50 protein-coding genes and 1 tRNA gene (1 of these 51 running past the window's edge) are annotated in these 57,265 nt (G+C 62.5%); 28 read left to right on the forward strand and 23 right to left on the reverse strand.

All coding sequences use genetic code 11. From position 1 onward, the window contains the following. Positions 1–96: 96 nt before the first annotated feature. The gene (argC, locus tag IMX18_RS22190) at positions 97–1,131 is read right to left on the reverse strand and encodes an N-acetyl-gamma-glutamyl-phosphate reductase (RefSeq protein ID WP_025337480.1); all 1,035 of its coding nucleotides are present in this window, start codon (positions 1,129–1,131) and stop codon (positions 97–99) included. Between the two features lie 141 nt (positions 1,132–1,272). Between argC and hemJ the strand changes: the two genes are divergently transcribed. The 6 genes from hemJ (at position 1,273) to IMX18_RS22220 (ending at position 5,699) form a co-directional block, all read left to right on the forward strand. Next, positions 1,273–1,698, forward strand: a complete 426-nt coding sequence (gene hemJ, locus IMX18_RS22195; protein ID WP_003258833.1) for a protoporphyrinogen oxidase HemJ — start codon at positions 1,273–1,275, stop codon at positions 1,696–1,698. Positions 1,699–1,726: 28 nt separating this feature from the next. Then, positions 1,727–2,683, forward strand: a complete 957-nt coding sequence (locus IMX18_RS22200) for an NAD(P)H-dependent flavin oxidoreductase (protein WP_015268739.1) — start codon at positions 1,727–1,729, stop codon at positions 2,681–2,683. A gap of 67 nt (positions 2,684–2,750) precedes the next feature. Further along, entirely contained in the window at positions 2,751–3,533 is a 783-nt protein-coding gene (locus IMX18_RS22205; RefSeq protein WP_013970616.1) for an SDR family NAD(P)-dependent oxidoreductase, read from the forward strand. Between the two features lie 63 nt (positions 3,534–3,596). Then, entirely contained in the window at positions 3,597–3,935 is a 339-nt protein-coding gene (locus IMX18_RS22210) for a histidine triad nucleotide-binding protein (RefSeq protein WP_013970615.1), read from the forward strand. A 65-nt stretch (positions 3,936–4,000) separates the two neighbouring features. After that, positions 4,001–4,648, forward strand: coding sequence for a 2-polyprenyl-3-methyl-6-methoxy-1,4-benzoquinone monooxygenase (gene coq7 / locus IMX18_RS22215; protein ID WP_015268738.1), 648 nt, complete (start codon positions 4,001–4,003; stop codon positions 4,646–4,648). Between the two features lie 10 nt (positions 4,649–4,658). Continuing rightward, a complete protein-coding gene (locus IMX18_RS22220; RefSeq protein WP_217190202.1) occupies positions 4,659–5,699 on the forward strand; it encodes a DUF2157 domain-containing protein in 1,041 nt (346 codons plus the stop codon). Between the two features lie 116 nt (positions 5,700–5,815). Here the strand turns inward: IMX18_RS22220 and IMX18_RS22225 are convergent, their stop codons facing one another. Next, a complete protein-coding gene (locus IMX18_RS22225; protein ID WP_013970613.1) occupies positions 5,816–6,244 on the reverse strand; it encodes an OsmC family protein in 429 nt (142 codons plus the stop codon). Between the two features lie 191 nt (positions 6,245–6,435). On the opposite strand from IMX18_RS22225, the gene crp reads away from it, so the two are divergent. Next, entirely contained in the window at positions 6,436–7,080 is a 645-nt protein-coding gene (gene crp, locus IMX18_RS22230) for a cAMP-activated global transcriptional regulator CRP (RefSeq protein ID WP_012270218.1), read from the forward strand. Here crp and IMX18_RS22235 read toward each other — a convergent pair. From IMX18_RS22235 to IMX18_RS22250, 4 genes are all read right to left on the reverse strand, one after another. Then, positions 7,077–7,781: a lipoate--protein ligase family protein gene (locus IMX18_RS22235; RefSeq protein ID WP_015268736.1), complete on the reverse strand. Its 705-nt coding sequence runs from the start codon at positions 7,779–7,781 to the stop codon at positions 7,077–7,079. The two genes, crp and IMX18_RS22235, sit on opposite strands and share 4 nt — an antisense overlap. 103 nt (positions 7,782–7,884) lie before the next feature. Continuing rightward, positions 7,885–8,718, reverse strand: coding sequence for an indole-3-glycerol phosphate synthase TrpC (gene trpC / locus IMX18_RS22240; RefSeq protein ID WP_015268735.1), 834 nt, complete (start codon positions 8,716–8,718; stop codon positions 7,885–7,887). Next, a complete protein-coding gene (gene trpD, locus IMX18_RS22245) occupies positions 8,715–9,764 on the reverse strand; it encodes an anthranilate phosphoribosyltransferase (RefSeq protein WP_013970609.1) in 1,050 nt (349 codons plus the stop codon). The genes trpC and trpD overlap by 4 nt, the downstream gene beginning before the upstream one ends. 9 nt (positions 9,765–9,773) lie before the next feature. Further along, positions 9,774–10,367: an aminodeoxychorismate/anthranilate synthase component II gene (locus tag IMX18_RS22250; protein WP_015268734.1), complete on the reverse strand. Its 594-nt coding sequence runs from the start codon at positions 10,365–10,367 to the stop codon at positions 9,774–9,776. A gap of 368 nt (positions 10,368–10,735) precedes the next feature. Here IMX18_RS22250 and estP point away from each other — a divergent pair, with 368 nt between their 5' ends. Next, positions 10,736–12,616 carry an esterase EstP gene (gene estP, locus IMX18_RS22255; protein WP_015268733.1) on the forward strand — a complete coding sequence of 627 codons (1,881 nt, stop codon included), beginning with the start codon at positions 10,736–10,738 and terminating at the stop codon, positions 12,614–12,616. Between the two features lie 32 nt (positions 12,617–12,648). Here estP and trpE read toward each other — a convergent pair whose 3' ends face one another. The 9 genes from trpE to IMX18_RS22300 all read right to left on the reverse strand — a co-directional run bounded on the left by trpE (position 12,649) and on the right by IMX18_RS22300 (position 23,669). Beyond that, positions 12,649–14,130 carry an anthranilate synthase component I gene (gene trpE, locus IMX18_RS22260; RefSeq protein WP_013970606.1) on the reverse strand — a complete coding sequence of 494 codons (1,482 nt, stop codon included), beginning with the start codon at positions 14,128–14,130 and terminating at the stop codon, positions 12,649–12,651. A gap of 69 nt (positions 14,131–14,199) precedes the next feature. Then, complete coding sequence (locus IMX18_RS22265) at positions 14,200–15,018, reverse strand: phosphoglycolate phosphatase (protein ID WP_013970605.1); 819 nt, start codon at positions 15,016–15,018, stop codon at positions 14,200–14,202. Then, the gene (gene rpe, locus IMX18_RS22270; RefSeq protein WP_003260678.1) at positions 15,015–15,689 is read right to left on the reverse strand and encodes a ribulose-phosphate 3-epimerase; all 675 of its coding nucleotides are present in this window, start codon (positions 15,687–15,689) and stop codon (positions 15,015–15,017) included. Before rpe ends, IMX18_RS22265 begins: the two co-directional genes overlap by 4 nt. 218 nt (positions 15,690–15,907) lie before the next feature. Continuing rightward, complete coding sequence (locus IMX18_RS22275; RefSeq protein WP_015268731.1) at positions 15,908–16,735, reverse strand: ABC transporter permease; 828 nt, start codon at positions 16,733–16,735, stop codon at positions 15,908–15,910. A gap of 11 nt (positions 16,736–16,746) precedes the next feature. After that, on the reverse strand, positions 16,747–17,994 hold the full coding sequence (locus IMX18_RS22280; RefSeq protein WP_013970602.1) for an ABC transporter permease: 1,248 nt from the start codon (positions 17,992–17,994) through the stop codon (positions 16,747–16,749). 154 nt (positions 17,995–18,148) lie between these two features. After that, positions 18,149–19,183 carry an ABC transporter substrate-binding protein gene (locus IMX18_RS22285; RefSeq protein WP_015268730.1) on the reverse strand — a complete coding sequence of 345 codons (1,035 nt, stop codon included), beginning with the start codon at positions 19,181–19,183 and terminating at the stop codon, positions 18,149–18,151. Positions 19,184–19,223: 40 nt separating this feature from the next. Continuing rightward, the gene (locus IMX18_RS22290; protein WP_012270208.1) at positions 19,224–20,348 is read right to left on the reverse strand and encodes an ABC transporter ATP-binding protein; all 1,125 of its coding nucleotides are present in this window, start codon (positions 20,346–20,348) and stop codon (positions 19,224–19,226) included. A 293-nt stretch (positions 20,349–20,641) separates the two neighbouring features. Further along, positions 20,642–21,274, reverse strand: coding sequence for a response regulator (locus tag IMX18_RS22295; RefSeq protein WP_169774891.1), 633 nt, complete (start codon positions 21,272–21,274; stop codon positions 20,642–20,644). Positions 21,275–21,281: 7 nt separating this feature from the next. Beyond that, positions 21,282–23,669, reverse strand: a complete 2,388-nt coding sequence (locus tag IMX18_RS22300) for a PAS domain-containing sensor histidine kinase (protein ID WP_100413372.1) — start codon at positions 23,667–23,669, stop codon at positions 21,282–21,284. Positions 23,670–23,763: 94 nt separating this feature from the next. Here IMX18_RS22300 and IMX18_RS22305 point away from each other — a divergent pair, with 94 nt between their 5' ends. Continuing rightward, the gene (locus IMX18_RS22305) at positions 23,764–24,762 is read left to right on the forward strand and encodes an alpha/beta hydrolase family protein (protein ID WP_054573709.1); all 999 of its coding nucleotides are present in this window, start codon (positions 23,764–23,766) and stop codon (positions 24,760–24,762) included. Positions 24,763–24,870: 108 nt separating this feature from the next. On the opposite strand, the gene IMX18_RS22310 is transcribed toward IMX18_RS22305, so the two are convergent. The 3 genes from IMX18_RS22310 to IMX18_RS22320 are packed head-to-tail and all read right to left on the reverse strand — an operon-like array spanning position 24,871 to position 27,327. Continuing rightward, on the reverse strand, positions 24,871–25,638 hold the full coding sequence (locus IMX18_RS22310) for a TerB family tellurite resistance protein (RefSeq protein WP_015268726.1): 768 nt from the start codon (positions 25,636–25,638) through the stop codon (positions 24,871–24,873). 1 nt (position 25,639) lies between these two features. Then, positions 25,640–26,311 (reverse strand): N-acetylmuramate alpha-1-phosphate uridylyltransferase MurU, encoded by a 672-nt coding sequence (murU, locus tag IMX18_RS22315; RefSeq protein ID WP_015268725.1) that lies wholly within the window; start codon positions 26,309–26,311, stop codon positions 25,640–25,642. Continuing rightward, positions 26,308–27,327, reverse strand: a complete 1,020-nt coding sequence (locus IMX18_RS22320; protein ID WP_015268724.1) for an aminoglycoside phosphotransferase family protein — start codon at positions 27,325–27,327, stop codon at positions 26,308–26,310. Before IMX18_RS22320 ends, murU begins: the two co-directional genes overlap by 4 nt. A 130-nt stretch (positions 27,328–27,457) precedes the next feature. Between IMX18_RS22320 and IMX18_RS22325 the strand changes: the two genes are divergently transcribed. The 11 genes from IMX18_RS22325 (at position 27,458) to IMX18_RS22375 (ending at position 41,588) form a co-directional block, all read left to right on the forward strand. Beyond that, positions 27,458–30,259, forward strand: coding sequence for an LPS-assembly protein LptD (locus IMX18_RS22325; RefSeq protein WP_015268723.1), 2,802 nt, complete (start codon positions 27,458–27,460; stop codon positions 30,257–30,259). Then, positions 30,240–31,559: a peptidylprolyl isomerase gene (locus IMX18_RS22330; RefSeq protein WP_054573706.1), complete on the forward strand. Its 1,320-nt coding sequence runs from the start codon at positions 30,240–30,242 to the stop codon at positions 31,557–31,559. Before IMX18_RS22325 ends, IMX18_RS22330 begins: the two co-directional genes overlap by 20 nt. Further along, on the forward strand, positions 31,556–32,545 hold the full coding sequence (gene pdxA / locus IMX18_RS22335) for a 4-hydroxythreonine-4-phosphate dehydrogenase PdxA (RefSeq protein WP_137137866.1): 990 nt from the start codon (positions 31,556–31,558) through the stop codon (positions 32,543–32,545). The genes IMX18_RS22330 and pdxA overlap by 4 nt, the downstream gene beginning before the upstream one ends. Then, complete coding sequence (gene rsmA, locus IMX18_RS22340) at positions 32,542–33,342, forward strand: 16S rRNA (adenine(1518)-N(6)/adenine(1519)-N(6))-dimethyltransferase RsmA (protein ID WP_100413376.1); 801 nt, start codon at positions 32,542–32,544, stop codon at positions 33,340–33,342. Before pdxA ends, rsmA begins: the two co-directional genes overlap by 4 nt. Positions 33,343–33,662: 320 nt before the next feature. Then, positions 33,663–34,043: a Co2+/Mg2+ efflux protein ApaG gene (gene apaG, locus IMX18_RS22345; RefSeq protein ID WP_013970590.1), complete on the forward strand. Its 381-nt coding sequence runs from the start codon at positions 33,663–33,665 to the stop codon at positions 34,041–34,043. Then, positions 34,043–34,909, forward strand: coding sequence for a symmetrical bis(5'-nucleosyl)-tetraphosphatase (locus IMX18_RS22350; protein WP_015268720.1), 867 nt, complete (start codon positions 34,043–34,045; stop codon positions 34,907–34,909). The genes apaG and IMX18_RS22350 overlap by 1 nt, the downstream gene beginning before the upstream one ends. Positions 34,910–34,923: 14 nt before the next feature. Then, on the forward strand, positions 34,924–35,253 hold the full coding sequence (glpE, locus tag IMX18_RS22355; RefSeq protein ID WP_015268719.1) for a thiosulfate sulfurtransferase GlpE: 330 nt from the start codon (positions 34,924–34,926) through the stop codon (positions 35,251–35,253). Between the two features lie 283 nt (positions 35,254–35,536). Beyond that, positions 35,537–37,459, forward strand: coding sequence for a PrkA family serine protein kinase (locus IMX18_RS22360; RefSeq protein ID WP_015268718.1), 1,923 nt, complete (start codon positions 35,537–35,539; stop codon positions 37,457–37,459). Between the two features lie 130 nt (positions 37,460–37,589). After that, positions 37,590–38,861, forward strand: a complete 1,272-nt coding sequence (locus IMX18_RS22365) for a YeaH/YhbH family protein (protein WP_013970586.1) — start codon at positions 37,590–37,592, stop codon at positions 38,859–38,861. Then, positions 38,858–40,426, forward strand: a complete 1,569-nt coding sequence (locus tag IMX18_RS22370; protein ID WP_013970585.1) for a SpoVR family protein — start codon at positions 38,858–38,860, stop codon at positions 40,424–40,426. The genes IMX18_RS22365 and IMX18_RS22370 overlap by 4 nt, the downstream gene beginning before the upstream one ends. A 55-nt stretch (positions 40,427–40,481) precedes the next feature. After that, positions 40,482–41,588: a multifunctional CCA addition/repair protein gene (locus tag IMX18_RS22375; RefSeq protein WP_217190205.1), complete on the forward strand. Its 1,107-nt coding sequence runs from the start codon at positions 40,482–40,484 to the stop codon at positions 41,586–41,588. A gap of 225 nt (positions 41,589–41,813) precedes the next feature. Here the strand turns inward: IMX18_RS22375 and folK are convergent, their stop codons facing one another. Next, entirely contained in the window at positions 41,814–42,323 is a 510-nt protein-coding gene (folK, locus tag IMX18_RS22380) for a 2-amino-4-hydroxy-6-hydroxymethyldihydropteridine diphosphokinase (RefSeq protein WP_217190207.1), read from the reverse strand. Continuing rightward, positions 42,314–42,670: a dihydroneopterin aldolase gene (gene folB, locus IMX18_RS22385; protein WP_004375185.1), complete on the reverse strand. Its 357-nt coding sequence runs from the start codon at positions 42,668–42,670 to the stop codon at positions 42,314–42,316. The genes folK and folB overlap by 10 nt, the downstream gene beginning before the upstream one ends. A 74-nt stretch (positions 42,671–42,744) precedes the next feature. On the opposite strand from folB, the gene plsY reads away from it, so the two are divergent. Next, positions 42,745–43,314: a glycerol-3-phosphate 1-O-acyltransferase PlsY gene (gene plsY, locus IMX18_RS22390; protein WP_004375186.1), complete on the forward strand. Its 570-nt coding sequence runs from the start codon at positions 42,745–42,747 to the stop codon at positions 43,312–43,314. Between the two features lie 3 nt (positions 43,315–43,317). Here plsY and tsaD read toward each other — a convergent pair whose 3' ends face one another. Beyond that, positions 43,318–44,343 carry a tRNA (adenosine(37)-N6)-threonylcarbamoyltransferase complex transferase subunit TsaD gene (gene tsaD / locus IMX18_RS22395; RefSeq protein ID WP_217190209.1) on the reverse strand — a complete coding sequence of 342 codons (1,026 nt, stop codon included), beginning with the start codon at positions 44,341–44,343 and terminating at the stop codon, positions 43,318–43,320. A gap of 204 nt (positions 44,344–44,547) precedes the next feature. On the opposite strand from tsaD, the gene rpsU reads away from it, so the two are divergent. The 5 genes from rpsU to IMX18_RS22420 all read left to right on the forward strand — a co-directional run bounded on the left by rpsU (position 44,548) and on the right by IMX18_RS22420 (position 53,117). Next, positions 44,548–44,763 (forward strand): 30S ribosomal protein S21, encoded by a 216-nt coding sequence (rpsU, locus tag IMX18_RS22400; RefSeq protein WP_003255575.1) that lies wholly within the window; start codon positions 44,548–44,550, stop codon positions 44,761–44,763. 303 nt (positions 44,764–45,066) lie between these two features. Then, on the forward strand, positions 45,067–47,049 hold the full coding sequence (gene dnaG, locus IMX18_RS22405) for a DNA primase (protein WP_013970579.1): 1,983 nt from the start codon (positions 45,067–45,069) through the stop codon (positions 47,047–47,049). A gap of 67 nt (positions 47,050–47,116) precedes the next feature. Beyond that, positions 47,117–48,967 (forward strand): RNA polymerase sigma factor RpoD, encoded by a 1,851-nt coding sequence (gene rpoD / locus IMX18_RS22410; RefSeq protein WP_013970578.1) that lies wholly within the window; start codon positions 47,117–47,119, stop codon positions 48,965–48,967. A gap of 313 nt (positions 48,968–49,280) precedes the next feature. Then, positions 49,281–53,024: a bifunctional diguanylate cyclase/phosphodiesterase gene (locus IMX18_RS22415; RefSeq protein WP_217190211.1), complete on the forward strand. Its 3,744-nt coding sequence runs from the start codon at positions 49,281–49,283 to the stop codon at positions 53,022–53,024. A 16-nt stretch (positions 53,025–53,040) separates the two neighbouring features. Continuing rightward, positions 53,041–53,117 (forward strand) — tRNA-Ile (locus IMX18_RS22420). Between the two features lie 74 nt (positions 53,118–53,191). On the opposite strand, the gene nicB is transcribed toward IMX18_RS22420, so the two are convergent. After that, a complete protein-coding gene (gene nicB / locus IMX18_RS22425) occupies positions 53,192–54,130 on the reverse strand; it encodes a 6-hydroxy-3-succinoylpyridine 3-monooxygenase (RefSeq protein ID WP_015268713.1) in 939 nt (312 codons plus the stop codon). Between the two features lie 469 nt (positions 54,131–54,599). Between nicB and IMX18_RS22430 the strand changes: the two genes are divergently transcribed. Further along, entirely contained in the window at positions 54,600–55,061 is a 462-nt protein-coding gene (locus IMX18_RS22430; protein WP_015268712.1) for an Lrp/AsnC family transcriptional regulator, read from the forward strand. A gap of 13 nt (positions 55,062–55,074) precedes the next feature. On the opposite strand, the gene IMX18_RS22435 is transcribed toward IMX18_RS22430, so the two are convergent. Then, positions 55,075–55,365: a hypothetical protein gene (locus tag IMX18_RS22435; protein ID WP_015268711.1), complete on the reverse strand. Its 291-nt coding sequence runs from the start codon at positions 55,363–55,365 to the stop codon at positions 55,075–55,077. 600 nt (positions 55,366–55,965) lie between these two features. Between IMX18_RS22435 and IMX18_RS22440 the strand changes: the two genes are divergently transcribed. Beyond that, positions 55,966–57,265 carry the 5' portion of a flavin monoamine oxidase family protein gene (locus IMX18_RS22440; protein ID WP_025337446.1) on the forward strand. Its footprint extends 383 nt past the window's final position, so only the first 1,300 of its 1,683 coding nucleotides appear in the window; it begins with the start codon at positions 55,966–55,968; its stop codon lies off the right edge, out of view.

The following is a 57,265-nucleotide window of genomic DNA, read 5'->3' on the forward strand; positions in this document are numbered from 1 at the left end:
TCCGCTTTCCCGAGAAAATCGGTCAAGAATTGTGCGGCTTTAGTCGCGACCTATAAAAAGGCCCGCACGACGCGGGCCTTTTTGAACGCTGGCGGCTTACGGCAGCAGGCCCGCGTGTGACAAGCCCATGCGCTCATCCAGGCCGAACAGGATGTTGAGGTTCTGCACCGCCTGGCCGGACGCGCCCTTGACCAGGTTGTCGATCACCGACAGCACCACCACCAGGTCACCACCTTGCGGGCGATGAACGGCAATGCGGCAGACGTTGGCGCCGCGCACACTGCGGGTTTCCGGGTGGCTGCCAGCCGGCATCACGTCGACGAACGGTTCATCGGCGTAACGCTTCTCGAACAGCGCCTGCAGGTCGACCGAGGTGTCGGCGACGGTAGCGTACAGGGTTGCATGGATACCACGGATCATTGGCGTCAGGTGCGGCACGAAAGTCAGGCCGATATCCTTGCCAGCGGCCAGGCGCAGGCCCTGGCTGATTTCCGGCAGGTGGCGATGGCCCTTCACTGCATAGGCTTTCATGCTTTCGCCGGCCTCGCAGAACAGCGAGCCCACCGCCGCACCACGGCCAGCGCCGCTGACACCCGACTTGCAGTCGGCGATCAGGCGCGACGGGTCGGCCAGGCCAGCTTCCAGCAGCGGCAGGAAGCCCAGTTGGGTAGCAGTCGGGTAGCAACCCGGCACAGCGATCAGGCGCGCCTGGCGAATCTTCTCGCGGTTGACTTCAGGCAGGCCGTATACCGCGTCCTTGAGAAGCTCTGGCGCACCGTGCGGCTGGCCGTACCACTTGCCCCACTCGGCAGCGTCCTGCAGGCGGAAATCGGCCGACAGGTCGATCACCTTGGTACCGGCCGCCAGCAGTTCGCCAGCCAGGGCGTGGGCAACACCGTGCGGGGTGGCGAAAAACACCACGTCGCAGGCTGCCAGGGTCTTGCTGTCCGGCACGCTGAACGCCAGCCCGTCATAGTGGCCGCGCAGGTTCGGGTACATGTCCGCCACTGCAACGCCCGCCTCGGAGCGCGAAGTGATGACCGCCACTTCGGCCTGTGGATGCTGTGCCAGCAGACGCAACAGTTCGACGCCGGTGTAACCCGTGCCGCCGACGATACCGACCTTGATCATAACGCTTGCCCCTTATCAACGAGCCGTCTGGAAAGCGCACGATAATAGGGGCGCAAGGCGCCTGTAACAACTCTTCGGGTGACCCTTCGGGCGCTTGACCACTACTATCTGACGACCGTGAATACCTGAAGGAACTCCCCCATGCTTTACCTATGGATCAAAGCGCTGCATATCGTCAGCGTGGTCTGCTGGTTCGCCGGCCTGTTCTACCTGCCGCGGCTGTTCGTCTACCACGCCCAAAGCCAGGACAGCATCAGCCAGGAACGCTTCGTGACCATGGAGCGCAAGCTGTTTCGCGGCATCATGAACCCGGCGATGATCGCCACCTACGTGTTCGGCGCGTGGATGCTCTATCTCACGCCCGGCTGGCTCAGCCAGGGCTGGCTGCATGCCAAGCTGACCCTGGTCATCCTGCTGACCGTCTACCATCACATGTGCGGCGCCCAGCGCAAGCGCTTCGCCAGCGGCAGCAACACCCGCAGCCACGTCTACTATCGCTGGTTCAACGAAGTGCCCGTGCTGTTCCTGCTGGGTATCGTAATTCTGGTGGTGGTCAAACCGTTCTGACATAGCCACCCGCTCAAGGAGCCTTGCCATGTCGTTACCTGCCTCCCTCGAACAACGCCTGCGCCTGCCCGTGGTTGCCGCACCGATGTTCCTGATCTCCAACCCCAGGCTGGTACTGGCCTGCTGCTCCAGCGGCGTGGTCGGCAGCTTCCCGGCCCTGAACCAGCGCGACAGCACCGGCTTCAAGGCCTGGCTGGAGGAAATAGAGGCAGGCCTGGCACAGCTGCAGGCGCCAGCACCCTATGCCGTCAACCTGATCGTCCACCCGACCAACCCGCGCCTGCAGGCCGACTTGGCGTTGTGCGTGGAACACCGCGTGCCGATCGTCATCACCAGCCTCGGCGCGGTGAAGGAAGTGGTCGATGCCGTGCATGGCTACGGTGGCCTGGTGTTCCACGATGTCACCACCCGCCGCCATGCCGAGAAAGCCGCCGAAGCCGGTGTCGATGGCCTGATCGCCGTTGCTGCAGGCGCAGGCGGCCATGCGGGCACCTGGAGCCCGTTCGCCCTGGCCGCGGAGATCCGCCAGTTCTTCGACAAGACCCTGCTGCTGGCCGGTTGCCTCAACCACGGCCACGAGATCCTCGCCGCGCAAATGCTGGGTGCGGACCTTGCGTACATGGGCACCCGCTTCATCGCCACCGCAGAAAGCCAGGCCCCGGGCGCCTACAAACAGATGCTGCTCGATTCCCATGCCGCCGACATCGTCCACACCCCGGCGGTGTCCGGCGTCCCCGCCAGCTTCCTGCGCCCGAGCCTGGAACAGGCCGGCTATGACATGAACGCCATCAAGGGCGGCCATGAGCAAGGCAAGCTCAAGCCGATCGACGACGAAGCCAAGGCCTGGAAGACCGTGTGGTCGGCGGGCCAGGGGGTCGGCGGTATAGACGACCTGCCCAGCGCCAGCGCGCTGATCGGACGGCTGCATGACGAGTACCGGGACGCCCTGGAGCGCTGCCAGGCCCTGCGCGCCCGTACCTTGTAGCAAAAGGCAACACCTTGACTGGCCAAGCTGTACACTAGGCGCCCTCTTCAGCCCCCAGGAGCCTTGCATGACCCGTTACGCCATGATCACTGGTGCTTCCAGCGGCCTGGGCCTCGCCCTGGCGGAAGCCCTGGCGCGGCGCGGGCGCAACCTGATCCTGGTGGCTCGCCAGCGTGAAACGCTGGAGCCGGTGGCCATCGAACTGACCCAACGCTTCGGTGTCGAGGTGCTATTCCGCGCCTGCGATCTCAGCCAACCGTTACGCCTGTCAGGCTTCGTGCTTGAACTGGAGGAAGGCGAGCGACGTATCGACCTGCTGGTCAATTGTGCCGGCCTGCGCACCTACGGGCCATTCCTGGCCCATGAGTGGGCGGACGAGCAGGACCTGCTGGAAGTCAACGTGCTGGCCCTGAGCCGCCTGTGCCACGCCATCGGCAACCTGATGGCCGTGCAGGGCGGTGGGCAGATCCTCAATGTCGCCGGCCTGGCCGGGGTGGCGCCAGGCCCGTGGATGGCCGCCTATGCCGCTAGCAAGGCCTATGTACTGAGCTTCTCCCAGGCCTTGCGTGAAGAACTCAAGCGCACCGGCATCAAGGTTTCGGTACTGTGCCCAGGCCCGGTGCACTCCTCGCGCCGGCGCATTCCGCGGCTGGATGGCAAGCCACGCTGCCTCAGCCCTGAGGAAGTTGCGCTGTACACGGTGCGCGCGCTGGACAAGAACCGCGCGCTGATCATGCCCGGCCGGCGCAACCGCTGGCTGGCGTTCGCCCCGCGTCTGCTGCCGCGCTGGCTGGTGCGCAAGCTGGCCGGTGCCATCCACCGCCGCTATTGCCCGGTTGGTATGGAATAGCTACTGGGCGAGCGGCGCCCGGCTGAGTACACTCGGCCCGACCCTCACCATGGAGCAAGTGTTGTGGACGATTTATTCATCAAGATCATCAACCGGGAAATCCCGGCGAAGATCATCTACGAGGACGACCAGGTTCTGGCGTTCCACGATATCGCCCCCCAGGCGCCCGTGCATTTTCTGGTCATCCCGAAAAAGCACATCCGCACTCTCAATGACTTGACCGAGGAAGACAAAGGCCTGGCTGGTCACATCTTGTTCACCGCCCAGCGCCTGGCCAAGGAACTTGGCTGCGAAGAAGGCTTCCGCGTAGTCATGAACTGCAACGAGCAAGGCGGCCAGACCGTCTACCACATCCACATGCACGTGCTTGGCCAGCGCCAGATGCACTGGCCACCGGGCTGATCCACGGCAAGCGACCCTGCCACTATTGCGGTAAACTGTCGGGCACATTCTTGCGGAGGTGCCCGATGGCTACCGAACGTCACTACTCGCCGCTCGACCGCTTGTTGCTGCAGGCCGATACCGCCATGCGCACCTTGCTGCCCTTCAGCGGCCAACCCACCCGCCCTTCGCCGGCCATCGTCCAGCCGGACGTCGACCTTGACGAACAGCAGGCCCGCCATGTTGCCGGGTTGATGCGTATCAACCACACCGGTGAAGTCTGCGCCCAGGCGCTGTACCAGGGCCAGGCCCTGACCGCCAAGCTGCCCGAAGTGCGCAAGGCCATGGAACACGCCGCCGAGGAAGAAGTGGACCACCTGGCCTGGTGCGAACAGCGCATTCGCCAACTGAACAGCCACCCCAGCGTGCTCAACCCGTTGTTCTACGGCATGTCGTTCGGTATCGGTGCACTCGCCGGGCTGGTCAGCGACAAGGTCAGCCTTGGCTTCGTCGCCGCCACCGAGCATCAGGTGTGCAAGCACCTCGACGAGCACCTGGAGCAGATTCCGCAGGAAGACGAAAAGTCCCGGGCCATCCTCGAACAGATGCGCGTCGACGAGGAACAGCACGCCGAGTCTGCACTGGAAGCCGGCGGTTATCGCTTCCCTGCCCCAGTCCGTTTTGGCATGAGCCTGTTGGCCAAAGTCATGACCAAGAGTACCTACCGTATCTGAAGGCATCACCATGACGGACCGTTTCGACGCCAAGGACCTGGCGCGCGCCGTGCACGCCGGCATTCTCCAGCCAGGCCAGGACCAGGCCCTGCTGGCGTTCCTGCGCCAGCGACCAGCACAGCGTGGCAGCTTCCAGCTGGCCCATGTCGCGTTCTACTTCGGCGCCATGCTGATCATGGCAGCCATGGGTTGGTTGCTCACCGAAGCCTGGATGCGCATCGGCGACTGGGCGCTGCTGCTCATCGCCAGCCTCTATATTCTGCTGCTCACACTGTTCGCCGTTAACCTGCAACGGCGCGTACAGCCCGTCGCGGCCGGGGTGCTGGCGGCGGTGGCGGTCAGCATCGTGCCGTTGGCGGTGTTCGCCATCGAACGGCTGGTCGGCTGGTGGCCAATGGATGATGCGCAGGCGAACTATCACCAGTACTACACCTACGTGCAGGGCGGCTGGCTGGCAATGGAAGCAGCCACGGTACTTGCCGGACTGTTGATGCTGAGGCTGATCCCCTACCCGTTTATCGTCATGCCGATTGCCGTCGCCCTGTGGTTCATGTCGATGGACTTGAGCGAATGGTTCTTCGGCTCGCCATTCAGCTGGGAACAGCGCCGCGAGGTTTCGCTGTGGTTCGGTCTGGGCTTGCTGGTGTTTTTTGTTGGTGTGGACGGCCGCACCCGCGAAGACTATGCCCACTGGGGCTACCTGGCCGGGCTGGCGGCATTCTGGGGCGGGCTGACGCTGGTGGACAGCGGCAGTGAGCTGGGCAAGGCCCTGTACTGCCTGATCAATATTGCCCTGATGGGTATGGCGGTGCTGTTGCGCCGGCCGGTGTTCATGGTGTTCGGGGCGTTGGGTGTGGCGGCTTACCTGGGGTACCTGTCGTACGAGGTGTTTGCCGACTCGCTGCTGTTCCCGGTGGTGGTGACCCTGATCGGGCTGGGGGTTATCGGGCTGGGGCTGGTTTACCAGAAGCGGCGGGAGCGGTTGAGCCGGGTGATGCGCGATTGTTTGCCGGGATGGGTGCGGGCTGCGCTGCCGGCGCTTCGCAGCTGAAATTGCCAGGGCCGCTCCGCGCCCCATCGCGACAGAAGGCCGCTCCTACAGGTGGTACGCGATCCCTTGTAGGAGCGGCCTTGTGTCGCGATGGGGCGCAAAGCGGCCCCAAAATGTCAGCCTTGACCCAGCTCTACAATCTCGTACCCGTGGGAAATCTCAACCCCGGCACGCTCGAGCATGATCGAAGCCGAGCAATACTTCTCCGCCGACAGCTCCACCGCACGCTTGACCTGGGCTTCCTTGAGCCCACGCCCCTTCACCACGAAGTTCATGTGGATCTTGGTAAACACCTTCGGGTCTTCGCTGGCACGCTCGGCCTCCAGGAACGCCTCGCAGCTTTCCACCGCCTGGCGCGACTTCTTCAGAATGCTGACCACGTCAAAGCTGCTGCAGCCACCCAGGCCCAGCAACAACATTTCCATCGGGCGCACGCCCAGGTTACGGCCACCGGCCTCGGGCGGGCCGTCCATCACGACGACATGGCCGCTCCCCGATTCGCCGAGGAACATCGCCTCACCGGCCCACTGGATACGTGCCTTCATCTACCCGGACTCCTGATTTACGAAAAAGGGTGTCAGCTTAGACCTTGTACGGCTGTGGGAAAAGTACGAGTCATGTCGGTTTAGTACCGAAACATCCTGTAGTGTCTGATAAGCTGGCGCCAAATGACTGGCGCGCTCCGCCAGCCAACCTTTATATAAAGCCTATGCGTCATATCGAACAGGATTTCGTGATGGTTGCTTCCGCCCTACCCGCCAAGATCAAGAACATCGACAAGCTGCTGGTGCACTGCCAGCGCCGTCGCTATACCGCCAAAAGCAACATCATCTGCGCCGGCGACCGGGCCGAGACACTGTCGTTCATCATCAAGGGTTCGGTCACCATCCTCATCGAGGACGATGACGGCCATGAAATGATCATCGCCTACCTCAACAATGGCGACTTCTTCGGCGAGCTGGGCCTGTTCGAACCAGTCGAAGGTGAACAGCAGCGCAGTGCCTGGGTGCGCGCCAAGACCGAATGCGAAGTGGCCGAAATCAGTTATGAGAAATTTCGCGAACTCGCGCGCCAAGACCCGGAAATCCTTTATGCCTTGGGCAGCCAGATGGCCCAGCGCTTGCGCAACACCACGCGCAAGGTCGGCGACCTGGCGTTCTTCGACGTTACCGGGCGTGTCGCACGTTGCCTGCTGGAGCTGTGCAAGCAACCCGACGCCATGACCCACCCCGATGGCATGCAGATCAAGATCACTCGTCAGGAAATCGGCCGCATCGTCGGTTGCTCGCGGGAAATGGTCGGCCGCGTCCTCAAGGACCTTGAGGAACGCAGCCTGGTGCAGGTCAAAGGCAAGACCATGGTGGTCTACGGTACCCGCTAGTCTCTGGGCAGGTCGGTCAGCACCTTGGCATAGGCCTGCGACAGCCGCTCGAACCATGGGGCCGCGGGCGCCACTTCGTGCAGGGCGATGTGCGCATCGGCACGGCAGCGCTGCTCCAGTTCGCAGCACTCATTGAAGCGGTTGACCGCAGCCACCATCGAATCACGCTCGTTGTCCAGCAGCAACGCACCGTGCACCAGCACCACCGGGCGCTTGCCACCCAGCCCCTGGCGCCAGCGCTGGGCGGTGCCGACCAATTTGCGGCCATTGAGGTTGACGTTGTAACGGCCATCGCAGAAGGCACCGTCGATTTCGCCCACCGATGCCACCCCACCCCACTCGCGCAGCACGTCGCATAGCGGCAGGCACAAGCGCTCGTAGGCGTTTTCGATACGGCCGTGGTCTCCTTCGCTGCGGGGGGCAACATAGACCAGGGCTACGTTCACCGTGGAGTGTGACTGCGGCACCGGTTCGCCGCCGGTTTCGCGCAGCAGCACCGGCCAGCCGGCAATCGCCAGCTCCGCGCAGGCGGCTTCGAAGTTTTCCAGACGGCTCATGCGCCGGGGCATGACCAGGGCGTGGTCGGTCGGGCGCCAGAACAGCACGCCACTGTCGCACTCCCCGCGGCAGACGGCGGCCAGCAATTCCTGTTCGGCGTGCAGGCCTTGTTCTACGGTCAGGGTCAGGGGTTGATCGGTCATTGATCCACCTATGTCTTTTTTTACCGGCCTCTTCGAGGGCTCGCCCGCGAAGAGGCCATTGCAGGCATACAAAAAAGCCGGCAATAACGCCGGCTTCATTCGATCAGTCCAGTTGCTGAACAGTCTTCTTCACCTGTTCCGGGAAGAACAACCGCTGCAATTCAAGCCCTGGCTGCTCGGCGCGCATGAATGCCTCACCTACCAGGAACGAGTAGACCTCATTGATCGCCATCAGCTCCACATCGGCCCGGTTCAAGATGCCGCTCTCGGTAATCGCCAGGCGATCACGCGGAATACGCGGCAGCAGGTCGAGGGTGGTTTCCAGGCTGACCTCGAAGGTGTGCAGGTTGCGGTTGTTCACCCCCACCAGCGGTGTATCCAGGGTTTTCAACGCGCGCTCCAGCTCATCGCCGTCGTGCACTTCCACCAGCACGTCGAGGCCGACATCCTTGGCCGTGGCCGCCAGTTCAGCCATCTTCACGTCATCCAGCGCCGACACGATCAGCAGTACACAGTCCGCGCCCAGGGCCCGGGCCTCGACGATCTGGTACGGGTCGACCATGAAGTCTTTGCGGATCACCGGCAGCGACACCGCCGCGCGGGCCTGCTGCAGGTACTCGTCGGCGCCCTGGAAGTAATCCACATCGGTCAGTACCGACAGGCAGGTCGCCCCGCCCTTCTCGTAGCTGACGGCGATTTCCGCCGGCACGAAATGCTCGCGAATCACGCCTTTGCTCGGCGAGGCCTTCTTTATTTCGGCAATCACCGCCGGCTGCTTGCGTGCGGCTTGCTCGATCAGAGCCTTGGCAAAACCACGCGGGGCGTCGGCAGCCTTTGCAAGGCCCTCCAGTTCGGCGAGGCTGACGCGCGCGCTGCGCTCGGCCACTTCCTGAAACTTGCGGGCAATGATCCTTTCCAGCACCGTCGGCACACTCATGCTTCGTTCTCCACCTTGAATACTGCAGTAAAGGCACCCAGCTCCTGCAGCTTCTCCCAGGCCAGCCCGGTGTGCAGTACGTCGTGGGCCAGTTCCACACCGGCTTTCAGGCTCATGGCATGGTCAGCGGCATATAGCGCCGCGCCGGCATTGAGCACGATCATCTCGGCGGCCTTCTGGCCGTTTTCGGTCTTGCGTCGGCCCAGTGCATCGCGGATCAGCTCCAGCGACGCCTGCGGGTTCTCGACGGCCAGGCCGTGCAGGCTCTGGCTCTTCATGCCTAGGTCTTCCGGCTCTACCCAGTATTCGGTGATTTCGCCATTCTTCAGTTCGGCGACGAAGGTCGGTGCAGCCAGGCTGAACTCGTCCAGGCCGTCTTTCGAGTGCACCACCAGCACGTGCTTGCTGCCCAGGCGCTGCAGCACTTCAGCCAACGGGCGGCATAGGGTCTGGGCGAATACACCGACCACCTGGTGCTTCACCCCGGCCGGGTTCGTAAGCGGGCCGAGCATGTTGAACAGGGTGCGCAGCCCCAGGTCGCGACGCGGGCCGGCTGCGTGCTTCATGGCCGAATGATGGCTTTGCGCGAACATGAAGCCGATGCCCAGGCTATCGATGCAGCGGGCCACCTGGGTGGGCGTCAGGTTCAGGTAGATACCGGCGGCCTCCAGCAGGTCGGCACTGCCGCTCTTGCCCGATACCGCGCGGTTGCCATGCTTTGCCACGGTGCAACCTGCCGCCGCCAGTACGAACGACGAGGCGGTGGACACGTTGAAGATGTTGGCGCCATCACCGCCGGTACCGACGATATCGACCACGCCATCGAGGCTCTGCAGTTCGACCTTGTCTGCCAGCTCGCGCATCACCGACACCGCACCGACGATCTCGTCGATGCTTTCGCTCTTCATGCGCATGCCCATCAGGAAGGCGCCGATCTGCGCTTCGCTGCACTGGCCGGTCATGATCTGGCGCATGACGTCGCGCATTTCTTCGGTAGAAAGGTCCAGCTGACCGACGATACGGCTCAACGCACTCTTGATATCCATGTTCGATCCTTAGCGGCGGCCGCCGGTCTGCTTGAGGAAGTTGGCGAACAGTTCGTGGCCCTGTTCGGTCAGGATCGACTCGGGGTGGAACTGCACCCCTTCGATATTCAGCGTCTTGTGGCGCAAGCCCATGATCTCGTCGACCGAGCCGTCAGCATGGGCGGTCCAGGCGGTCACTTCCAGGCAGTCGGGCAAGGTTTCGCGCTTTACCACCAGCGAGTGGTAACGGGTAACGGTCAACGGGTTGTTGAGGCCGGCGAACACGCCCAGGTCACGGTGATGTACCGGGCTGGTCTTGCCGTGCATCACCTGGCGGGCACGTACCACATCACCACCAAAGGCCTGGCCGATGGACTGGTGGCCCAGGCATACGCCAAGGATCGGCAGCTTGCCGGCAAAGTGCAGGATGGCCTCGATGGACACGCCCGCCTCGCTCGGCGTGCACGGGCCTGGAGATACGACGATGCGCTCGGGATTGAGGGCTTCGATCTGGGCAATGGTCATTTCGTCATTGCGAATGACCTTTACATCGGCACCCAGCTCGCCAAGGTACTGAACGACGTTGTAAGTGAATGAGTCGTAATTGTCGATCATCAGTAACATCGGGTTAAACCTCTTGAATCTACTGACTTCAAAATTCGAACCTTCCTGCTTCTGCCAAAGGCGCAGCTTGGCCATTCAGGGGCGGTAGTCAGGAAGGCAAACGGGGGCGGGCCGGACGGGCCGGCAGGGGATAAAGTCAGGCGCGCCAACGCCAACGGGCGTGGGCCTTGATAACGCGCATCAAGAGTTTGCTGACGATCAACACAGGATAGGTCTCGCTCATACGTTCCGGCACAGTAGCCTACCGGGGCGGCGGGCGCAATATGCCCGTAAACACGGGGAAACGAATGGACTTGGGAGGGATGCACTGCGATTTGCTAAGGTCGATGGGGTTGTCCTGATAAAAACAAAGAAAAGGATGTTCCCTGATGCGAAAAGCACCGTTATTGCGCTTTACCCTCGCCTCATTGACGTTAGCCTGCAGCCAGGCCTTCGCGACACCCTCGCCCTACTCCAGCATGATCGTGTTTGGTGACAGCCTCAGCGACGCCGGGCAGTTTGGCGGGGTGCGCTTCACCAACCGCGATGCCAATGGCAATTATGCGCCAGTGTCACCGATGATCCTGGGCGGGCGGCTCGGTGTGAGCCCGACCGAGCTTGGCCCTTCCACCTCACCGGTCAATCCGGTGCTGGGCCTTCCCGACGGCAACAACTGGGCAGTCGGTGGCTACACCACCCAGCAGATCCTGGACTCGATAACCAGTACCTCCGAAACCGTCATCCCGCCAGGGCGACCCGGCGCCGGGCTGGTACTGCGTGATAAACCGGGCTACCTGGCCAACGGCCTGCGCGCCGACCCCAACGCGTTGTATTACCTGACTGGCGGCGGCAATGACTTCCTGCAAGGCCTGGTCAACAGCCCGACCGATGCCGTGGCCGCCGGCGCCCGCCTGGCCGCCAGCGCCCAGGCCCTGCAGCAAGGCGGCGCCCGCTACATCATGGTCTGGCTGCTGCCCGACCTCGGGCAAACACCGAACTTCAGCGGTACGCCGCAACAAAACCCACTGTCGCGGCTATCCGGCGCGTTCAACCAGTCGCTGCTCAGCCAACTGGGGCAGATCGATGCCGAAATCATTCCGCTGAACATCCCTGTGCTGCTGAGCGAAGCGCTGGCCAGCCCCGAGCAGTTCGGCCTGGCCAGCGGCCAGAATCTGGTCGGCACCTGCTACAGCGGCGAAGGCTGTGTGGGAAATCCCGTGTATGGCATCAACGGCGCCACGCCAGACCCGACCAAGCTGCTGTTCAACGACTCGGTGCACCCGACCATTGCCGGCCAGCAACTGATTGCCGACTACGCCTATTCGATCATCGCCGCCCCCTGGGAACTGACCTTGCTCCCGGAAATGGCCCACGCCAGCCTACGCGCTCACCAGGACGAACTGCGCAACCAGTGGCAGACACCCTGGCAGGCAGTTGGCCAGTGGCAGGCCTTCGTTGCCACCGGCGCACAGGACCTGGACATCGACGGCCAGCGCAGCGCGGCCAGCGGCGACGGCCGCGGCTACAACCTGACTCTGGGCGGCAGCTACCGCCTGAACGATGCATGGCGCCTGGGCCTGGCCGGAGGCGTGTACCGGCAGAAGCTGGAAGCCGGCGCACAGGACTCGGACTACAAGCTGGACAGCTACCTTGCCAGCGCCTTCGCCCAATACCGCCAGGACCGCTGGTGGGCCGACGCGGCGCTGACCGCCGGGCACCTGGACTACAGCGACCTCAAGCGCACCTTCGCCCTTGGCGTGAACGACCGCAGCGAAAAGGGCGACACCAATGGCGAGGCCTGGGCGATGTCGGGGCGACTGGGCTACAACCTGGCAGCCGAGAGCAGCAGCTGGCAGCTGGCGCCGTTCATCAGCGCCGACTATGCGCGAGTGAAGGTGGATGGCTATGACGAGAAGACCGGGCGCTCGACGGCGCTGGGTTTCGATGACCAGGAACGTACATCACGCCGTTTGGGCGTGGGGTTGCTGGGTAGCGTGCAGGTGCTGCCAGGTACTCGGCTGTTCGCCGAGGTGGCGCAGGAGCACGAGTTCGAGGATGACCAGCAGGATGTGACGATGCACCTGACCAGCCTGCCGGCGAACGATTTCACCCTGACAGGGTATACGCCGCACAGCGACCTGACCCGGGCGAGCCTGGGGGTGAGCCATGAAGTGGTGGCGGGGGTGCATTTGCGCGGCAACTACAACTGGCGCAAGAGTGATGAATTGACGCAGCAGGGAGTGAGCTTGGGCATCAGCGTCGACTTTTGAATTGATGGGGCCGCTTTGCGGCCCCGATCAACTTATTTGGCGGAAGTCTGCTCAGCCAACGCCACCGCGCGGAACATCGCTCGGCGCTTGTTGATGGTCTCTTCCCATTCCAGCGCCGGCACCGAGTCGGCAACGATGCCACCCCCGGCCTGCACATGCAGCTCACCGTCCTTGATTACCGCGGTACGGATGGCAATGGCGGTATCCATGTTGCCGTTCCATGCGAAGTAACCGACGGCACCACCGTAAACCCCACGTTTGACCGGCTCCAGCTCGTCGATGATTTCCATCGCACGAATTTTCGGCGCACCCGACAGCGTACCGGCCGGCAGTATCGCCCGCAGTGCGTCCATCGCCGTCAGCCCTTCGCGCAGCTGGCCAGTGACGTTGGACACAATGTGCATCACGTTGGAGTAACGCTCGATCACCATCTTCTCGGTCAGGCGCACGCTGCCGGTCGAGGACACGCGCCCGACGTCGTTACGGCCCAGGTCGATGAGCATCAGGTGCTCGGCAATTTCCTTGTCGTCCGACAGCAGGTCGTCTTCCAGCGCGCGGTCGGCCTCTTCGGTAGCACCACGCGGGCGGGTGCCGGCAATCGGGCGTACGGTGACCAGGTTGTCCTCGACGCGTACCAGCACCTCGGGCGAGCTGCCGACCACATGGAAGTCGCCAAAGTTGAAGAAGTACATGTACGGCGTCGGGTTGAAGCAGCGCAGCGCGCGGTACAGGTCGATAGGCGCCGCCTTGAAGTCGATCGACATGCGCTGCGACGGCACCACCTGCATGCAGTCACCAGCCAGGATGTATTCCTTGATGCGGCCGACGGCGTTCTCGTAATCCTCGCGGGTATAGCTGGAGCGGAATTCCGGCTCGGCAGCCTGCGGGCCACTCAGGTCCAGGCCACGGCGTGGAGTGATCGGCTGACGCAGGGTTTCAAGCAGGCCTTGCAGGCGTGCCTGGCCCTGTTCGAAAGCCTGCTCTTCCGCCGGGTCGACCAGCACGATCGCGTGCATCTTGCCCGCCAGGTTGTCGAACACCACCACCGCATCGGACACCATCAGCAGGATATCCGGCACACCCAGCGGGTCCGGGTTGGGGCTGGCGCCCAGGCGCTTTTCCACATAGCGCACGCAGTCGTAGCCGAAGTAGCCGACCAGGCCGCCGTTGAAGCGCGGCAGGCCAGGGATATCGGCGACCTTGTAACGGTCCTTGAAGGTTTCGACGAAGGCCAGCGGGTCTTCGACATCGTGGCTTTCCACCTCCACGCCATCCTGCAGGATGCTGACGTGGTAACCGTGCACACGCATCACGGTGCGCGACGGCAGGCCGATCATCGAGTAACGGCCCCATTTCTCGCCGCCCTGCACCGATTCGAGCAGGTACGAGTTGGGCTGGTCGGCCAGTTTCAGATAGATCGACAACGGCGTGTCGAAGTCGGCCAGGGTTTCGCAGGCCAGGGGAATGCGGTTGTAGCCGGCAGCGGCCAGGCGCAGGAATTCTTCGCGGGTCATGGGTAGCCTCGTGGCAAGCAGCAATAGGTCAGGCAAACGGACGGGCCGGCACGCGCCGGCAGGCTGAAGTCAGGCGCGCCAACGCCAACGGGCCAAGGCCTTGATGACTTTCATCCAGAATTTGCCGGTAACCGCCACGGTGGACTCTCTGTCTTGTGAGGCTTGAAGGTCCGCCAACGTTATCCCAGTGGCCGGGTCTGCGCAACCGGGCAGCAATGCACGCAGGTCGTCGATCACCAGACTGGGGGATTCGTCGTGGATCGGCCGGCCATGGTTGTAGCCGTAGGTCAGGCCGACGCACTGCACGCCAGCCGCCTTGGCCGCCAGCACGTCACTGCGTGAATCGCCGACAAACAGCGACTGCTGCGGGGTGACACCGGCCATCTGCATGACGAACAGCAACGCCGCAGGGTCGGGCTTTTTCTGCGGCAGAGTGTCGCCACCGATGATCCAGCGGAAGTAGTTGCCGATCTTCATCTGGTCCAGCAGCGGGCCAACGAAGCGCTCGGGCTTGTTGGTGATCAGAGCCATCTCCACGCCCTGCTTGCGCAGCCAGCGCAGGGTGTCCTGCACACCGGGGTAGACCACGGTCAGTTCGTGGCTTTCGGCATAGGCGTCCATGAACAGCGCCAGCGCCTGGTCGGCCAGCGCATCTTCCACGGCAGCGTGGTCGATGCCGCCGGCCAGCGCCCGGCGCACCAGCACCTGGGCACCGTTGCCCACCCAGTGGCGCACCGCCTCCAGGCCGGCAGGCGGGCGCCCCAGTTCGAGCAGCATGCGGTCCACGGCGGCGGCCAGGTCTGGCACGGAATCGATCAGGGTACCGTCCAGATCGAACATCACCAGCCTGGGCAGCGTCCCGGGGAACAGCTGCTCGAAGCCGCTCATGGGCGGGCCTGAGCCAGTTCGGCGCGCATCCTGGCGATTACTTCCTGGTAATCCGGGGCGTTGAAGATCGCCGAGCCGGCCACGAAAGTGTCGGCGCCAGCGGCAGCGATTTCGCGGATGTTGTTGACGTTGACGCCACCGTCGATTTCCAGGCGGATATCACGGCCGCTGGCGTCGATCAGCGCACGCGCCTCGCGCAGCTTGTCGAGGGTGCCAGGGATGAACTTCTGCCCGCCAAAGCCCGGGTTGACGCTCATCAGCAGCACCATGTCGATCTTGTCCATCACATACTTCAAGGCATCCAGGCTGGTGGCCGGGTTGAACACCAGACCGGCCTTGCAACCACCGTCCTTGATCAACTGCAGAGAACGGTCGATGTGCTGCGAGGCTTCCGGGTGGAAGGTGATGTAGGTGGCACCAGCTTCGATGAAGTCGCCGATGATGCGGTCGACCGGGCTGACCATCAGGTGCACGTCGATCGGGGCGGTGACGCCGTACTTGCGCAAAGCGGTGCAGACCATCGGACCGATGGTCAGGTTGGGGACGTAGTGGTTGTCCATCACATCGAAGTGGACGATGTCGGCACCCGCGGCCAATACCTTGTCGACGTCCTCGCCCAGACGGGCGAAATCGGCGGAGAGAATGGAGGGGGCAATAGCGTAGGGCTGCATGGCGCACCTGTTGGCAGAATCACGGTGGCGCGCATTGTAACCCAGGGAAGCGGATGAAGGCTGATTAGCATCAACCTGTACCGGCCTCTTCGCGTCTGTAGGAGCAGCCTTGTGCTGCGAAGAGGCCGGTAGGGCCGAAGAATAGCTTTTGTCTTACCGGCCTCTTCGCAGCACAAGGCTGCTCCTACAAGGGTAATGCGCAGGCCTTGAGCTACTAATCAAGTCGGCTGCTGGGTCCTCAGCTTCTCGCTACGCCCACGCAACCATTCCAGGGTCAGCAGCAACACTACCGAGAAGGCAATCAGCAAGGTCGCCGCCGCGGCAATGGTCGGGCTCAGGTTCTCGCGAATACCACTGAACATCTGTCGCGGCAGGGTCGCCTGCTCCGGCCCGGCCAGGAAAAGGGTCACCACTACTTCGTCAAACGACGTGGCAAAGGCGAACAACGCCCCCGAAATCACCCCGGGCGCGATCAACGGCAGGGTTACCCGGCGGAAAGTCAGCAGTGGCGAGGCGCCCAGGCTGGCTGCCGCACGCACCAGGTTGTAGTTGAAGCCCTGCAAGGTCGCCGACACGGTAATGATCACGAACGGCACGCCGAGTACCGCATGCACCAGAATCAGCGAGGTGAAGCTGTTGCCCATGCCCAGCGGGGCGAAGAACAGGTAGCTGGCCACACCGATGATCACCACCGGCACCACCATCGGCGAAATCACCAGCGCCATCACCAGCGACTTGCCCGGGAAGTCGCCACGGGTCAGGCCGATGGCCGCCAGGGTGCCGAACACCATGGCCAGCACCGTGGCTGCCGGGGCGACGATGATGCTGTTCTTCAAGGCCCGCATCCACTCGGCCGAACCGAAGAAGTCCTGGTACCACTGCAGCGAGAAGCCCTGCAGCGGGTACACCAGGAAGCTGCCACTGTTGAACGACAGCGGCACTATCACCAGGACCGGCAGTATGAGGAACAGCAGGATCAAGCCGCAAAGAATGCGCAGGCTGTAGAACCACACCCGCTCCACGGGCGACATGTAAGGGCTCAGCATGACAAGGCTCCTCAGCTCAGGCGCAGGCGGCTGGCGCCGACCAGCCAGCTATAGATCAGGTACAACAGCACGGTCGCCAGCAGCAACAGCCCGCCAAGCGCGGTGGCCATGCCCCAGTTGATGCTGGTGTTGGTGTAGAAGGCCACGAAGTAGCTGACCATCTGGTCATTCGGGCTGCCCAGCAGTGCCGGGGTGATGTAGTAGCCGATGGCCAGAATGAACACCAGCAGGCAACCAGCGCCAACCCCGGCGTAGGTCTGCGGGAAGTAGACCCGCCAGAAACTGGCGAACGGGTGGCAGCCCAGCGAGATCGCCGCACGCATGTAGCTCGGCGAAATGCCCTTCATCACGCTGTACAGCGGCAGGATCATGAAAGGCAACAGGATGTGCACCATCGAGATGTACACGCCGGTGCGGTTGAACACCAGTTCCAGCGGCTGGTCGATGATGCCCATGGCCATCAGCGCGCTGTTGATCAGGCCGCCCGACTGCAGCAGCACGATCCACGCCGCCACCCGCACCAGGATCGAGGTCCAGAACGGCAGCAGCACCAGAATCATCAGCAGGTTGCTCTGCCGGGTCGGCAGGTTGGCCAGCAGGTACGCCAGCGGGTAGGCCAGCACCAGGCAGATTGCGGTAATCACCACACCCATCCACAGGGTGCGGGCGAAGATGTCCAGGTAAATGGCCTGGTCCGGGGTGGCCTTGGCCAGTTCGCCAAGGTCATCGATACGGTGGTCGAGCGAAGCCAGCAGGTAGAAAGAGGTGACCGTACTGGTGTTGCGGCGGATTGCCTGCCAGTAGGCCGGGTCGCCCCAACGCTCGTCGAGAGCCTGCAAGGCATCTTTATACGAAGCGGGTTCGCTCTTGAACGGCAGCGCCCGCGCGGTCTTTGCCAACAGGCTGCGGTAACCGGCGAGCTCCATGTTCAGGCGCTTGGAAAGGTCGCCCAAGGTCTGGTTCTTGCGCGATTCGGCCAAATCCTGGCTCAACGCCTTGTAAACGTCCTCGCCCGGCAGGCTCTTGCCATCCCACTGGGTGATGACGCCAACGGTGCGCGGCAAGCCGCCAACCACTTCCGGGTTGCCGACGCTCTTGTACAGCAGCGCCGCAATAGGCACCAGGAACACCAGCAGGAGAAACAGCGCCAGCGGCGCGATCAACGCCTGCGCCTTCCAGCGGTTGACCCGCTCGGCATGCTTGAGGCGCTGCTTGAGACTTGGACCTGCGCCTTCTTTGAGGGGCACTGCAATGGCCATGGCGAACTCCGCGATACGAACTGAAAATGGGGCTGCTGCGCAGCCCATCGCAGGCAAGCCAGCTCCTACAGATACTGCGCTGGCTCTAGAGCGGCCCCCTGTGGGAGCTGGCTTGCCGGCGATGGGCCGCAAAGCGGCCCCCTACACTGGTCGTTTACTTCTTCGCCGCCCAGGCGTTGAAGCGCTGCTCCAGCTGCTCGCTGTTGTCGGCCCAGAAGGCCACATCGATCTGCACCTGGTTGGCGATGTTTTCAGGCGTGGTCGGCATGTCCTTCTTCACAGCGTCCGACAGCAGGCTCACGGCCTTGGAATTGGCCGGGCCGTAGGCGATGTTCTCGGAGTAGGTCTTCTGCTGCTCTGGCTGCACGCTGAAGGCGATGAATTTCTTCGCTTCCTCGACATCCTTGGCACCTTTCGGGATGGCCCAGGCATCGAAGTCGTAGATGCCGCCGTTCCACACCACCTTCAGGTTGCTCTCTTTCTGCACCGCAGCGATGCGGCCGTTGTAGGCAGAGCTCATGACCACGTCACCCGAGGCCAGGTACTGCGGCGGCTGGGCGCCGGCTTCCCACCACTGGATGCTTGGCTTGAGTTCGTCGAGCTTCTTGAAGGCGCGGTCCACGCCCTCTTTGGTGCCCAGCACCTGGTACACATCCTTCGGCGCCACACCGTCGGCCATCAGGGCGAATTCCAGGGTGTACTTGGCGCCCTTGCGCAGGCCGCGCTTACCCGGGAATTTCTTGGTATCCCAGAAATCGGCCCAGCTGGTCGGTGCGGTCTTCAGCTTGTCGGCGTTGTAGGCCAGCACCGTGGACCATACGAAGAAGCCAACACCACATGGCTGAATGGCACCCGGCACATAGTCGGCCTCATTACCGAACAGGGCCGGGTCGAGTTCTTCGAACATGCCCTCGTCACAGCCACGGGCCAACTCTGGCGACTCCACTTCCACCAGGTTCCACGACACGCTCTTGGTGTCGACCATGGCTTTGACCTTGGCCATCTCGCCGTTGTACTCGCCTGCGATGATCTTGCCCTTGCCGGCCTTCTCCCACGGTTCGTAGAACGCCTTCACCTGGGCCGCCTTGTTGGCACCACCAAACGAGACAACAGTCAGGTCTGCGGCCATGGCCTGGCCAGCGGCGAACAGCCCCAGGGCCAGGGCGGTCAGTTTCAACTGCTTGCGCATTATTATTCTCTCCACAGTACAGGGTTGGTGAAGCAATCCATCAATGGGCTTCGGCAATCGGATCGAGCGCGCGGGCGTGCTCCACCTCCCAGCCCAGCGGTACCACATCGCCCACGGCCAGGGCCGGGTCGAGCTCGGCAATCGGCTGTTTCACGAAGAAATCGCCCTTGCCGCAAACTTCCAGGCGCACCCGCACGTGGTCGCCCAGGTAAATGAATTCCGCCACCCGGCCCGAGAAACGGTTAACACAGCTTTCGCTGTGGCCATTCAGGCGCACGCGCTCCGGGCGGATCGACAGGGTCACCGGCTCGCCGGCCTGGCCGACATTCACCGCCAGCGCCTCGACCCGCTCGCCACGCGGCAACTGCACCTGGCAGCGCTTGCCATCACTGGCCAGCAAGGTGCCGTTGATGCGGTTGTTCTCGCCGATGAAGTTGGCGACGAAGGTGTTGCAGGGTTCTTCGTACAGCGTGCGCGGGTCGGCGATTTGCTGGATTTCGCCCTGATGGAACACGGCCACCCGGTCGGACATGGTCAGCGCTTCGCCCTGGTCGTGGGTCACGTACACCACGGTCACGCCCAGGCGCTGGTGGATGTGCTTGATCTCCATCTGCATGTGCTCGCGCAGCTGCTTGTCCAGCGCGCCCAGCGGTTCGTCCATCAGAACCAGCTGCGGCTCGAACACCAGTGCCCGGGCCAGGGCCACACGCTGCTGCTGGCCGCCGGACAGCTGGCCGGGGTAGCGTTTGGCGAAGGCATCGAGCTGGACCATGTTCAGCACCCGCTTTACCCGCTCGCTGATGTCGGTCTTGCTCAGGTTGCGCACGGTCAGCGGGAACGCCAGGTTCTCGGCCACGGTCATGTGCGGGAACAGCGCGTAGTTCTGGAACACCATGCCGATGTCGCGTTTGTGCGGCGGCACGTTGTTGATCGAACGCCCGGCCAGCTGGATTTCACCGGCGGTGGGGGTTTCGAAGCCAGCCAGCATCATCAGGCTGGTGGTCTTGCCCGAGCCGGACGGGCCAAGCAGGGTAAGGAACTCGCCCTTGCGAATATCCAGATTGAGGTCTTTGACGATCAGCGACTCGCCGTCGTAGCTCTTCTGCACACCACGGAAGCTGACCAGCGTTTCGCTGGTTGCAGCGTTCGACTTCGCCTCGCTCATGCCTGCACCTTCTTGTTGGATGACTGCGTAGGCATAGACTAGACAAGCGGCAAGCACCGGAAAATCGGGGGTGCTGAGAGAATGCCATCATCCGGATGGAAGATTTGTTGTAGGGATTCCCCTACAAAGATGGCGGGTTTGGAATACTTCTCTCAGCCCTCCGGCGCACCCCTGTGGCGGGTTTACCCGCGAAGAGGCTAGCCCAGGCAGCGCAGATGGCAGGTCAGGCCCTTTCGCGGGTAAAACCGCTCCCACAGGGATTCGCTACAGGACCTAGGAAGCGCATGTCGCAATCAGACCAGCTTGTGCTCCATCGCGTACTTCACCAGCTCAGCCAGCGAATTCACTTTCAGCTTCTGCATCAGGCGCGCCTTGTGGGTGCTGATGGTCTTGCTCGACAGCGCCAGCTGCTGGGCGATGTCGTTGACGTTGGCGCCCTGGGCCAGGCGTTCGAACACCGAAAACTCTCGCTCCGACAGCAGGGTGTGCAACGGCCGCGACTCGGTCAGGCCCACCTCGAAGACCATGCGGTCGGCCAGCGCCGGGTCGATATAGCGCCCGCCAGCGGCAACCCGGCGAATCGCCGTCAGCAACAGCGCCGGGTCGCTGTCCTTGGTGGCATAGCCCGCCGCTCCGGCCTTCAGCGCCCGCGCCGCCATCTGCGCTTCATCGTGCATCGACAGCATCAGGATCGCCGGGGCGTCCTGCAACGCGCGGATTCGCGGAATCGCTTCCAGGCCATTCACGCCCGGCATCGAGATATCCAGCAGTACCACCTCGCACGGGGTGTGGCGCAAGGTTTCCAGCAACTGCTCGCCGTTACCGGCTTCCCCCGCCACCTGCATGTCCTTGGCCAGGCCAATCAACTGCTTGATGCCCTCACGGACAATGGTGTGGTCTTCGGCCACCAGCACTCGAATCACGATCGCTCTCCTACTCCAACGGTATGGCCACGCTCAGGCTGGTGCCTTCGCCCGGTTCACTGTCCAGCGCCATGCTGCCGCCCAGCATCAGCACCCGCTCACGTACCCCTACCAGGCCGAACGAGGTGGGCCGAGGCTGGTCGCGGCAAAAGCCCTGGCCGTCATCGCTGACGGTCATGCGCAATTGCCCGTGCTCACGCACCAGTTCGATCTCCACGCTATGGGCCTGGGCATGGCGCATCACGTTGGTCAGCGCCTCTTGGAGGATACGGAACAGCCCGATGGCCTTGGCATCGCTCAATGCTGGCAGATTATCCGGTACTTGCACCAGGCAGGGGATTTGCGTGCGTGCTTCAAAGCGCCGCGCCTGCCATTCAATGGCCGAGGCGATGCCGGCATCGAGAATCGGAGGACGCAAGGCAGTGGCTACGTCGCGCACCAGCTGGAACAGCTGGGCGATCAGGCGCTTCATGCTGGCCAGCCGCTCGTTCAGCCCCGGGTCCAGCTCGGCGAAGGCCAGCTCGCACATCGACACTTCCAGCTTGAGCACGGTCAGCATCTGCCCCAGTTCATCGTGCACTTCTCGGGCGATGCGGGCTTTTTCTTCCTCACGCACGCTTTCCAGGTGGGCCGACAGTTCGCGCAGCTGCTCCTGGGACCTGGCCAGCGCCAGCTCGGCCCGCTTGCCCTGCGTGATGTCCCAAACCACACCGTCCCATACCACCCGGCCGTTACCCAGGCGCCGGGTACTGGCTTTGATGTCGGCCCAGCGCTGTTCACCCTGGCGGGTGAGGATGCGCCCCTGCCAGGACCAGTCCTGGTCGCTGGCCAAGGCCAGGTCCTGCACCCGGTGGTAATCGGCACGGTCCTCAGGGTGCACCAGGTTGCGCAGGCCCATCTGCGGGTCCTGGATCTCACTGGGCGAATAGCCCACCAAGGCCTCGCTGCCTTCGCTGATGTAGGGGAATTCCAGGTCGCCCTCGGCCGGGTCGCGCTCCAGGCGGAACACCAGCCCCGGCACGTTGCCGGCAATGCCCTTGAGCCGCGCCTCGCTTTCGCGCAGGGCCGCCAGGGCGCGGTAGCGCTCGGTGACATCGGCGAGGTACACAACCAGGTACTCGGAGTCACGAAAGCGCAGAAAACTCAGCGACAGCTCGACCGGCAACAGGCTGCGGTCAGCCCGGCGGCACTGCGTCTCGAACTGACCAACACCGCCCGCCCCGGTACGTGCGCCCTTCCACAGCTCCAGCCAGCGATCCATGGTCAGGCTGGGTTCAAAGTCGCTCAGCGGCCGCTCCAGCAGTGCGCCTTCGCCGTAGCCCAGCATGCGCTCGGCGGCATGGTTGGCGTAGCGTACGTGGCTGTCCCAGTTGACCCAGAGGATGCCCACCGTGCTCTGGTCGATGGCAAACTGACTCAGGCGCAACGCTTCTTCGCGCACTTGCCGCTCCACAAGACTTTCGCGCGTGGCCAACAGGCTGCGCTCCAGCTGGCGCTGTTGCCGACGCTGCCACACCAGGGTGGCCAGCGCGCACAACAGCAGCAAGCCGAACAGCAGTGCCAGGTTCTTCCAGAATCCTGTCGACTCGCTCAAGCGTGGGTACTTTGGCTGCAGCCAACGCTGGTGCAGTTGCTCAAGTTCCTTGGCCGGCAGCGCCTGCAGGCCACGCTCCAGCACATCAGCCAGCAGCGGCCAGTCGCGCCGCGAACCGATGCGCAACAGTTGCGGCAGGCCGATATCGCCGACCACAGCCAGCTCGCCAAACTCGCTTTCGCGCGACAGGCGGCTGAGCTGAGCTTCATCCAGCACGGCGAAACTGGCCTGGCCGCCCACCACCAATTGCAGGGCCTCGCGCTCGTTGGGTACCCCTTGCAGGTTGAGGTTGCTGTAGTTACCGCGCAGGTAGTCCGCCAGCTGGCTGGGCATGCGCACCGCCACCCGCTGCTCGGCTCCGAGCGTTTCCAGTTCCACGGCCATCGTCCCGGTGCGCGGCCCCACCACCAGTTGCGGCACGCGCATGTAAGGGTCGCTGAACAGCCACAGACGCAGGCTGGCAGGGGTCTGGGTAAGCCCCGGGGCAAAGTCGATTTCGCCGGCCTGGAGGGCATGTTCGAGGCTGGCCTGGTCGGCGAAGTTGCGCCAGGTAAGGTCCAGCCGCAGCGCCTGCGCCAGGCTGCTCACCAGTTCCACGTTGGCACCGTACAGTTGCTGCAGGCGCCGGTCGAACTGAGCGTAGGGCGCCTGCAACACCAGGCCGACACGCAGGCTACGATGTGTATCCAGCCATTGCTGCTGGGCAGGTTCCAGGGCAACCGTGGGCACCGCTTCGGGCCTTGCCAATGCAATCAAGGGCAGCCAAAAGCAGCCGATAACCAACAGGCGACGCACTCGCTTCATCTACACGCTCGTCTTGGCAAAGCGGCCATGCAGCATGGCCGTCACGGGCAAATACCATTAGGCTGCCGGTATCATTCTGGCCCCGGGTTGACTCATGTCCACACTTTATCGCACGACGCTGGCAATGTGCTGCCTGGCCTCGATCCTTCCACTCGGCGCCCTGGCCGCCGATGCCGAAAAACCATCCACCACCACCGAGGCACCCGTTGCCCAAGCTCCTCGCCCGCCGCTGCTGGAACGCAGCCAGGAGGATGCCCAGGCACTTGAACGGCTGGTGCCCAAGGCCGAACAGCAGACCCTTCAGGCCGGTGCCGACAGCTTCCTGGCCTTGTGGAAACCAGCCAACGACAGCGATCCACAGGGCGCGGTCATCATCGTCCCGGGGGCTGGCGAAACGGCTGACTGGCCGAATGCGGTCGGCCCGCTGCGGCAGAAGTTCCCCGATATCGGCTGGCACAGCCTCAGCATCAGCCTGCCTGACCTGCTCGCCGACAGCCCGCAGGCGCGAGTCGAGGCCAAGCCGGCTACCGAGCCGGAGCCAGACAAGGGCGAAAGCGCCCCGGCCAAGGACATGCCGGCCGATGCCAATGCTAACGTCGCCCAGGCTACCGCAGCCGATGCCGACACCGCAGAGAGCACTGACGCCAAACAGGCCAGCGAACAAACCGACCCAGCCGATGCCGAGCGCATTTTCGCCCGCCTGGATGCTGCGGTGGCCTTTGCCCAGCAGCACAACGCCCGCAGCATCGTGCTGATCGGCCATGGCAGCGGCGCATATTGGGCGGCCCGCTATCTGAGCGAGAGGCAGCCACCACAGGTGCAGAAACTGGTAATGGTTGCCGCGCAGACACCAGCACGGGTGGAGCATGACCTGGAAAGCCTGGCGCCAACCTTGAAAGTGCCGACTGCCGACATCTACTACGCCACCCGCAGCAGTGACCGCAATGCAGCCGCACAGCGCCTGCAGGCCAGCAAGCGGCAGAAGGACAACAAGTACCGGCAGTTGTCGCTGATTGCCATGCCGGGGAACAAGGCGGCCGAGCAGGAGCAACTGTTCCGCCGGGTGCGGGGGTGGATGAGTCCGCAGGGGTAAGGTTTGCCATGATGGCCCTGTCGCCGGCACTCCAGCTCCCACAGGTACACCACAGTGTTCAGGGTCAGTGCAATACCTGTGGGAGCTGGCTTGCCCGCGATAGGGCCATCAAAGCCCGCGCCGCTTGCGGATCATGGCATAAGCCTGATGCAGCTCCCGGGTCCGCTCGGTTGCTTCACGCACCTGCGACTCACTGGCACCAGTACCCGCCAGCTTGTCCGGGTGGTGCCGGCTGACCAGCCGACGATACGCCTGCTTGACCTTGTCGCCATCGGTATCCGCCTCGACCGCCAGCAAGCGCAACGCCGCCGCATAGGTCATGGCGACCCCTTCCGGCCCCGCCGCCTTGCGTGGTTCGTACTCCAGCGACATGGCCTGCACCTGCCGCCGGCTCAGGCCCAGTTTCTGCCCCCAGTCCAGCAGCAGTTCACGCTCCTTGTTGCCCATCTTGCCGTCGGCCCAGACCATGCGCCAACAGGCACGCAGGGTACCTTCGGCCGCATGCGGCTGCTGGCGAATGCGCCGCAGGTGCCCACCCAGCCGGTCCTTGCCCGCCTTGCCGCGGTTGAACGCAGCAATCGCACGCAGCCGAGCCTCTTCGGCCAGGTCCAGGCGCACCATCTCCTGGCGCGCCTGCTGAATATGCTGCTCGCCCACCCGGCCATCGCACTTGGCCAGGCGCCCGAGCATCACGAACAGCAATTCGTCGTCCTGCAACGCCGGGCGCCCACCCAGGCGTTCACGCATGTCCTCCCAGCCTTGCAAACGCAGGCGACGGTCCATGGCCTGCCCGAGCAACGCCCCGAGCAAGGCCCCGGGGATGCTGGCAACGGCAAAGCCGGCACCGACACCAATCACCGTGCTTGGCCACCACATGTCAGGCACGCTCGCGGATCAGGCGCTCGGCCTCGGCCAAGCGTTCGAGCGTACCGACATCAACCCAGTGCCCACGGTAGTGCTCGCCACTGACCTGGCCCGCAGCCATGGCCTGACGCAGCAACGGCGCCAGCTTGAAGGCGCCAGGCTGGCAGCCTTCGAACAGCGCCGGGTGCAGCACCGAAAGGCCACTGAAGGTCAGCGTGCCAGGCGCATCATCACCATCGACCACCCGCTCACCCACCAGGCGGAAGTCGCCGCGGCCGTGATGGCCTGGGTTGTCGACCAGCACTAGGTGAGCCAGGCCTTGCAGGGGAGCCTGCAGGCGCGCGAAGTCGTAGTCGGTCCAGACATCGCCGTTCACCAACAGGAACGGCGCGTCACCCAGCAATGGCAGGGCCTTGAAGATGCCACCGCCGGTTTCCAGCGGCTCTCCTTCGGGCGAATAGCGGATGCTCAGGCCGAAACGGCTGCCGTCACCCAGGTGGTCCTCGATCTGCTGGCCGAGCCAGGCATGGTTGATCACCACCTCGGTGACGCCCGCCGCAGCCAGGGCCCGCAGGTGGTACTCGATCAATGGCTGGCCGGCGACCGGGACCAGCGGTTTGGGGGTGTGCAGGGTGAGCGGGCGCATGCGCTCGCCTTTGCCCGCTGCCAGGATCATTGCCTTCATGCACGCGCTCCGGCCTGCAACTCGGCAATCAGCTCACCCAGCTCCGCCAATTCGGGCCGGCGGCTGATCACTTCTTCTATATAGGCGAAGAAGCGCGGTACGTCGCCCAGGTAACGGGGTTTGCCGTCACGGTGGCAGATACGGGCGAAAATACCGATCACCTTCAGGTGGCGCTGTACACCCATCAGGTCGCTGGCACGCTGGAACGCCTCGAAATCGGCCTGCACCGGGATGCCGGCAGCCTGCGCCTTCTGCCAGTAGTCGCGCAGCCAGCCTTCGACCCGCGCCTGCGGCCAGCTGAGGAACGCGTCCTTGAACAGGCAGGTGATGTCGTAGGTGACCGGGCCATACACGGCATCCTGGAAGTCCAGCACGCCGGGGTTGGGCGTGCTCTGCATGAGGTTGCGCGGCATGTAGTCTCGGTGCACCAGCACCTTGGGCTGGGCCAGTGCGCTGTCGATCAGCAGCTGGCTGATTCGTTGCCAGGTGGATTTCTGGGCATCGCTGAAGGCCAGGCCAAGCTCACGACCCACGTACCACTCCGGGAACAACTCAACTTCACGGCGCAACAGCGCATCGTCGTAGCTGGGCAACGGCGCGTCCATCGGCAGGCGCTGAAACGCCAGCAGTGCGTCGATGGCATCGGCGAACAGGCCGTCGGCGTTGTCCGCATCAATGATATCAAGGTATGTCTGGTGGCCCAGGTCACCCAACAGCAGGAAACCACGTTCCAGGTCCTGGGCATGGATCAGCGGCACGTGCACGTCGGCGCTGGCCAGCAGGTGGTCGATGGCGACGAACGGTCGGCAGTTTTCCTGTGGAGGTGGTGCATCCATGATCACGAAGCTGTGGCCGGCACCCTGCCAGCGGAAATAACGGCGGAAGCTGGCGTCGCTGCTGGCCGCGGTCAAGCTGCCTGCAGGCACGTCGCCCCAGGCATTTTTCCGGAAAAGATCATTGAGCTGCTCATCGAGCCAGACCGTCAGTTGTTGCAGGCGTACATCGTGTTCAGGCATTACAAGGGTCTCCGACGGCCCTAGCCGTCAAGCGGGTCATGCTTTATTATCCAGCATCTTTTTCAGACCATCGAGAGGCGTGCGGCCCCACACGCGGGCAGATGGCACGCAGGAAGCCCGGACTAATAAGATGGCATTGAAATCCCCCGCGTTTCGTAGAAAGTTTCCGTTGCTGGTAACCGGCGGTCTGCTGGCCCTGCAACCTCTGGCCACGTCTTACGTGGTGGCAGCCGAACAGTTCGACTGCCAAGTGTCCGCCTCCGGTGGTTGGGACTGCAAGCCCAAGACCCCAACCAACAACCTGCCGCCGCGCCCGGTGCACGAGGGTGCTGCCGTCAGCACCGGCACCGAAGCCGCGAGCGAAGGCGAAACCGCGGACCGGCCGATGCTGGTCACCGAGGCCAAGGGCCGTGGCCTGAAGTCGCGTAGCGAAGACTACAGCCACCTGGACTGGGTTCCGCGTGAAAAGCTCACTGCCGCACAGTTGGCCGAAACCGGCCCGTACTGCGGAGGCGCCTACATCGAGCCAACCCGCCCTGGCATGGCCGACACCACGCCGAAGGACGAGTCGCCGACCTACATCAACGCCAAGGTATCCAAGTACCAGCAAGAGCAGCAGATCGCTACCCTCGCCGGTGACGTGGTGATGCGCCAGGGCAGCATGCAGGCCGAGGCCGACGAGGCCAACCTCTACCAGACCGAAAACCGTGGCGAGCTCAAGGGCAACGTCAAGATCCGTGACAACGGTTCTCTGGTGGTCGGTGACGAGGCACAGATCCAGCTCGACACGGGCGAGGCCCAGGTCGACAACGCCGAATACGTGATGCACAAGTCGCACATCCGCGGCAGTGCCCTGTACGCCAAGCGTGGCGAGAACGCCATCATCCGCCTCAAGGACGGTACGTACACCACCTGCGAACCGGGCAGCAACGCCTGGCAGCTGAAGGGCAACAACATCACCCTGAACCCGGCCACCGGTTTCGGTACCGCGACCAACGTTACGCTGCGGGTCAAGGATTTCCCGGTGTTCTACACACCGTACATCTACTTCCCGATCGACGACCGTCGCCAGTCCGGCTTCCTGCCGCCATCGTTCAGCAGCACCAGCGATACCGGCTTCATGCTGGTCACGCCGTACTACTTCAACCTGGCGCCGAACTACGATGCCACGTTGTATCCGCGCTACATGACCAAGCGCGGCCTGCTGATGGAAGGCGAGTTCCGCTACCTGACGCCTTCCAGCGAAGGCCAGTTCGGTGGCGCGTACCTCAACGACAAGAACGACGACCGTAAAGACCAGACTGACTACAAAGAGCAGCGCTGGATGGTCAACTGGCAGCACAAGGGCGGCTTGGACGAGCGCCTGATGGCTGAAGTGGACTACACCGACATCAGCGATCCGTTCTACTTCCAGGACCTGGAATCCGACCAGATCGGTATTGAAACCCAGGACTTGCTGAACCAGCAGGGTGCACTGACCTACCGTGGTGACAGCTACACCGCACGGTTGAATGTGCATGCCTACGAAATGGCGACCATCTCGAAGATCACCCCGTATGATCGCCTGCCGCAGATTACCTTCAATGGCAAGCTGCCGTACGAGCCAGGTGGGCTCAATATTGCTTACGAAACCGAGGCAGTCCGTTTCGATCGTGACCTGAAAGACGACTTCGTATTGAACGAAGATGGCCTTCCCGACACTTCGGCGGGTGCGCCTGGTCGCCGCCTGGACCAGAACGTCAGCGGCATCGCCCGCGCCAACGGCAACCGTTTCAACGTCGCACCATCGATCAGCCTGCCGATGGAAGCCAGCTACGGCTTCCTGACCCCCAAGCTGAAATATGCGTATACCCACTACGATCTGGACTTGGACAGCCAGGGTAAAACCCAGGCTATCGCGCAATCGGCCAACCCAGCGTATGGCAGCTACAACAGCTCGCTGAACCGCGACGTACCGATCTTCAGCGTGGACAGCGGCCTGTACTTCGACCGCAAAACTTCGCTGTTCGGCACCAACTACAAGCAAACCCTCGAACCGCGTATGTACTACCTCTACGTCCCGTACAAGGACCAGAAGGACATCCCGCTGTTCGACTCGGGTGAAACCCTGTTCAGCTACGATTCGCTATTCCGCGACAACCGCTTCAGCGGCACCGACCGCATCGGTGACGAGAACAAGCTGTCGCTGGGCGTGACCACCCGCTGGATCGAAGAAAACGGTTTCGAACGCCAGAACTTCAGCATCGGTCAGGCTTTCTATTTCAAGGACCGCAAAGTTCAGCTCCCTGGTATCGATTACCGTACCCGCAGCGACTCGCAGTCCGATGTGTCGCCATACGCGTTGGTGTACAACTACTACTTCAACCGCGACTGGCGCTTCAATTCGGACTTCAACTGGGACCCGGACAGCCGCAGCACCCGCTCGGGCAGCGCGATGTTCCATTACCAGCCTGAAGACAACCCGAACAAAGTGGTCAACCTCGGTTATCGCTACCGTAACGACACCATCTCCTACGACTCCACGACCGGTACCTGGAAAGTGGGCGGTGGCGACTACGGCGTCCCAGGCAGCGAGAACTACATCAAGGACTACTACAAGATCCAGCAGCATGACTTCTCGGTCATCTGGCCGATCGTTCCGCAGTGGAGCGTCATCGCTCGCTGGCAGCATGACTACAACCGCAATCGCACCCTGGAAGCCATGGGCGGTTTCGAGTACGACAACTGCTGCTGGAAGCTGCGTCTGATCAACCGTTACTGGATCGACTACGACGACTTCAGCCAAGCCCTCCCGGCGAACGAAAAAGGCGACCACGGCATCTTCCTTCAGATCGTCCTGAAAGGCCTCGGTGGTGTAGTCGGCAACAAGGTCGAATCTTTCCTCGACCAAGGCATTCAAGGTTATCGTGAACGTGAAGACCAAGCTTATTGATCGACTGCGCCCGGCGTTGCTGGGCGTTGCATTGCTGAGTGGCGCGGTGCATGCCGCGGTGCAACCTCTTGATCGCGTGGTGGCCATCGTCGACAACGACGTGGTCATGCAAAGCCAGCTGGACCAGCGTGTCCGCGAGGTCCAGCAAACCATCGCCAAGCGTGGCGGCGGCATGCCGCCTGCCGGTGCGCTGGATCAGCAGGTGCTGGAACGCCTGATCGTCGAGAACCTGCAGTTGCAGATCGGCGAGCGTTCCGGCATCCGCATCACCGACGAAGAGCTGAACCAGGCCATGGGCACCATTGCCCAGCGCAATGGTATGTCGCTGGACCAGTTCCGCGCCGCCCTGGCTCGTGACGGCATGTCGTTCGACGACGCCCGCGAGCAGGTCAAGCGCGAGATGATCATCAGCCGCGTGCGCCAGCGCCGCGTGGCCGAGCGTATCCAGGTCTCCGAGCAGGAAGTGAAGAACTTCCTCAACTCCGACCTTGGCAAGATGCAGATGTCGGAAGAGTACCGCCTGGCCAACATCCTGATCCCGACCCCGGAAGCGGCCAATTCGGAAGCCATCCAGGCCGCCGCGCGCCAGGTTGGCGATGTGTACCAGCAGCTCAAGCAGGGCGCGGACTTCGCCCAGATGGCCATTGCCCGCTCCGCCAGCGAAAACGCCCTGGAAGGTGGCGAGATGGGCTGGCGTAAAGCCGGCCAGCTGCCACCAGACTTCGCCAAGATGCTCAGCAGCATGCCGGTTGGCGAAATTACCCAGCCCATCCGCATCCCCAACGGCTTCATCATCCTCAAACTCGAGGAGAAGCGCGGTGGCAGCGAGAACGTGCTGCGTGACGAAGTGCACGTTCGCCACATCCTGATCAAGCCGAGCGAGATCCGCAGCGAGGCGGCCACCGAGCAACTCGCCGAGCGCCTGTACGAGCGCATCAAGAACGGTGAAGACTTCGGTGAGCTGGCCAAGAGCTTCTCGGAAGACCCGGGTTCGGCGCTCAACGGCGGCGACCTCAACTGGGTTGACCCGAACAGCCTGGTACCGGAGTTCCGCGAGCAGATGGCCAACGCCGCCCAAGGCGAGGTCACCCGTCCGTTCAAGACCCAGTACGGCTGGCATGTCCTGGAAGTGCTGGGCCGTCGCGCCACCGACAGCACCGAACAGGCTCGTGAGCAACAGGCCATGAACGTACTGCGCAACCGCAAGTACGACGAAGAGCTGCAGACCTGGCTGCGCCAGATCCGCGACGAGGCCTACGTTGAAATCAAGCTGCCTGGCGCTGACCAGGCCGCCCAGTGAAGCCCCTGCGCTTCGCCGTCACCCCCGGCGAGCCGGCCGGCATAGGCCCTGACCTGTGCCTGCTGCTCGCCGCAGACGCCCAGCCCCACCCCCTGATCGCCATCACCAGCCGTGACCTGCTCGCCGAGCGGGCCACGCAGCTGGGGCTGGCCGTCAACCTGCTGCCGGTAGCGCCGGGCCTATGGCCCGAGCAGCCGGCGCCAGCGGGTAGCCTGTACGTCTGGGATACCCCCCTGGCGGCCCCGGTAGTGCCGGGCCAGCTCGACAAGGCCAATGCCGCGTTTGTGTTGGAAACCCTGACCCGTGCCGGGCAAGGCTGCCTGGAAGGGCATTTCGCCGGGATGATCACCGCCCCTGTACACAAGGGCGTAATCAACGAAAGCGGTATCGCCTTCTCCGGGCATACCGAATTCCTTGCCGAGCTGACCCACACCGCACAAGTGGTGATGATGCTGGCCACCCGTGGCCTGCGCGTGGCCCTGGTGACCACGCACCTGCCGCTGCGCGACATTGCCGACGCCATCACTGCCGAGCGCGTCGAGCGTGTAACCCGTATCCTGCATGCCGACATGCGCGACAAGTTCGGCATTGCCAACCCGCGCATCCTAGTGTGCGGCCTCAACCCACACGCGGGCGAGGGCGGCCACCTGGGCCGCGAAGAAATCGACATCATCGAGCCGACCCTGGCCCGCCTGCGCACCGAAGGCATGGACCTGCGCGGGCCGCTGCCGGCCGATACCCTGTTTACCCCCAAATATCTGGAGCACTGCGACGCGGTGCTGGCGATGTACCACGACCAGGGCCTGCCCGTACTCAAGTACAAAGGCTTCGGCGCTGCGGTCAACGTGACCCTGGGCCTGCCGATCATCCGCACGTCGGTCGACCACGGCACCGCCCTCGACCTGGTCGGTACCGGCAAGGTCGACACCGGCAGCCTGCGCGTCGCGCTGGAAACCGCCTACCAGATGGCCGAGAACCGACCATGAACGAGCAATACCAACACCGGGCGCGCAAGCGCTTCGGCCAGAACTTCCTGCACGACGCCGGCATCATCGACCGCATCCTGCGTGCCATCAACGCCAAGGCCGGCGAACATCTGCTGGAAATCGGCCCCGGCCAGGGCGCCCTGACCGAAGGCCTGCTGGGCAGCGGGGCACAACTGGACGTGGTGGAACTGGACAAGGACCTGGTGCCGATCCTGCAGCACAAGTTCGCCGACCGCAGCAATTTCCGCCTGCACCAGGGCGACGCCTTGAAGTTCGACTTCAACCAGCTAGGCGTGCCACCGCGCAGCCTCAAGGTGGTGGGCAACCTGCCCTACAACATTTCCACCCCACTGATCTTCCACCTGCTCAGCCATGCCGGGTTGATCCGCGACATGCACTTCATGCTGCAGAAGGAAGTGGTCGAGCGCATGGCCGCCGGCCCTGGCGGTGGTGACTGGGGGCGTCTGTCGATAATGGTGCAGTACCACTGCCGGGTCGAGCACCTGTTCAACGTTGGCCCGGGCGCCTTCAACCCGCCGCCGAAAGTGGACTCGGCCATCGTCCGCCTGGTGCCGCACGAAGTGCTGCCACACCCGGCCAAGGACGCAAAGCTGCTGGAGCAGGTGGTACGCGAAGCCTTCAACCAGCGTCGCAAGACCCTGCGCAACACCATGAAAGGCCTGCTCGACAGCACGGCCATCGAAGCTGCCGGCGTGGATGGCAGCCTGCGCCCTGAACAGCTGGACCTGGCCGCCTTCGTGCGCCTGGCTGACCAGTTGGCCGATCAGCAAGCCTGATATCGCCTGTACCGGCCTCTTCGCGGGCAAACCCGCTCCCACAGGTACTGCACAGCCCTCAAAATCTGCGTAGTACCTTGTAGGAGCAGCCTTGTGCTGCGAAGAAGGATTTTCTTCGACAGTAATGGCCTCTTCGCAGCACAAGGCTGCTCCTACAGGTCCTGTGCATACCTTGAAACCCATGCTCTCCAGGTAGGAGCGGGTTTACCCGCGAAAGGGCCGGGACAGACAACACAAACCCCCAAGCCCCTCACCGCTGGCCCTCACCCCTCCCAATGGCCTAGACTGCATTACTGCGTCAGTTTGCCCAAGGCCCTTGCATGTCCGACCCTCGCTATAAAATCGACGTTAGCGTCGTGACCCGCTACCTCAAAGAACAATCCGACCCCGAAAACAGTCGTTTCGCTTTCGCCTACACCATCACTGTGCAGAACAATGGCTCGCTCAAGGCCAAGCTGCTGTCGCGCCACTGGCTGATCACCAACGGTGACGGCGAGGTCGAGGAGGTGCGTGGCGCCGGCGTGGTCGGCCAGCAGCCCAATATCGACCCGGGCCAGAGCCATACCTACAGCAGCGGCGCGGTCATCAGCACCCGCGTGGGCACCATGCAGGGCAGCTACCAGATGTTCGCCGAAGACGGCAAACGCTTCGATGCCGAGATCGCCCCCTTCCGCCTGGCGGTGCCCGGGGCGCTGCACTGATGGCTACCTATGCCGTCGGTGACCTGCAGGGCTGCCTGCAGCCACTCAAGTGCCTGCTCGAACGGGTCAATTTCAACCCCGCCGTCGACCACCTGTGGCTGGTCGGCGACCTGGTCAACCGCGGCCCCGAGTCACTGGAAACCCTGCGCTTCCTTTATTCGATCCGCCAGTCGCTGGTGTGCGTGCTAGGCAACCATGACCTGCACCTGCTGGCCGTCTGGCATAACGTCGAACGCCTGAAGAAAAGCGACACACTGCGCGAGATCATCGAAGCACCGGACGCCGATCAGCTGTTCGACTGGCTACGCCAGCAAAAGCTGCTGCATTACGACGAACCCCGTGGCATTGCGCTGGTTCACGCCGGTATTCCACCGCAATGGACCTTGGGCAAAGCCCTGGAACTGGCCGCCGAGGTAGAGGAAGTGCTGCGTGACGATGAGCGCCTGAAACTGTACCTGGACGGCATGTACGGCAACGAGCCGAACAAGTGGAGCAAGAGCCTCACCGGCATCGAACGCCTGCGGGTCATCACCAACTGCCTCACGCGCATGCGCTTCTGCACCGCCGAGGGCAAGCTCGACCTCAAGAGCAAGGAAGGCCTGGATACCGCCCCCAAGGGCTACAAGCCCTGGTACGCACACAAAGGCCGCCGCTCACGCCACGTGAAGATCATCTTCGGCCACTGGGCCGCCCTGCAGGGGCAGGTCGACGAGCCCGGCATCATCGCCCTGGACACCGGTTGCGTATGGGGCGGTGCCATGACCCTGTACAACGTCGACAGCGGCGAATACCACCGCTGTGACTGCAGCGACGACGGCAACTTACGCCTTCCCACCCAAACGCCTACACTGAACGATCAATCCTGAAGGAAGCCGTACCCATGAGCGAATTCAAGCGCATCCATCCCGAACAGGCCCTGGCCCTTCGCGCGCAAGGTGCGGTAGTCGTCGACATTCGCGACCCGCAGGCCTTTGCCGCCGGCCACATCACTGGCGCCAAGCATCTGGATAACCATTCTGTCGCCGAGTTCATCCGCAATGCCGACCTCGACGCCCCAACCCTGGTGGTGTGCTACCACGGCAATTCCAGCCAGAGCGCTGCGGCCTATCTGGTGAACCAGGGTTTCTCGGACGTATACAGCGTCGACGGCGGCTTTGAGCTGTGGCGCGCCACCTACCCGGCCGAAACCGCCCAGGGCACTGCCGAATAATTTTTTCATTTTTACTGCAGCCCGCGCCCCATGCGGGCTTGCGGCTTATCTGACGAACGGTCGTTCGCAACTTCTCCACGCCTCGCCCTTGACCTTGCGGATAACCAACTATTCTTAAGCGCAGGCCATCCAGAAAAAGGGGAGAGCCGGTACACCGGCGTGCGGGTCATCGGTAGCGTTAAAGGGTGTTCTGGGGGGTATACAGCAATCGGCAGCCCCGGTTGCATGCCAGCATCAGCTGACTGATCCGGCGTCGTCTCCACGTATCGAGCGAGGTGACGTCATGAGTATTTTTAGCCACTTCCAACAACGTTTCGAGTCTACGCGCCAGGAAGAACTCTCGCTGCAGGAGTACCTCGAGCTGTGCAAAGAGGATCGCAGTGCCTACGCATCGGCGGCCGAACGGCTGTTGCTGGCCATCGGTGAGCCGGAGCTGATCGACACCTCAACCAACTCCAGACTGTCGCGAATCTTCTCCAACAAGGTTATCCGCCGCTATCCGGCCTTTGCCGACTTCCATGGCATGGAAGAGTGCATCGACCAGATCGTGTCCTACTTCCGCCACGCCGCCCAAGGCCTGGAGGAGAAGAAACAGATCCTCTATCTGCTGGGCCCGGTGGGCGGCGGTAAGTCGTCGCTGGCCGAAAAACTCAAGCAGCTGATGGAAAAGGTACCGTTCTACGCCATCAAGGGCTCGCCGGTATTCGAGTCGCCATTGGGCCTGTTCAATGCCACCGAAGACGGGGCCATTCTCGAGGAAGAGTTCGGCATCCCGCGGCGCTACCTGAACACCATCATGTCGCCCTGGGCCACCAAGCGCCTGCAGGAGTTCGGCGGCGACATCAGCAAGTTCAAGGTGGTGAAGCTGTACCCGTCGATCCTCAACCAGATCGCCATCGCCAAGACCGAACCTGGCGACGAGAACAACCAGGACATTTCGGCCCTGGTCGGCAAGGTCGACATCCGCAAGCTCGAGGAATTCCCGCAGAACGACGCCGACGCATATGCCTATTCGGGCGCGCTGTGCCGGGCCAACCAGGGCCTGATGGAATTCGTCGAGATGTTCAAGGCCCCGATCAAGGTCCTGCACCCGTTGCTCACCGCCACCCAGGAAGGCAACTACAACAGTACCGAAGGCCTCGGCGCCATCCCCTACTCCGGGATTCTGCTGGCCCACTCCAACGAATCGGAGTGGCACACCTTCCGTAACAACAAGAACAACGAGGCGTTCATCGACCGGATCTACATCGTCAAGGTGCCGTACTGCCTGCGCGTCAGCGACGAAATCAAGATCTACGACAAGCTGCTGATCAACAGCTCGCTGGCCAAGGCGCACTGCGCGCCAGATACGCTGAAGATGCTCGCCCAGTTCACCGTGCTGTCGCGCCTGAAAGAGCCGGAAAACTCCAACATCTACTCGAAGATGCGGGTGTACGACGGGGAAAACCTCAAGGACACCGATCCGAAGGCCAAGTCGATCCAGGAGTACCGCGATGCCGCCGGCGTCGACGAAGGCATGAACGGCCTGTCGACCCGCTTCGCGTTCAAGATCCTGTCCAAGGTGTTCAACTTCGATCCGCATGAAGTGGCCGCCAACCCGGTGCACCTGCTTTATGTGCTGGAGCAGCAGATCGAGCAGGAACAATTCCCGGCGGAAGTGCGCGAACGCTACCTGCGCTACCTGAAGGAGTACCTGGCCCCGCGCTATATCGAGTTCATTGGCAAGGAAATCCAGACCGCCTACCTGGAGTCCTACAGCGAGTACGGCCAGAACATCTTCGACCGCTACGTGCTGTATGCAGACTTCTGGATTCAGGACCAGGAATACCGCGACCCGGAAACCGGCGAAATCCTCAACCGTATCGCCCTCAACGAAGAACTGGAGAAGATCGAGAAGCCGGCCGGCATCAGCAACCCGAAAGATTTCCGCAACGAAATCGTCAACTTCGTGCTGCGCGCCCGCGCCAACAACAACGGCAAGAACCCGAGCTGGCTGAGCTACGAAAAGCTGCGGGTGGTGATCGAGAAGAAAATGTTCTCCAACACCGAAGACCTGCTGCCGGTCATCAGCTTCAACGCCAAGGCAAGCAAGGAGGACCAACAGAAACACAACGACTTCGTCACGCGTATGGTAGAGCGTGGCTACACCGACAAACAGGTTCGTCTGCTGTCGGAATGGTACCTGCGGGTCAGGAAATCGCAATAAAGCGACAAGCTACCCACCGCGCGCCCAGGGCTGCCATGCCAGCCCTGGGCGGCGGCAGCTGCTTTGCTGCCTTTATGTGCAGCAGCTCGTAGCTTGAAGCGTGCAGCTGTTCCCAGCTACCGGAGGGACCATGAGCTACGTTATAGATCGACGCCTGAACGGCAAGAACAAGAGCACGGTGAACCGCCAGCGCTTCCTGCGGCGGTACCGCGAACACATCAAGAAAGCCGTCGAAGAGGCGGTAAGCCGCCGTTCCATCATGGACATGGAACATGGCGAGCAGATCAGCATTCCGGGGCGCGACATCGACGAACCGGTGCTGCACCATGGTCGCGGGGGCAAGCAGACCATCGTGCACCCAGGCAACAAGGAATTCACCGCCGGTGAACACATCCCCAGGCCACAAGGCGGTGGCGGTGGCAGCGGCCGAGGCAAGGCCGGCAACTCCGGCGAAGGCATGGACGACTTCGTATTCCAGATCACCCAGGAAGAATTCCTCGAGTTCATGTTCGAGGACCTCGAGCTACCCAACCTGGTCAAACGTCACCTGACCGGGGCCGACACTTTCAAGACCGTGCGCGCCGGTATCGCCAACGAAGGCAACCCGTCACGCATCAACATCGTGCGCACCCTGCGTTCGGCCCATGCCCGGCGCATCGCCCTGACCGGCAGCAGCCGCGCACTGCTGCGCGAAGCGCAAAAGGAACTCGCCCGCCTGAAGGTCGAGGAGCCAGACAACTTCACCGATATCCAGGAAGTCGAACACGAGATCGAACGCCTGAAGGCACGCATCAACCGCCTGCCCTTCCTCGACACCTTCGACCTCAAGTACAACCTGCTGGTCAAGCAGCCCAACCCCAGTTCCAAGGCTGTGATGTTCTGCCTGATGGACGTGTCCGGCTCGATGACCCAGGCCACCAAGGACATCGCCAAGCGCTTCTTCATCCTGCTGTACCTGTTCCTCAAGCGTAACTACGACCGCATCGAAGTGGTGTTCATCCGCCACCACACCAGCGCTCGTGAAGTCGACGAGGAAGAATTCTTCTATTCGCGGGAAACCGGCGGCACCATCGTTTCCAGCGCACTCAAACTGATGCAGGAGGTCATGGCCGAACGCTACCCGGCCAGCGACTGGAACATCTACGCCGCCCAGGCTTCCGACGGCGACAACTGGAACGACGACTCGCCGATCTGCCGTGACATCCTGGCCAAGCAGATCATGCCGCATGTGCAGTACTACACTTACGTTGAAATCACCCCGCGTGAACACCAGGCGCTGTGGTACGAATACGAGCGCATCGGCGAAGCCTTCCCCGACACGTTCGCCCAGCAGCAGTTGGTATCGGCCGGCGATATCTACCCGGTCTTCCGTGAACTCTTCCAGCGCAGGTTAGCCACATGACCGCCAGAGCACAGAGACGCCAACCTATTTCCACCGGGTCCGAGTGGACGTTCGAACTGATCCAGACCTACGACCGGGAAATCAGCCGCCTGGCCGAGCGTTACGCCCTGGACACCTACCCCAACCAGATCGAGGTCATTACCGCCGAGCAGATGATGGACGCCTACGCCTCGGTCGGCATGCCGCTGGGTTATCACCACTGGTCCTATGGCAAGCAGTTCCTCAGCACGGAGAAGTCCTACAGCCGTGGCCAGATGGGCCTGGCCTACGAGATCGTGATCAACTCCGACCCGTGCATCGCCTACCTGATGGAAGAAAACACCATGTGCATGCAGGCACTGGTGATCGCCCACGCCTGCTACGGCCATAACAGTTTCTTCAAGGGCAACTACCTGTTCCGCACCTGGACCGACGCCAGCTCGATCATCGACTACCTGGTGTTCGCCAAGCAGTACATCGCCCAGTGCGAAGAGCGCCATGGCATTGATGCCGTGGAAGACCTGATCGACTCCTGCCATGCCCTCATGAACTACGGCGTCGACCGCTACAAGCGGCCTTATCCGATTTCCGCCGAAGAGGAGCGGCGGCGGCAGAAGGAGCGCGAGGAGCACCTGCAGCGGCAGATCAATGACCTTTGGCGGACCATTCCGAAGAGCGCCGACAAGGGTAACGAGCGAGATGATGCGCGCTTCCCCGCCGAACCGCAGGAAAACATCCTGTATTTCATCGAGAAGAACGCCCCGCTGCTGGAGCCCTGGCAACGTGAAGTGGTGCGCATCGTGCGCAAGATCGCCCAGTATTTCTACCCGCAGCGCCAGACCCAAGTGATGAACGAAGGCTGGGCGACGTTCTGGCACTACACACTGATGAACGACCTGTACGACGAGGGGCTGATCACCGAAGGCTTCATGATGGAGTTTCTGCAGTCGCACACCAGCGTGGTATTCCAGCCCGGCTTCGACAGCCCCTACTACAACGGCATCAACCCCTACGCACTGGGCTTTGCGATGTATACCGACATCCGCCGCATGTGCGAAAACCCGACCGAAGAAGATCGGCGCTGGTTCCCCGACATTGCCGGCAGCGACTGGCTTTCTACCATCAAGTTCGCCATGAGCAGCTTCAAGGACGAGAGCTTCATCCTGCAGTACCTGTCGCCGAAGGTCATTCGCGATCTGAAGCTGTTCAGCATCCTCGATGACGACCAGCGCGACGACCTGTATGTACCTGCCATCCACGACGAGGCCGGCTACCGGACCATTCGCGAACTATTGGCGGCGCAGTACAACCTGGGCAACCGCGAACCGAACGTGCAGATCTGGAGCGTTGACCGCCGCGGCGACCGCTCGCTGACCTTGCGTCACCAGCAACACAACCGCAAACCGCTGGGCGATTCTACCGATGAAGTGCTCAAGCACCTGCACCGCCTGTGGGGCTTCGACATCCACCTGGAGACCGTCCAGGGCGAGCAGGTGATGAAAACCCACCACATGCCACCACGCGGCGAGCACGGCGAAAGCGCCGACTATGGCCGCATGGATCTGGCTGTCATTCACCACCTCTAGTGCAACTTCAAGGCTGCCGACGGGTTATCCTGTCGGCAGTTATGGAGAGCTGCACATGCACATCTACAAAGTCGGCGGCGCCGTGCGCGACCGCCTGCTCGGCCGCCCTGTCAGCGATATCGACTGGCTGGTGGTCGGCGCCACGGTCGAGGAAATGCACGCCAAGGGCTTTCGACCGGTCGGCGCTGATTTCCCGGTGTTCCTGCACCCGAAAACCGGCGAGGAATACGCCCTGGCGCGCACCGAGCGCAAGAGCGGGCGTGGCTACGGCGGCTTCACTTTCCACGCCAGCCCCGATGTGACCCTGGAAGAAGACCTGATCCGTCGTGACCTGACCATCAATGCAATGGCCGAGGACGAGACGGGTACGGTATACGATCCCTATCATGGCCAGGACGATATCGATCAACGCCTTTTACGCCATGTTTCCCCGGCATTCGCCGAAGATCCGTTGCGCGTACTGCGTGTCGCGCGCTTTGCTGCCCGTTATGCACCGCTGGGATTCCGGGTTGCCGATGAGACGCTTGAGCTGATGCGTCAGATCAGTGCCTCTGGCGAATTGCAGGCGCTGACCGCCGAGCGCAGCTGGAAGGAAATCGAGCGGGCGCTGATGGAGGCGCAGCCGCAGGTGTTCTTCCAGGTGCTGCATGCTTGTGGGGCCCTGCAGGAGCTGCTGCCAGAGCTTGGTGACGCCCCCCAGGCCCTGGCGGCGCTGGAACAGGCGGCAATGCATGAAAAGCCCCTGCATGTACGCTGGGCCTGCCTGCTGCAGTCGCTGGCATCAGCCGCGATCAAAGCCATCAACCAGCGCCTGAAGGCGCCGCGGGAGTGCCAGGAGCTGGCGCTGCTGACGGGTGAGTGCCTGAAGCTGGGCAACCAGGCGCAGGAGCTGCCTGCCACGACACTGCTGGAGCTGTTGCAGAAGTTCGATGTGTACCGGCGGCCACAGCGGTTCGAAGACTTCCTGATCGCTTGCGAGATGACAGCGCTGGGCGAGGGCAAAGCGGGTTATCCACAGGCCGACTACCTGCGAGGGGCAGCGGCGGCGGCGCGGGCAGTGGATGTCAAGCCGTTGGTGCAGGCAGGGCTGACTGGCCAGGCCTTGGGTGAAGCGCTCAAAGGTGAGCGGCTGAAAGTCCTCGAGGCTTACAAGCTCGGTTGAACATACCGGCCCTTTCGCGGGCTCGCCCGCTCCCACAGGAACTGCGCATTTTCCGAGCGTCGCACCTAACCTGTGGGAGCGGGCAAGCCCGCGAAGGGCCGCAAAGCGGCCCCAATTTGCTTAACTGACCGGCATTAAGGCTCGCCCGCTCCCACAGGGATCGCATGATGCCAAGTGTACGATCCCCGTGGGAGCGGCTTTAGCCGCGAAAGGGCCGGAACAGGCTTACGCGGGAGTCAGCTGCAACCCACGCCACTCAAAGGCAACCGGCGCCAGCACCTGATCAATTTGCGCCTCCTGCCACAACTGCGCCATTGTCTTGCTTACCCCCGGATGCACAAGCTCCGGCGCCAGCAGCGACAGTGGCCACAGCACAAAGGCGTTCTTCAGGATCTCGGCCCGAGGCAACACCAGCCCATCGAACGTGCCGTGCAAGTCGTCATACATCAGCACGTCGATATCCAGCGGCAGCCCCTTGCGGTCCGGGGCATAGCGGCCATTGTCGGCCTCGATGAACTTCAACCGGCGGTCCAGTTCGATCAACGGCAACGCAGTCTGCCCAGTCACCACGAAGTTGATGAACGGACCGCTCTTGATCCCCACCGCCTGGCTTTCGAACGCCGGCGAGCAGCGCATGTCGGTCAGGATGCCTGCCAACGCATCAAGCCCGGCGCACAAATGCACCTCGCGATCAATGTTGCTGCCAAGGCCCAGGTAAACCGTGCTCAGAGACATCCGCGCTCGATCTCCACGCCAACACCGCCACGGGCTGCCGGTACCGCACCCGGCTTGGTCAGCTTCAACCGCACCCACGGGATGTGGAACTCCTCCATCAACGTCGCCACCAGGCGCTCGGCGAAAGTTTCAACCAACTCGAAACGCGCCTGTTCGGCAAACGCCTGGATACGGGCCGACACACTGGCATAATCCAGCGCCAGGTTCAGGTCGTCACCCGCCGCAGCCGGGCGGTTATCCCAGGCAAAGCTCAGGTCCAGGCGCAAGCACTGGCGAATATCCCGCTCCCAGTCATAGGCACCGATGACGGTATCGACTTCCAGGCCTTCGATGAACACTCTGTCCAAGCACTTCTCTCCACAGCACGACAAGGGCGACTGGCGCCGTTAGAATCAGGGCGTCCTCGCCCGGAATAGTTAGCATGTTTTGGTTACTGGCGTTGCTCGCCTACCTGCTTGGCTCGCTGTCCTTCGCCATCGTCCTCAGCCGCCTTACGGGCAGCCCGGACCCGCGTTCCAGCGGTTCAGGCAATGCCGGCGCCACCAACATGCTACGCCTGGCAGGCCGCAAACTGGCGATCCTGACCCTGCTTGGCGACCTGTGCAAGGGCCTGTTGCCGGTATTGCTCGCCCGCGGTGCCGGCCTGGACCTGCAAGCGCAGGCCTGGATTGGCGTTTGCGCAGTGCTGGGCCACCTGTTCCCGCTATACTTCCGCTTTCAGGGCGGCAAGGGCGTGGCAACCGCCGCCGGCATGCTCATGGCCCTGTATTTCCCAGCCGCGCTGCTGGCCATCGGCGCCTGGCTGCTGACTTTCTACCTCACCCGCACCAGTTCGCTGGCGGCACTGATCGCCACACCACTGACCTTGCCGTTGCTGGCCTGGCGCGAGCCAGAGGCCCTGCTGCCGATCACTGTGTTGACGGCAATGATCGTATGGCGCCATCGCAGCAACCTGCGCGACCTGTTCGCAGGCCGCGAACGGCACTTCTGAAGCTTAAAGCGGCGGCAACTGCTCCATCGGCCAGCGTGCCTGCACACTGATTGCCAGGTCTTGCTGTTGCCCGGCCAACAACCGCTGGCAGCCGGCATAGGCGATCATCGCACCGTTGTCGGTACAGAACTGCGGGCGCGCGTAGTACACGTTGCCCTTGATGCTGCCGAGCATGTCCTCGAGGGCCGCACGCAGTGCCTTGTTGGCGCTGACGCCACCGGCAATGACCAGGCGCTTGAGGCCAGTCTGTTTCAACGCCCGCTTGCACTTGATGGTCAAAGTCTCCACCACCGCCTGCTGGAATGCCAGGGACAGGTCGCAACGGGTTTGCTCACTGTCGTCGCCGGCATCGCGGCACTGCTGCCAGGTGTTCAGGGCAAAGGTTTTCAGGCCGCTGAAGCTGAACTCCAGGCCCGGGCGGTCGGTCATCGGCCGCGGGAACACGAAGCGGCCAGGCACGCCGCGCTCGGCCAGGCGGGCGATTTCCGGGCCACCGGGGTAGTTCAGGCCGATCAGCTTGGCGGTCTTGTCGAACGCTTCGCCGGCGGCGTCGTCCAGGCTCTCGCCCAGCAGCTCGTACTGGCCGATGCCATCGACCCGCACCAACTGCGTGTGGCCACCAGAAACCAACAAAGCGACGAACGGAAACTCCGGCGGGTTTTCTTCCAGCATGGGTGCCAGCAGGTGGCCTTCCATGTGGTGTACGCCAATCGCCGGGATGTCCCAGGCAAAGGCCAGCGCCTGGGCACAGGAGGCCCCCACCAGCAGGGCACCGACCAGGCCAGGGCCCGCGGTGTAGGCGATGGCGTCGATTTCGGTGGCGACGCAGCCGGCCTCATCCAGCACCTGGCGGATGAGTGGCAGCATGCGCTTGACGTGGTCGCGCGAGGCAAGCTCAGGCACCACACCGCCGAACACGCGGTGCAGGTCGATCTGGCTGAACAGCGCGTCGGCCAACAAACCGCGTTCGCTGTCGTATAATGCGACGCCAGTTTCGTCGCAGGATGTTTCCAATCCCAGTACTAGCATGGGTTCGTCCCTTGTGGGGGCTGAATTCGAAGCCGCGCATGATAGTCCCCGTGTCGGATGCCGACCAGCGGTTTTCGATCAGAGGCTTTGCATTCCGGCTTGCTAAGGGTTAACATCCGCAACCCTTGAAAACCGACGTTCTCCAGCACACCTTTGTTTTGCCAGGAGCACGTCTACCCCGGTAATGAATTAAGGTAGCCCTGGATGCCAGCCGTCAAAGTTAAAGAGAACGAACCCTTCGACGTAGCTCTGCGTCGTTTCAAGCGCTCCTGCGAAAAAGCCGGTGTACTGGCTGAAGTTCGTAGCCGCGAGTTTTACGAGAAGCCGACCGCCGAGCGTAAGCGCAAAGCAGCTGCTGCTGTTAAGCGTCACGCCAAGAAAGTTCAGCGCGAACAGCGCCGCGCCGTTCGTCTGTACTAATACAGGCGTTCTACGCAAAGCTTCTGCCCTGCCCGGCTAACCGCCGGGCGATGGCAGTGGTCGTTTCAAACTTGAGCAGCTAGCTCAAGGCCCTGCACAAGCTTCATGCGAACTGCACATGGGCAACCTGCCTGAAACGTCAGAGCTGGTCCTCCTTGTTGTATGACCAGACGTGCACGTCCGACTGACGGGCCCTCAGGGGCTGGCGACGAGCACACATTCCCTCGCACTTTCCCAAGCGGCACTCGCCCCATTCGGCGCGTGAGCGATTAGACTTGCCAGCTGCCAGATGACGAGACTGCCATGGCCGGGCTGATTCCCCAGAGTTTCATTGACGACCTTATCAACCGCCTCGACATCGTCGACGTGGTGAGTTCGCGCGTCCAGCTGAAAAAAACCGGCAAGAACTATTCCGCCTGCTGCCCGTTCCACAAGGAAAAAACCCCTTCCTTCACGGTCAGCCCCGACAAGCAGTTCTACTACTGCTTCGGCTGCGGCGCCGGCGGCAACGCCCTAGGCTTCGTCATGGACCACGACAACCTGGACTTCCCCCAGGCGGTCGAGGAGCTGGCCCGCGCCGCCGGCATGGAAGTACCCCGCGAGCAAGGTCGCCGCGACCACAAGCCGCGCCAGCCAACCGATTCGCCGCTGTACCCGCTGCTGGACGCCGCCTCGGAGTTCTACCGCCAGGCCCTGCGCAGCCACCCGACCCGCAAGGCAGCGGTGGATTACCTCAAGGGCCGCGGCCTGTCCGGGGAAATCGCCCGTGACTTCGGCCTGGGCTTCGCCCCGCCAGGCTGGGATAACCTGCTCAAGCACCTGGGTGCCGACACCTTGCAGCAGAAGGTGATGATCGATGCCGGCCTGTTGATCGAGAACGCCGAAAGCGGCAAGCGCTACGACCGTTTCCGCGACCGGGTGATGTTCCCGATCCGCGACAGCCGCGGACGCATCATCGCCTTTGGTGGCCGAGTGCTCGGCGACGACAAGCCCAAGTACCTTAACTCCCCGGAAACCCCGGTGTTCCACAAAGGCCAGGAACTCTACGGCCTGTACGAGGCACGCAAGCACAACCGCAACCTCGACGAAATCATCGTCGTCGAGGGCTACATGGACGTCATTGCCCTGGCCCAGCAGGGCCTGCGCAACGCCGTGGCCACCCTCGGCACTGCCACCAGCGAAGAGCACCTCAAGCGCCTGTTCCGCGTGGTACCCAGCGTGCTGTTCTGCTTCGACGGTGACCAGGCCGGGCGCAAGGCTGCCTGGCGCGCCCTGGAGTCGACCCTGTCGAACCTGCAGGACGGCCGCCGCGCGCGCTTCCTGTTCCTGCCCGAGGGCGAAGACCCGGACAGCCTGGTGCGCGCCGAAGGCACCGACGCCTTCATGGCCCGCATCAACCAGCACGCCCAGCCGCTGGCCGATTACTTCTTCGAGCAGCTAAGCGTCGAAGCCGACCCGCGCTCGCTGGAAGGCAAGGCGCACATGGCGACCCTTGCCGCACCGCTGATCGAAAAGATCCCCGGCGCCAACCTGCGCCAGCTGATGCGCAACCGCCTTAAGGAAATCACCGGCCTCGACCCGCAGCAGGTCGAGCAACTGGCGCAACACGCCCCGGCCACCAGCAGCGTGCCGGACTACGACCCTGGCTACGACTATGACGCCATGGCCAGCTATACCCCCGATTACGGCGACATGCCGCAGCACGACTTCGCCCCCGTTCATCAGGAACAGGAGTGGAAGCCGAACAAGGGCGCTGGCAAGAAGCAGTGGGGCGACAAACCCTGGGACAAGAACCGCAAGGGTGGCAAGCCATGGCAGCAGCGTGACGAAGCACCACCACGCGTACCGGCCCCGGTCGAGCCACCCACCCTGGCCGCCCTGCGCACCTTGCTGCACCACCCTCTGCTGGCCGGCAAGGTGGAAGATGCCAGCCACTTCGCCGATGAAGAGCACTTGTACAGCCAGCTGCTGGTGGCACTGATCGAAGCCGCGCAGAAAAATCCTGGGCTAAGCTCAATGCAGTTGATCGCACGTTGGCACGGCACCGAACAGGGGCGCCTGCTGCGGGCCCTGGCGGAAAAGGAATGGCTGATCGTGGCCGACAACCTTGAACAACAGTTTTTCGACACTATAACTAGCTTGTCCGCCCGCCAACGCGAGCGCAGCCTGGAACAACTGCTCAGGAAATCACGTCAAAGCGAATTGACCAGCGAGGAAAAAACCCAGCTCCTCGCCCTGCTGAGCCGGAATGTTCCCGCACAAACGCCGACCTCATCTGGCGCGTGAGGCCCATGCTCGGGTATAATCCTCGGCTTGTTTTTTGCCCGCCAAGACCTTCAGTGGATAGGGTGTTATGTCCGGAAAAGCGCAACAGCAGTCTCGTATCAAAGAGTTGATCACCCGCGGTCGTGAGCAGGGCTACCTGACTTACGCGGAGGTCAACGACCACCTGCCTGAGGATATTTCAGATCCGGAACAGGTGGAAGACATCATCCGCATGATCAACGACATGGGGATCAACGTATTCGAGAGTGCTCCGGATGCGGATGCCCTTCTGTTGGCGGAAGCCGACACCGACGAAGCCGCGGCCGAAGAAGCCGCTGCTGCGTTGGCGGCAGTTGAAACCGATATCGGCCGCACGACCGACCCGGTGCGCATGTACATGCGCGAAATGGGCACCGTCGAGCTGCTGACCCGCGAAGGCGAGATCGAAATCGCCAAGCGTATCGAGGAAGGCATCCGTGAAGTCATGGGCGCCATCGCTCACTTCCCGGGCACTGTCGACTACATTCTCAGCGAATATGACCGTGTCACCAGCGAAGGCGGCCGTCTGTCGGACGTTCTCAGCGGTTACATCGATCCTGACGACAATATCGCCGCGCCGACCGAAGAAGTGCCGATCCCAGGCACCAAGGCCGCCGCTGCGAAGGAAGAGTCCGACGACGACGAGGACGAATCCGAAAGCGGTGACGACGAGGAAGAGGCCGAGAGCGGCCCGGACCCGGAAGTCGCCCGTCAGCGTTTCGGCGCGGTCAACGACCAGCTTCAGGCCACCAACAAGGTTCTGAAGAAGAATGGTCGCACCCACCAGGAAAGCATCGACGCCCTGCAGGCCCTGGCCGATTTGTTCATGCCGATCAAGCTGGTACCGAAGCAGTTCGAGGTACTGGTAGAGCGTGTTCGTGACGCCCTGAACCGCCTGCGCCAGCAGGAACGCGCCATCATGCAGCTGTGCGTGCGTGACGCCCGCATGCCGCGTGCCGACTTCCTGCGCATGTTCCCGAGCAACGAAACCGACCAGACCTGGAGCGGTGACCTGGCCAAGCGCAACACCAAATGGGCTGCCGCCCTGGGTGAAAAGGACGCTGCCATCGTCGCTTGCCAGCAGAAGCTGATCGACCTTGAGACCGAAACCGGCCTGACCGTTGCCGAGATCAAGGAAATCAACCGTCGCATGTCGATCGGTGAAGCCAAGGCCCGCCGCGCCAAGAAAGAAATGGTCGAGGCGAACCTGCGTCTGGTGATCTCCATCGCCAAGAAGTACACCAACCGTGGCTTGCAATTCCTCGACCTGATCCAGGAAGGCAACATCGGCTTGATGAAAGCGGTGGACAAGTTCGAATACCGTCGCGGCTACAAGTTCTCGACCTATGCCACCTGGTGGATCCGCCAGGCGATCACCCGTTCGATCGCCGACCAGGCGCGCACCATCCGTATTCCGGTGCACATGATCGAGACGATCAACAAGCTCAACCGTATTTCCCGCCAGATGCTGCAGGAAATGGGTCGCGAACCGACCCCGGAAGAGCTGGGCGAGCGCATGGAAATGCCTGAGGACAAGATCCGCAAGGTACTGAAGATCGCCAAAGAGCCGATCTCCATGGAAACCCCGATCGGTGACGACGAAGATTCGCACCTGGGCGACTTCATCGAGGACTCGACCATGCAGTCCCCGATTGACGTGGCCACGGTCGAAAGCCTCAAGGAAGCCACTCGTGACGTGCTCTCGGGCCTGACCGCACGCGAAGCCAAGGTGCTGCGTATGCGCTTCGGTATCGACATGAACACCGACCACACCCTCGAAGAGGTGGGCAAGCAGTTCGACGTGACCCGCGAGCGGATCCGTCAGATCGAAGCGAAGGCGTTGCGCAAACTGCGCCACCCGACTCGCAGCGAGCATCTGCGCTCCTTCCTCGACGAGTGATGACAAAACCCCGGCCCAGGCCGGGGTTTTTCTTTTCCGGCTGTTGCGCAAAATCTGAATTCTGGCGCGATCTCTGTAGGAGCAGCCTTGTGCTGCGAAGAGTCCATTGCAACAGTAGATGATCTTTCGCCTGACTGGCGTCTTCGCAGCACAAGGCTGCTCCTACAGGGGGTGCGCATGCCATGAAGGCCATGCAGGCCGCCCCACACCCGCAAGGCCCTGTTGCCTCTGACAAAAGACCCTGCCCTCCACCGCACACCTGCAGCAATGCCCGTCTACACTCGACTTCATACCACTTGAATGTGAGGCCGCTATGCCGCTGATGCCGGCCATCCTGTTGCTGCTCCTGATCTTGTGGAACACAACGGCCGGCGCCCTGACCCTGACAGACGAGGAGAAAGCCTGGTTGGCTGCCCACCCGCAGCTGAGCCTGGGTGTAGACGCCTCTTGGCCACCGTTCGAGTTTCGCGACCAGGAGGGCCGGTACCAGGGATTGGCCGCCGATTACATCGCCACGATCCAGCAACGCCTGGGCGTGACGCTCAAACCGGTCGAACCCAGCAGCTGGACCGAGGTACTGGCGCAAGCACGCGAAAGCCGCATCGACCTGCTGCCCGGCATCATGTCCACCCCCGAGCGCCAAGGCTACCTGGCCTTCACCCGGCCGTACCTCGACTTTCCCATCGTTATCCTCGCCCACAAAGGCGGTGCACAGCCGCGCAACCTGGACGACCTTTACGGCCTGAAGATTGCCGTGGTCGAAAACTACGCCCCGCACGAACTGCTGCGCACCCAACACCCAGACCTCAACCTGGTGGCCCTGCCTAACGTCAGCTCTACCCTGCAGGCCCTGGCCACCGACGAAGTGGACGCCGTGGTCGGTGACCTCGCTTCAAGCATCTGGAGCCTGCGCCAGCTCAAGCTCGACGGCCTCTACGTCAGCGACGAAACGCCCTACCGCTACCAATTGGCCATGGCCGCCCCGCGCGACAAGAAAGTACTGGTCGGCATTCTCGACAAAGTGATAGCCGACATGAGCAGCAGCGAAGTCAGCCAGATCCAGCAACGCTGGGTGGGCAATGTGGTCGACCAACGGATGTTCTGGTCGGACCTGCTGGTGTATGGCCTGCCCACGGTGCTGGTATTGATGGCCGTGCTGGCAGCGGTCATCCGGATCAACCGCCGGCTCAGTTCGGAAATTTCACGGCGCATCGCCCTGGAGCAGGAACTGCGCAGCAGCGAGTACCACTATCGCAGCCTGGTCGAGAGCCTGTCCGCCATAGCCTGGGAGGCCGACGCCAACGACTTCACCTACAGCTACGTCTCGCCCCACGCAGAAGGCCTGCTCGGCTACCCATTGGCCGACTGGCTCAAACCTGGCTTCTGGCGCAGCATCCTGCACCCGGAGGATGCCCTCTGGGCCCAGGCCTACTGCGACAGCGAGACTGCCGCCGGCCGCGACCACAGCCTCGACTACCGGGTGATCAGGGCCGATGGCCAGCCACTGTGGGTACGCAACATCGTCAGCATGATCGAGCATGGCCACCAGCCGGTGATGCGTGGCCTGATGATCGACATCAGCGAGACCAAGCGCACCGAGGACGCCCTGCGCCTGTCCGAACAGAAGTTCGCCTCGGTGTTCCAGCAGTGCCCCGACATCCTGCTGATCGCCCGCCACAGCGACGGCTGCCTGCTGGAGGTGAACGAGGCCTTCGAAGAGCAGATCGGCCTCACCCCGAGCCAGGTAATTGGCCGCACCGCCACCGAGCTCAACCTGTGGGGCGTCGAAGGCGACGGCCCGCGGCTGCTCGAACGCCTGCACCAAGGCGGTATCCGCAACCTGGAAATGAGCTTCCGCCGCAGCAACGGCCAACTCTTCACCGGCCTGACCTCGGCCGAAACCTTTGAACTCGACGGCAACCTCGCGCTCGTGGTGGCGGTACGCGATATCAGCCAGCTCAAGGAAACCCAGGAGCAGCTACAAACCTCGGAAGAGAAATTCGCCAAGGCCTTCCATGCCTCGCCCGATGGCCTGCTGCTGTCGCGCCAGAGCGACGGTTTGCTGCTCGAAGTGAACGAAGGCTTCTGCCGCCTGACCGGCTATGATCTCAGCCCGACCATCGACCAGACCTCGCTGGACCTGGGCATCTGGGTCGACCTCAACGAGCGCAAGCGTCTGGTCCAACAGCTAAAACGCGACGGCTTCGTACGCGACTTCACGTGCCACCTGCGCCGCAGCGACGGGCAGATTCGCCTCTGCGAACTCTCTGCACGGCCGCTGCCGATTGCTGGCGACGACTGCATACTGACCATCGCCCGCGACATCACTGAGCGCCATCTGATGCAGGAAAAGCTGCAGCTGGCCGCCACCGTGTTCGAGAACACCGCCGAAGGCGTGCTGATCACCGACATCGACCAGCACATTAGTGCCGTAAACCGCGCCTTCAGCGAAATCACCGGTTACAGTGAGATCGAAGCCCTCGGTCAGACCCCACGCCTGCTCGCCTCCGGCCAGCACGACAGTGCGTTCTATGCCGCCATGTGGCACCAGCTGACCGATGAAGGCCATTGGCAAGGCGAGATCTATAACAAGCGCAAGAACGGCGAACTGTACCCCGGCTGGCTGACCATCAGCGCCGTACGCAACAGCGAGCGCGAGATTACCCACTTCGTCGCTGTGTTCGCCGACATCTCCAGCCTCAAGCACGCCCAGGCCAAGCTTGACTACCAGGCCCACCACGACCCACTGACCGGCCTGCCCAACCGTGCCCTGTTCGAGAACCGCCTGCAGGCCGCGCTCACCTGCGCGCAGGTCTCCAACCGCAAGGGCGCGGTGCTGTTCCTTGACCTCGACCGTTTCAAGCACATCAACGACAGCCTCGGCCACCCGGTCGGCGATCTGCTGCTCAAGGGCATCGCCCAACGCCTGAAAGAGCAGGTGCGTGATGTCGACACCGTGGCCCGCCTGGGTGGCGATGAGTTCATCATCCTGCTGCCCGGCCTGCACAAACCCAGTGACGCCAGCGCCATCGCCAACAAGCTGCTGACCTGCTTCAACGCGCCATTCCAGGCTGGCGAGCATGAGTTCTTCACCAGCGCCAGCATCGGCATCAGCCTTTATCCACAGGACGGTACCGACGTTGCCACACTGATTCGCAACGCCGACGCCGCCATGTACCGCTCCAAGGCCAAGGGCCGTAACCGCGTCGAAGCCTACACCCTCGACCTCACCGCCCAGGCCAGCGAACGCATCGCCCTGGAGCACGAACTGCGCCGCGCCATCGAGCGCAACGAACTGAGCCTGTGCTTCCAGCCCAAGCTCAGCCTCAAGACACAGAGCCTGGTCGGTGCCGAAGCGCTGATACGCTGGAGCCACCCGACCTTTGGTGAAGTGCCGCCGGAGCACTTCATTCACCTGGCGGAAGAGAACGGCACCATACTCCAGATCGGTGACTGGGTACTGGAGCAGGCCTGCCGGCAGATGCAGGCCTGGAAGATGCACTACGACCCCTTCGGCCCGCTGTCGATAAACCTCGCCGGCGCCCAGCTACGCCATCCCCACCTTGCCAGGCGCATCGAACAGTTGCTGAAGCACTACCAGCTCACAGCCGGTGACCTGCAGCTGGAAATCACCGAAAACTTCATCATGAGCCAGGCAGAGGAAGCCTTGGCCGTGCTGTACCAGCTGAAGAAACTGGGCGTGCAACTGGCCATCGACGATTTCGGCACCGGTTATTCATCGCTGAGCTACCTCAAGCGCCTGCCGCTGGACATTCTCAAGATCGACAAGTCGTTCATCCGCGGGCTGCCCGACGACCCTCATGACGCCGCCATCGCCCGCGCCATCATCGCCCTGGGCCGCAGCATGCAGCTGACCATCATTGCCGAGGGCGTGGAAAACCAGGCCCAGCAACGGTTCCTGGCGGCAGAGGGCTGTGAGCAGATCCAGGGCTACATCGTCAGCCTGCCCCTGCCCCCGGACGACTTCGCGGCGACGTTTCTTCGCATAGCACTATCGGATCTTTCAGATGGCACAGGTGCGAAACCCTCGTTATAATCCGGCCACTTACTGAGGGCCTATAGCTCAGTCGGTTAGAGCAGAGGACTCATAATCCTTTGGTCCACGGTTCGAGTCCGTGTGGGCCCACCAGAAAACTCAAAGGCCTACGTTGCAGAACGTAGGCCTTTGTCATTTCAGGGACTGCAGTCGTCATGTTCTCCTGACTAGGGCAACTCCTCTTGCTGGGCTATCCAGCTGTGTATGTACTGAAGAACCCGTGTCGCACCTTCGGCAGTTTCCACCAGCTCTATCGGCCGCTCACCACTGAGGAACTGATTGGGCTGCTCCATCCACTTGAACGCTGCCGCCCTGCTTCCGCGTACAGGAATGGCCAAATCCAGAATTTCCTGCAGCAGTTCAGGTTGTCCATACCAGGACTCCGGCTTGATGGTTGGTTTCCTCCCTGGAATCACTCTCGGTAGCTGACAGGCCGCAAGCTCGCCTGAATTGATGTGCTCTCGCTTCCAGTGCGCAAACTTGATCAGGTCGGTATTCGCCGAGCGGTTTTGCCCCGACGTCGGCACAACCACGCCAATCCGCACATCTGTGTGAGCACGAATCATCTGAAGTGCAGGAGCGATGTCAGTATCGTTGGTAACGATGACGGCATGGTCAACCTGCCCCGTGATCGAATCATGGTAAGCCTGGAGGGCCAGATTCACGTCGCTCTGTTTCTCCTCCACCTTCCAGGCCTGGATTTCCTGGCACTCACGCGGAGCCTTGTCCGGATTTTCAGGGTCGACGATCTTCACCTTCATTTTATTGACGGCGTAATAACCTTCGATGAGCTCTATTCGACCGTCATGCAGCTTGCGCAAAGCAGTGTGGTAGCGAGCTTGTGACGACACTGAATCGCCAGCACGGGCGACCGACTCGATGATCTTTGCCGTGAAATATTTGATCGAGGGGGATTCCAGGAGCCGCCATGCCCTGATCTGGCCATGGCTGTCCGTGACCAGTATGGAAGGCAAGATGTGCTTTTCAAAGAGAGGTAGCAGGTCGAGCCACTTGTACGGTGTGCCGCGCAAGCAGCCGTAGTAGAAGTTGTAGCCGTCGATATAGATACGAGTGCGCAGAGGCTCAGAATCAAGCTTTCTCTGCATTTTTTGCACTCCAGAAACGAAAAAACCGGCTTAAGCCGGCTTTTTCCCCCTCCAACCAGATGGTCATGCCACGCCGGTCGTGAGGGTTAGTTGTTGTCGGCAGTATTGCGCAATGAGGGAGCTGATGCAAGGTAGTAGGCTGGCATCCTCGTCCTCCGAAACACAACGTTCGTGAGAGGGCCATTCTCTGCTCAGGCATGGCTATCTAAACAGCTATAAATCGTTAGATTTTGTGAGCTCCTATTCCACCCTAGACCGCACCTCGACCTGCCGGACCAATCGAGCAGTTCTGTCATTGCGCCCGATGCTTACATGCCGGCGCAGCAGCTGTAGGAGCGGCCTTGTGTCGCGAAAGGGCCGCGAAGCTGCCCCGGGATTGCAGCACTGATGCAACGCATGGCCAACTGTCTACCCTTGCCCTGCTTACCGCAGGCTGGCTAGGCTAGCGGGTCAACCGTAGAGACTCGCCATGTCGGATTCCCGCTCCATCACGCTGGATGAAATCGATCGCCAGCTGATCGCCCTGTTGCAGATAAACGCCCGCGAAAGCGTCGCCACCCTCGCCCGCCAGCTGGGCATCGCTCGTACTACCGTCAACTCGCGTCTGGAGCGGCTGGAGAAGAACAAGGTCATCTCCGGCTATGGCGTGCGCCTGGGCCAGCGGGTGATGGGGGGTGGGCTGCAGGCGTATGTGGGGATCAAGGTGCAGCCGCGCTCGGGCAAGGAGGTGGTGCGGCGCCTGAGTGCCATGGGCCAGGTACAGCAGCTGTGCGCAGTGAGCGGCGAGTTCGACTATGTGGCCTGGCTGCGTACGGATTCGCCCGAGCAACTGGACCAGTTGCTCGACCAGATCGGCAGTGTCGACGGGGTGGAGAAGACCACCACGTCGATCATTCTCAGCAGCAAGGTGGACCGAGGGCAGCCGCTCTGAACCTGGCTGGCGGTCAGGCCTCCTGGCCGTCGAGCAGGCCTTCCAGAATCGCCGAAAGGCTTTCGGCGGAATGCTGCATCGACCAGACGATGTCACGGCTGCGCTCGGGGGCGTGATGCTGGGCATAGTCGGTGGCGATCTGATTGAGGCCACGGGCCAGCAGGCAGGCGTGGACCAAGGCGTCTGCGGCGTCGATGCCGGGGCGTATGGCGAATAATGGCGGGTGGCTGGTTTCGCAGTTGCAGAAGGTTTTTTCTGCGGTGGGTTTCAGTTTTTCGGGTTGGTCGGAATAAGTCTTCTTCATGATGCAGTTTCCAAATTGAGTCTTGAGAAAACCGCCTACCAACTCCTTCTCACGGGAAATAGGTGGCAGCCATGCACGGGGTGAGAACCGGCCAACTTGGAAATCCGGCCAGGCGAAAGCCTGCCCGCGCACAGCTGCCATGAAATAAGCCTTGGTACGAAGTTGGAGATGGGTTCTCACACCCAGTCGCCCGAACAGCGGCGACCCAGTGAAGTTAACGATGAGGCGTTTCCCACGCAGCCAGACCGAGGCTATAGCGGGCGTAGGGTAATTCTTTAATTCATGGCATGGGTGTAGGAACTGTCTGATCACACCCTGTGGGAGCGGGCGTGCCCGCGAACACGGGCGAAGCCCGTGCCATACACCGCGGGGGCTTCTTCGCGGGCTCGCCCGCTCCCACAGGGGGCCGATGCTGTGCTTGAGATGGGTAGGCTTCCTGTTCGTCATAAAGCAATCTTGTTTATACATTTCGACGATTCAAGCTACATTCAGACAACAATATGCACCTTAATAACGAACACCCCACTCCCTAAAATGGCCTCCAGGCATCTCCTATACTCAGGCTCCGCCCCTGCGCAGCCTCTCTGGCAAGGTCACTTCATGAACAAGAAAAACCGCCACCCCGCCGATGGTAAAAAACCCGTCACCATCTTCGGCCCGGATTTCCCCTTCGCCTTCGACGATTGGCTGGAACACCCCGCAGGCCTGGGCAGCATCCCGGCCGAGCGCCATGGTGAGGAAGTGGCAATCGTGGGCGCCGGTATCGCCGGCCTGGTGGCGGCCTACGAGCTGATGAAGCTGGGCCTAAAGCCGGTGGTGTACGAAGCATCCAAGCTGGGTGGCCGGCTGCGCTCGCAAACCTTCAACGGCACTGACGGGATCATCGCCGAACTGGGTGGCATGCGCTTCCCGGTGTCGTCCACTGCCTTCTACCACTACGTGGACAAGCTGGGCCTGGAGACCAAACCGTTCCCCAACCCACTGACCCCGGCCTCGGGCAGCACTGTGATCGACCTGGAAGGCCAGACCTACTACGCCGAAAAACCCACCGACCTGCCCAAGTTGTTCCACGAAGTGGCCGATGCCTGGGCCGACGCGCTGGAAAGCGGTGCCCAGTTCGCCGACATCCAGCAGGCCATCCGCGACCGTGACGTACCGCGCCTGAAAGAGCTTTGGAACAAGCTGGTACCGCTGTGGGACGACCGCACGTTCTACGACTTCGTCGCCACCTCGCGCTCGTTCGCCCAGCTGAGCTTCCAGCACCGCGAAGTGTTCGGCCAGGTCGGCTTCGGCACCGGCGGCTGGGACTCGGACTTCCCCAACTCGATGCTGGAAATCTTCCGCGTGGTGATGACCAACTGCGACGACCACCAGCACCTGGTAGTCGGCGGTGTGGAACAGGTACCGCAAGGCATCTGGCGCCATGTACCGGAGCGCTGCGTGCATTGGCCGGAAGGCACCAGCCTGAGCGGGCTGCATGGCGGCGCACCGCGTACCGGGGTCAAGCGCATCGCCCGCGCTGCCGATGGCCGCCTGGCGGTCACCGATAATTGGGGCGACACCCGTCACTACAGCGCCGTGCTCGCCACCTGCCAGACCTGGCTGCTGACCACCCAGATCGACTGCGAGGAATCGCTGTTCTCGCAAAAGATGTGGATGGCCCTGGACCGCACCCGCTACATGCAGTCGTCGAAGACCTTCGTCATGGTCGACCGGCCGTTCTGGAAAGACAAAGACCCGGAAACCGGCCGCGACCTGATGAGCATGACCCTCACCGATCGCCTCACCCGTGGCACCTACCTGTTCGACAACGGTGACGACAAGCCGGGGGTGATCTGCCTGTCGTACTCGTGGATGAGCGACGCGCTGAAGATGCTGCCGCACCCAGTGGAAAAACGCG

It is taken from the genome of Pseudomonas shirazica (assembly GCF_015168335.1).
GTDB classification, from domain to species: domain Bacteria; phylum Pseudomonadota; class Gammaproteobacteria; order Pseudomonadales; family Pseudomonadaceae; genus Aquipseudomonas; species Aquipseudomonas asiatica.

What these genes read in the sequence shown, in the direction of transcription:
- argC (WP_025337480.1), bottom strand. Translation starts at nt 1,131, where the DNA reads ATGATCAAGGTCGGTATCGTCGGCGGCACGGGTTACACCGGCGTCGAA.
- hemJ (WP_003258833.1), top strand. Translation starts at nt 1,273, where the DNA reads ATGCTTTACCTATGGATCAAAGCGCTGCATATCGTCAGCGTGGTCTGC.
- IMX18_RS22200 (WP_015268739.1), top strand. Translation starts at nt 1,727, where the DNA reads ATGTCGTTACCTGCCTCCCTCGAACAACGCCTGCGCCTGCCCGTGGTT.
- IMX18_RS22205 (WP_013970616.1), top strand. Translation starts at nt 2,751, where the DNA reads ATGACCCGTTACGCCATGATCACTGGTGCTTCCAGCGGCCTGGGCCTC.
- coq7 (WP_015268738.1), top strand. Translation starts at nt 4,001, where the DNA reads ATGGCTACCGAACGTCACTACTCGCCGCTCGACCGCTTGTTGCTGCAG.
- IMX18_RS22220 (WP_217190202.1), top strand. Translation starts at nt 4,659, where the DNA reads ATGACGGACCGTTTCGACGCCAAGGACCTGGCGCGCGCCGTGCACGCC.
- IMX18_RS22225 (WP_013970613.1), bottom strand. Translation starts at nt 6,244, where the DNA reads ATGAAGGCACGTATCCAGTGGGCCGGTGAGGCGATGTTCCTCGGCGAA.
- crp (WP_012270218.1), top strand. Translation starts at nt 6,436, where the DNA reads ATGGTTGCTTCCGCCCTACCCGCCAAGATCAAGAACATCGACAAGCTG.
- IMX18_RS22235 (WP_015268736.1), bottom strand. Translation starts at nt 7,781, where the DNA reads ATGACCGATCAACCCCTGACCCTGACCGTAGAACAAGGCCTGCACGCC.
- trpC (WP_015268735.1), bottom strand. Translation starts at nt 8,718, where the DNA reads ATGAGTGTGCCGACGGTGCTGGAAAGGATCATTGCCCGCAAGTTTCAG.
- trpD (WP_013970609.1), bottom strand. Translation starts at nt 9,764, where the DNA reads ATGGATATCAAGAGTGCGTTGAGCCGTATCGTCGGTCAGCTGGACCTT.
- IMX18_RS22250 (WP_015268734.1), bottom strand. Translation starts at nt 10,367, where the DNA reads ATGTTACTGATGATCGACAATTACGACTCATTCACTTACAACGTCGTT.
- estP (WP_015268733.1), top strand. Translation starts at nt 10,736, where the DNA reads ATGCGAAAAGCACCGTTATTGCGCTTTACCCTCGCCTCATTGACGTTA.
- trpE (WP_013970606.1), bottom strand. Translation starts at nt 14,130, where the DNA reads ATGACCCGCGAAGAATTCCTGCGCCTGGCCGCTGCCGGCTACAACCGC.
- IMX18_RS22265 (WP_013970605.1), bottom strand. Translation starts at nt 15,018, where the DNA reads ATGAGCGGCTTCGAGCAGCTGTTCCCCGGGACGCTGCCCAGGCTGGTG.
- rpe (WP_003260678.1), bottom strand. Translation starts at nt 15,689, where the DNA reads ATGCAGCCCTACGCTATTGCCCCCTCCATTCTCTCCGCCGATTTCGCC.
- IMX18_RS22275 (WP_015268731.1), bottom strand. Translation starts at nt 16,735, where the DNA reads ATGCTGAGCCCTTACATGTCGCCCGTGGAGCGGGTGTGGTTCTACAGC.
- IMX18_RS22280 (WP_013970602.1), bottom strand. Translation starts at nt 17,994, where the DNA reads ATGGCCATTGCAGTGCCCCTCAAAGAAGGCGCAGGTCCAAGTCTCAAG.
- IMX18_RS22285 (WP_015268730.1), bottom strand. Translation starts at nt 19,183, where the DNA reads ATGCGCAAGCAGTTGAAACTGACCGCCCTGGCCCTGGGGCTGTTCGCC.
- IMX18_RS22290 (WP_012270208.1), bottom strand. Translation starts at nt 20,348, where the DNA reads ATGAGCGAGGCGAAGTCGAACGCTGCAACCAGCGAAACGCTGGTCAGC.
- IMX18_RS22300 (WP_100413372.1), bottom strand. Translation starts at nt 23,669, where the DNA reads ATGAAGCGAGTGCGTCGCCTGTTGGTTATCGGCTGCTTTTGGCTGCCC.
- IMX18_RS22305 (WP_054573709.1), top strand. Translation starts at nt 23,764, where the DNA reads ATGTCCACACTTTATCGCACGACGCTGGCAATGTGCTGCCTGGCCTCG.
- IMX18_RS22310 (WP_015268726.1), bottom strand. Translation starts at nt 25,638, where the DNA reads ATGTGGTGGCCAAGCACGGTGATTGGTGTCGGTGCCGGCTTTGCCGTT.
- murU (WP_015268725.1), bottom strand. Translation starts at nt 26,311, where the DNA reads ATGAAGGCAATGATCCTGGCAGCGGGCAAAGGCGAGCGCATGCGCCCG.
- IMX18_RS22320 (WP_015268724.1), bottom strand. Translation starts at nt 27,327, where the DNA reads ATGCCTGAACACGATGTACGCCTGCAACAACTGACGGTCTGGCTCGAT.
- IMX18_RS22325 (WP_015268723.1), top strand. Translation starts at nt 27,458, where the DNA reads ATGGCATTGAAATCCCCCGCGTTTCGTAGAAAGTTTCCGTTGCTGGTA.
- rsmA (WP_100413376.1), top strand. Translation starts at nt 32,542, where the DNA reads ATGAACGAGCAATACCAACACCGGGCGCGCAAGCGCTTCGGCCAGAAC.
- apaG (WP_013970590.1), top strand. Translation starts at nt 33,663, where the DNA reads ATGTCCGACCCTCGCTATAAAATCGACGTTAGCGTCGTGACCCGCTAC.
- IMX18_RS22350 (WP_015268720.1), top strand. Translation starts at nt 34,043, where the DNA reads ATGGCTACCTATGCCGTCGGTGACCTGCAGGGCTGCCTGCAGCCACTC.
- glpE (WP_015268719.1), top strand. Translation starts at nt 34,924, where the DNA reads ATGAGCGAATTCAAGCGCATCCATCCCGAACAGGCCCTGGCCCTTCGC.
- IMX18_RS22360 (WP_015268718.1), top strand. Translation starts at nt 35,537, where the DNA reads ATGAGTATTTTTAGCCACTTCCAACAACGTTTCGAGTCTACGCGCCAG.
- IMX18_RS22365 (WP_013970586.1), top strand. Translation starts at nt 37,590, where the DNA reads ATGAGCTACGTTATAGATCGACGCCTGAACGGCAAGAACAAGAGCACG.
- IMX18_RS22370 (WP_013970585.1), top strand. Translation starts at nt 38,858, where the DNA reads ATGACCGCCAGAGCACAGAGACGCCAACCTATTTCCACCGGGTCCGAG.
- IMX18_RS22375 (WP_217190205.1), top strand. Translation starts at nt 40,482, where the DNA reads ATGCACATCTACAAAGTCGGCGGCGCCGTGCGCGACCGCCTGCTCGGC.
- folK (WP_217190207.1), bottom strand. Translation starts at nt 42,323, where the DNA reads ATGTCTCTGAGCACGGTTTACCTGGGCCTTGGCAGCAACATTGATCGC.
- plsY (WP_004375186.1), top strand. Translation starts at nt 42,745, where the DNA reads ATGTTTTGGTTACTGGCGTTGCTCGCCTACCTGCTTGGCTCGCTGTCC.
- tsaD (WP_217190209.1), bottom strand. Translation starts at nt 44,343, where the DNA reads ATGCTAGTACTGGGATTGGAAACATCCTGCGACGAAACTGGCGTCGCA.
- rpsU (WP_003255575.1), top strand. Translation starts at nt 44,548, where the DNA reads ATGCCAGCCGTCAAAGTTAAAGAGAACGAACCCTTCGACGTAGCTCTG.
- dnaG (WP_013970579.1), top strand. Translation starts at nt 45,067, where the DNA reads ATGGCCGGGCTGATTCCCCAGAGTTTCATTGACGACCTTATCAACCGC.
- rpoD (WP_013970578.1), top strand. Translation starts at nt 47,117, where the DNA reads ATGTCCGGAAAAGCGCAACAGCAGTCTCGTATCAAAGAGTTGATCACC.
- IMX18_RS22415 (WP_217190211.1), top strand. Translation starts at nt 49,281, where the DNA reads ATGCCGCTGATGCCGGCCATCCTGTTGCTGCTCCTGATCTTGTGGAAC.
- nicB (WP_015268713.1), bottom strand. Translation starts at nt 54,130, where the DNA reads ATGCAGAGAAAGCTTGATTCTGAGCCTCTGCGCACTCGTATCTATATC.
- IMX18_RS22430 (WP_015268712.1), top strand. Translation starts at nt 54,600, where the DNA reads ATGTCGGATTCCCGCTCCATCACGCTGGATGAAATCGATCGCCAGCTG.
- IMX18_RS22435 (WP_015268711.1), bottom strand. Translation starts at nt 55,365, where the DNA reads ATGAAGAAGACTTATTCCGACCAACCCGAAAAACTGAAACCCACCGCA.